Origin of the sequence: Vibrio sp. RW, assembly GCF_027587105.1 — a bacterium.
GTDB classification, from domain to species: Bacteria; Pseudomonadota; Gammaproteobacteria; order Enterobacterales; family Vibrionaceae; genus Vibrio; species Vibrio toranzoniae.
In genome coordinates, this window is the sequence record NZ_JAPPTM010000031.1 from 1 (window position 1) to 41,743 (window position 41,743).

General features: G+C 42.3%; 34 protein-coding genes and 2 pseudogenes. 17 read left to right on the forward strand and 19 right to left on the reverse strand.

Annotation, left to right across the window (positions count from 1 at the left end; genetic code table 11):
* Positions 1–651 (forward strand): PilZ domain-containing protein (locus OCT63_RS18580; protein ID WP_269984286.1); only part of this gene is annotated, 651 nt, incomplete at its 5' end.
* Between the two features lie 159 nt (positions 652–810).
* On the opposite strand, the gene luxQ is transcribed toward OCT63_RS18580, so the two are convergent.
* The 5 genes from luxQ to OCT63_RS18605 form a co-directional block, all read right to left on the reverse strand.
* Positions 811–3,381 carry a quorum-sensing autoinducer 2 sensor kinase/phosphatase LuxQ gene (gene luxQ / locus OCT63_RS18585; RefSeq protein WP_161748973.1) on the reverse strand — a complete coding sequence of 857 codons (2,571 nt, stop codon included), beginning with the start codon at positions 3,379–3,381 and terminating at the stop codon, positions 811–813.
* Positions 3,381–4,466 (reverse strand): autoinducer 2-binding periplasmic protein LuxP, encoded by a 1,086-nt coding sequence (locus tag OCT63_RS18590; RefSeq protein WP_161674168.1) that lies wholly within the window; start codon positions 4,464–4,466, stop codon positions 3,381–3,383. The genes luxQ and OCT63_RS18590 overlap by 1 nt, the downstream gene beginning before the upstream one ends.
* Positions 4,467–4,771: 305 nt before the next feature.
* Positions 4,772–5,086 carry a GIY-YIG nuclease family protein gene (locus tag OCT63_RS18595; RefSeq protein WP_060469480.1) on the reverse strand — a complete coding sequence of 105 codons (315 nt, stop codon included), beginning with the start codon at positions 5,084–5,086 and terminating at the stop codon, positions 4,772–4,774.
* A complete protein-coding gene (locus OCT63_RS18600; protein ID WP_269984287.1) occupies positions 5,087–5,743 on the reverse strand; it encodes a YceH family protein in 657 nt (218 codons plus the stop codon).
* Between the two features lie 64 nt (positions 5,744–5,807).
* Positions 5,808–6,008, reverse strand: coding sequence for a hypothetical protein (locus OCT63_RS18605; protein WP_017058678.1), 201 nt, complete (start codon positions 6,006–6,008; stop codon positions 5,808–5,810).
* Between the two features lie 194 nt (positions 6,009–6,202).
* Here OCT63_RS18605 and OCT63_RS18610 point away from each other — a divergent pair, with 194 nt between their 5' ends.
* Positions 6,203–6,517: a DUF496 family protein gene (locus tag OCT63_RS18610; RefSeq protein ID WP_004730049.1), complete on the forward strand. Its 315-nt coding sequence runs from the start codon at positions 6,203–6,205 to the stop codon at positions 6,515–6,517.
* Positions 6,518–6,613: 96 nt separating this feature from the next.
* On the opposite strand, the gene OCT63_RS18615 is transcribed toward OCT63_RS18610, so the two are convergent.
* Positions 6,614–9,187: a hybrid sensor histidine kinase/response regulator gene (locus OCT63_RS18615; protein ID WP_269984301.1), complete on the reverse strand. Its 2,574-nt coding sequence runs from the start codon at positions 9,185–9,187 to the stop codon at positions 6,614–6,616.
* Between the two features lie 919 nt (positions 9,188–10,106).
* Here OCT63_RS18615 and OCT63_RS18620 point away from each other — a divergent pair.
* Entirely contained in the window at positions 10,107–11,543 is a 1,437-nt protein-coding gene (locus tag OCT63_RS18620) for a glyceraldehyde-3-phosphate dehydrogenase (protein ID WP_060469478.1), read from the forward strand.
* Positions 11,544–11,787: 244 nt separating this feature from the next.
* On the opposite strand, the gene OCT63_RS18625 is transcribed toward OCT63_RS18620, so the two are convergent.
* Together OCT63_RS18625 and hcp are read right to left on the reverse strand one after the other, a co-directional pair.
* Positions 11,788–12,849, reverse strand: coding sequence for a hybrid-cluster NAD(P)-dependent oxidoreductase (locus OCT63_RS18625; RefSeq protein WP_269984288.1), 1,062 nt, complete (start codon positions 12,847–12,849; stop codon positions 11,788–11,790).
* 118 nt (positions 12,850–12,967) lie between these two features.
* Entirely contained in the window at positions 12,968–14,629 is a 1,662-nt protein-coding gene (gene hcp / locus OCT63_RS18630; RefSeq protein ID WP_269984289.1) for a hydroxylamine reductase, read from the reverse strand.
* Between the two features lie 273 nt (positions 14,630–14,902).
* On the opposite strand from hcp, the gene OCT63_RS18635 reads away from it, so the two are divergent.
* Entirely contained in the window at positions 14,903–15,133 is a 231-nt protein-coding gene (locus tag OCT63_RS18635; RefSeq protein WP_161750440.1) for a hypothetical protein, read from the forward strand.
* Positions 15,134–15,181: 48 nt separating this feature from the next.
* The gene (locus OCT63_RS18640) at positions 15,182–16,345 is read left to right on the forward strand and encodes an alpha/beta hydrolase (protein ID WP_269984290.1); all 1,164 of its coding nucleotides are present in this window, start codon (positions 15,182–15,184) and stop codon (positions 16,343–16,345) included.
* A 94-nt stretch (positions 16,346–16,439) separates the two neighbouring features.
* On the opposite strand, the gene OCT63_RS18645 is transcribed toward OCT63_RS18640, so the two are convergent.
* On the reverse strand, positions 16,440–17,054 hold the full coding sequence (locus OCT63_RS18645) for a LysE family translocator (RefSeq protein ID WP_161679841.1): 615 nt from the start codon (positions 17,052–17,054) through the stop codon (positions 16,440–16,442).
* Positions 17,055–17,167: 113 nt separating this feature from the next.
* Entirely contained in the window at positions 17,168–18,088 is a 921-nt protein-coding gene (locus OCT63_RS18650) for a LysR family transcriptional regulator (protein ID WP_269984291.1), read from the reverse strand.
* A gap of 410 nt (positions 18,089–18,498) precedes the next feature.
* Here OCT63_RS18650 and yjeH point away from each other — a divergent pair, with 410 nt between their 5' ends.
* The gene (gene yjeH / locus OCT63_RS18655) at positions 18,499–19,764 is read left to right on the forward strand and encodes an L-methionine/branched-chain amino acid transporter (protein WP_269984292.1); all 1,266 of its coding nucleotides are present in this window, start codon (positions 18,499–18,501) and stop codon (positions 19,762–19,764) included.
* Between the two features lie 33 nt (positions 19,765–19,797).
* Here yjeH and pdxR read toward each other — a convergent pair whose 3' ends face one another.
* Entirely contained in the window at positions 19,798–21,258 is a 1,461-nt protein-coding gene (pdxR, locus tag OCT63_RS18660; protein WP_269984293.1) for a MocR-like pyridoxine biosynthesis transcription factor PdxR, read from the reverse strand.
* 90 nt (positions 21,259–21,348) lie between these two features.
* Between pdxR and OCT63_RS18665 the strand changes: the two are divergent.
* From OCT63_RS18665 to OCT63_RS18680, 4 genes and pseudogenes are all read left to right on the forward strand, one after another.
* A pseudogene (locus OCT63_RS18665) lies at positions 21,349–22,025 on the forward strand (pyridoxamine 5'-phosphate oxidase family protein).
* A 658-nt stretch (positions 22,026–22,683) separates the two neighbouring features.
* Positions 22,684–22,886 (forward strand): annotated as a pseudogene (locus OCT63_RS18670) (cytosine deaminase); the annotation flags it as partial.
* A gap of 352 nt (positions 22,887–23,238) precedes the next feature.
* On the forward strand, positions 23,239–23,451 hold the full coding sequence (gene cspE, locus OCT63_RS18675) for a transcription antiterminator/RNA stability regulator CspE (RefSeq protein ID WP_004740083.1): 213 nt from the start codon (positions 23,239–23,241) through the stop codon (positions 23,449–23,451).
* A 454-nt stretch (positions 23,452–23,905) separates the two neighbouring features.
* Positions 23,906–24,922, forward strand: coding sequence for a GGDEF domain-containing protein (locus OCT63_RS18680; RefSeq protein WP_269984294.1), 1,017 nt, complete (start codon positions 23,906–23,908; stop codon positions 24,920–24,922).
* 145 nt (positions 24,923–25,067) lie between these two features.
* Here the strand turns inward: OCT63_RS18680 and OCT63_RS18685 are convergent, their stop codons facing one another.
* A complete protein-coding gene (locus OCT63_RS18685; protein ID WP_060469467.1) occupies positions 25,068–25,664 on the reverse strand; it encodes a malate synthase in 597 nt (198 codons plus the stop codon).
* 169 nt (positions 25,665–25,833) lie between these two features.
* On the opposite strand from OCT63_RS18685, the gene OCT63_RS18690 reads away from it, so the two are divergent.
* Complete coding sequence (locus OCT63_RS18690; protein WP_082710376.1) at positions 25,834–27,363, forward strand: DUF3612 domain-containing protein; 1,530 nt, start codon at positions 25,834–25,836, stop codon at positions 27,361–27,363.
* A 597-nt stretch (positions 27,364–27,960) separates the two neighbouring features.
* Here the strand turns inward: OCT63_RS18690 and OCT63_RS18695 are convergent.
* Together OCT63_RS18695 and OCT63_RS18700 are read right to left on the reverse strand one after the other, a co-directional pair.
* Complete coding sequence (locus tag OCT63_RS18695; RefSeq protein ID WP_161674196.1) at positions 27,961–29,550, reverse strand: DEAD/DEAH box helicase; 1,590 nt, start codon at positions 29,548–29,550, stop codon at positions 27,961–27,963.
* A gap of 164 nt (positions 29,551–29,714) precedes the next feature.
* On the reverse strand, positions 29,715–31,070 hold the full coding sequence (locus OCT63_RS18700; protein WP_269984295.1) for a diguanylate cyclase: 1,356 nt from the start codon (positions 31,068–31,070) through the stop codon (positions 29,715–29,717).
* 273 nt (positions 31,071–31,343) lie between these two features.
* Between OCT63_RS18700 and OCT63_RS18705 the strand changes: the two genes are divergently transcribed.
* Positions 31,344–32,486 carry a DUF3541 domain-containing protein gene (locus OCT63_RS18705; RefSeq protein ID WP_269984296.1) on the forward strand — a complete coding sequence of 381 codons (1,143 nt, stop codon included), beginning with the start codon at positions 31,344–31,346 and terminating at the stop codon, positions 32,484–32,486.
* 104 nt (positions 32,487–32,590) lie between these two features.
* Here OCT63_RS18705 and OCT63_RS18710 read toward each other — a convergent pair whose 3' ends face one another.
* The 4 genes from OCT63_RS18710 to OCT63_RS18725 form a co-directional block, all read right to left on the reverse strand.
* On the reverse strand, positions 32,591–33,208 hold the full coding sequence (locus OCT63_RS18710) for a class I SAM-dependent methyltransferase (protein WP_161679822.1): 618 nt from the start codon (positions 33,206–33,208) through the stop codon (positions 32,591–32,593).
* 45 nt (positions 33,209–33,253) lie between these two features.
* The gene (locus tag OCT63_RS18715) at positions 33,254–33,523 is read right to left on the reverse strand and encodes a hypothetical protein (protein ID WP_017058698.1); all 270 of its coding nucleotides are present in this window, start codon (positions 33,521–33,523) and stop codon (positions 33,254–33,256) included.
* Between the two features lie 315 nt (positions 33,524–33,838).
* Positions 33,839–35,047, reverse strand: a complete 1,209-nt coding sequence (locus OCT63_RS18720) for a NupC/NupG family nucleoside CNT transporter (RefSeq protein ID WP_060469460.1) — start codon at positions 35,045–35,047, stop codon at positions 33,839–33,841.
* A gap of 437 nt (positions 35,048–35,484) precedes the next feature.
* Entirely contained in the window at positions 35,485–36,105 is a 621-nt protein-coding gene (locus OCT63_RS18725) for a hypothetical protein (protein WP_269984297.1), read from the reverse strand.
* A gap of 418 nt (positions 36,106–36,523) precedes the next feature.
* Between OCT63_RS18725 and OCT63_RS18730 the strand changes: the two genes are divergently transcribed.
* The 4 genes from OCT63_RS18730 (at position 36,524) to OCT63_RS18745 (ending at position 39,267) form a co-directional block, all read left to right on the forward strand.
* The gene (locus OCT63_RS18730; protein ID WP_269984298.1) at positions 36,524–37,000 is read left to right on the forward strand and encodes a hypothetical protein; all 477 of its coding nucleotides are present in this window, start codon (positions 36,524–36,526) and stop codon (positions 36,998–37,000) included.
* A gap of 284 nt (positions 37,001–37,284) precedes the next feature.
* Complete coding sequence (locus OCT63_RS18735) at positions 37,285–37,554, forward strand: PTS sugar transporter subunit IIB (protein ID WP_081229957.1); 270 nt, start codon at positions 37,285–37,287, stop codon at positions 37,552–37,554.
* A 10-nt stretch (positions 37,555–37,564) separates the two neighbouring features.
* On the forward strand, positions 37,565–38,821 hold the full coding sequence (locus tag OCT63_RS18740; protein WP_136980917.1) for a PTS ascorbate transporter subunit IIC: 1,257 nt from the start codon (positions 37,565–37,567) through the stop codon (positions 38,819–38,821).
* Positions 38,818–39,267 carry a PTS sugar transporter subunit IIA gene (locus OCT63_RS18745; RefSeq protein ID WP_017058706.1) on the forward strand — a complete coding sequence of 150 codons (450 nt, stop codon included), beginning with the start codon at positions 38,818–38,820 and terminating at the stop codon, positions 39,265–39,267. Before OCT63_RS18740 ends, OCT63_RS18745 begins: the two co-directional genes overlap by 4 nt.
* Before the next feature lie 140 nt (positions 39,268–39,407).
* Here OCT63_RS18745 and OCT63_RS18750 read toward each other — a convergent pair whose 3' ends face one another.
* Positions 39,408–40,673: an HD-GYP domain-containing protein gene (locus OCT63_RS18750; protein WP_269984299.1), complete on the reverse strand. Its 1,266-nt coding sequence runs from the start codon at positions 40,671–40,673 to the stop codon at positions 39,408–39,410.
* A gap of 226 nt (positions 40,674–40,899) precedes the next feature.
* Here OCT63_RS18750 and OCT63_RS18755 point away from each other — a divergent pair, with 226 nt between their 5' ends.
* Positions 40,900–41,439 carry a GNAT family N-acetyltransferase gene (locus tag OCT63_RS18755; RefSeq protein WP_269984300.1) on the forward strand — a complete coding sequence of 180 codons (540 nt, stop codon included), beginning with the start codon at positions 40,900–40,902 and terminating at the stop codon, positions 41,437–41,439.
* Positions 41,440–41,743 lie beyond the last annotated feature (304 nt).

Here is a 41,743-nt window from a genome sequence, read left to right on the forward strand (position 1 = left end):
GATAAAAACGTAGAACTGTTTAGATACCTTAAGCCAGGTACAAAAACAGCGGGTGTGTTGGAATTTGGCCCTGATGACTCAATCCAAATTAGTACACTCTATGTCGGGCACAAAGAAGATCAGTATCTGATCTTAGACCTCTCACAAAAAGCCACTGAAGCACTAACACTTAGAAAGCTCATCAACGTTGATATTATTGTTCGTGCGATTACTGATACTGAGTTAGGACATATTATTGCGTTTAAAACCAATGTACTCGCTCATATAACCTCACCAGCACATCTTCTCTTTCTTCGCCCACCTTCCAATTTTGCTACCAAACCGATCCGCGAACACGAAAGATACAAAGTATGCCTCGATTGTGAAGTCAACTTTGATACTCTGTCGCTTGACGCAATACTAGTGGATTTTTCTGCCTCTGGTTGTGGTGTCTATATCGCGCAACCAACAGATATAGATATTGGCTGGAAAATCAAAGTAAACTCAATCCTAAGTGAATATTTGGATGACGAACTTATCCATAAAGTAGTGAGTAAGAAAAGACAAGGTCAAGGTTGGTTGCTAGGAATTCAATTCCCAGATCACCTAGATATTAGTGATGAATTGAAAACACGGCTTTTAGAGCAAGCTTTTGTGGCCGGCTCTTCATAATTTTCTAATATTTAAATTGTGAGATACAGTAATAAAAAGCGATTAAACCAAGAGCTTTATAGCAAAAAATGGCGAGCCAAACCGTTCTTTGACCGCCGAATACCGGTTCATCAATACTGGTTGAACAGTACTAAGCCGCTAAAACTCATGCTTATAAAACTAATGCTTAATCTCGTTCCAGTAAGAGTGTTTAAAATGGACAAACGCTTGGTGTAGCGTATCTTCCTTGATCGGTTTTACAATCACGTAATTTGCCCCCGCGCCAAAAAAACGGTCTCGGGTCGACTTTTGAGCATCAGCGGTACACGCGTAAATAGGAGTCCGTATACCAATCTCACTTCTCAATTGTTGAGTCGTTTCAACCCCACCTAAGTTCGGAAGTTGGTTGTCCATTAAAATGAGGTCAAACTTATTCGCCTTTGCCATCTCCAAAGCTTCTAAACCATCTTTTGCCCAAGTAACAACCATTCCATACTTTTTGCAAAAAGCTTGAGCGATAAACGCATTGGTATGATTGTCTTCCACGAGTAAAACTTCCAAAGACCGATCAAATAGTGTCTGAGGCTCCATCTTTGGTCGTTGTTTTGAATCCAGCGAGGGCTCTGAATGCAACTCAATAGGGATCTCGATTATGAATTCTGAACCTTGGCCTTTGATACTACGAACGTGAATATCTCCTTCAAGCATATCGACAAGGTTTTTTACAATTGTTAACCCCAAGCCTGTACCACCATATTCACGAGTCGTCGTTTCTTCAGCTTGAACAAACGGTTCAAAAACAGCCTCAATTTTACTGTCATCAATACCAATGCCGCTATCTTTCACTCGAACGATTAAGCTGGCTTTATCGGAGTTAAAAATACTATCGATCTCAAAACTGACAGAAATACCACCTTGATGAGTAAACTTAAGGGCATTGCTCAATAGATTAAACATAACCTGATTCAGTCGAACTTGGTCAGTGTAGATCTCAATGTCATCTACCAAGTGATTCACAATACTAAAAGCGACCGATTTATTTTCACAAAGCGGACGATAGATACTCTCCACAGTATTGACCAACTCACCCAAGCGGAAATTTTTCTTTTGTATATTGAACTGACCTTGTTCTATTTTAGAGAAATCCAAGATATCGTTAAGTACTGCCAGTAAATGTTCAGCACTGTTACAAAGTACATCTACCCGATCTCGGTTGTCTTCATTCTGGATAGATCGTTTGAGCAGCTGAGATACACCTAAAATACCGTTTAACGGCGTACGAATCTCATGGCTCATCTTAGCTAAAAAGTCTGCACGAAGGTTTGCAAGCTGCTCAGCTTCTTCTCTAGCTCGATCAGCCTGTCTCTCCGCCTCAATGAGCTTGGTGATGTCTTGCCCTTGTACGACAACCCCCGTAATACCGTGCTCAACGCGAATTGCAGACATGTTCCAGCGAAACACTTTAGCCCCAATTGGAACGTTAATGCCCGTCAGCTTTGACCCTTGAACCACCATTTGAATATTAGGCAACATTCGTTGCTCAAACTCATCAGCCATCGCGCCATAGTTGTCATCGTCATCAAATAACGCCATACGAGCTGCCGGGTTCATCTGAATCAGGTCACCTTTTTCAGACCAAACCAAAATAGGGGAATGAGCAAAATTGAAGAGATCTTGAAATTTTTGGTTCTGTTCAGATAAGCGATCGAAGGTGTCTTCTAATGTGCAGCCAATATGGTGGAACTCGAAAATATTAGAACCATCAAACTTACTGTATTCTTCGCCACCGCTTGCTGAACGAGTGAAGTCCATCAACTTGTCTAATTCTGCAGCTACTCTTTTTTGAATCCAAGCGCGGGCAAAAAAAGACATAAGTATGATCAACACCACCACAACAATGGTGGCTCGCTCATAGTTTTCTTCCAACGCAATAAAATTTGTGTTCTTTTGTACCGCACGAATAGTGAGGGGAGTTTCCACGGCATTTATCTTAATCGTCGCGATGGTAACGAAATGGCGAGGTAGTTGATCGTACATTTTATAATTAAGGATACTTGCTATCGTATAGCTTTCATCACCCTTGAATGTAGAGGCGACAGGCGTGCCATGCGCTTCAATAACGATATTCTCGCAATTACTGCCTTTCTGAATGGATTCCGCAAGAGAGAAGTTATTATCGAGTACGATCGCGATATACAACTGGCCAAGAACTTCTCCTGTCTTATCGTCGACAATAGGTGTTCGACGAGCCAACAAGTGACGATTACCTATATCCGTCATAAGCTTTAAAAAGTGCCAATTACTACTGAACGCAACTTTATCAGAAATATGTTCTAAGCTGGTTGCATCCAAACCATAAAATTGACCATTACCATCCTCCCAAGCCAAACCATCATGAGTAGAGACAAAACGTAAATCAGGGGCATGGTTCGGCTCACGTTGATCAATACCAAAAAAAAAGTAACTCAACGCTTTATCATTATGAGTATCAAAATACTCTCTTAGGTTTTCACTGTGTGAATTATTGTCTTGATGGATTTGCAGCACCGATAAACGATAATCAAACATGTTTTGGATCAGGCTTGAGGTCTGCTGAACAGTTCGGTTCGTCTCTTGTTTTACGATACTACTGCTACTTTCATAGTTGTGAATCAGCACACCAAGTGCCATCACCCCTATGACTAAAATAATAATACGGGTAATTAATTTGGCTAAGGTGTTCCTTGGTGTACAAGCGTAGCTTTTCTTCATTATTGACCTGAGTACCTAAATGCGCGCTTCTTAAGCTCAGAAATACGTTCTGGGGAATCTTCGCTGGTCACCACTTCAAACTCACCGGAGTAAACGGTAGGAACTTTCAAGCCACTGAGATCCCATTTGATCGCCTCTGCCATCGCGATCCCAGTATCATCATTCATACGCATAACTGTCACATCTAGGTCCCCACTTTCGATTGCTTCGAGCTCTGCTGATCCGCCTCCCCAGCCATTGACTAAGATATCCCTACCAGACTCACGAATCGCTTCAGCGGCTCCCAAAGCAACATCGGTTGAACATGCATAGATAAAGTCTAGATTTTTATCGTTCTCTATGCTGATTTTAGCCGCTTGGTAACTGCTCTCTTTATCAGACTTGGTGTAAAACGAAGACTTAAGTGCAAAATTTGTATCGGAGTTCACTTCACGAATAAAGGTATCTCCACGAGCGTCACTTATATAACCTTCTGAACGATAAAGAACAGAGTACTGACTGTCTGGTTGACTCACTTCTTTAAAATAGTCCGCCAATTTCAAACTCCCTGTCGCATGATCAAAACCTACATACATAAACGGCTGTCTATCAGCCCACGCTCGCACAGGAGTGGTAATATTTTGCAAGATCAGTTTGGTATCCGTATAACTCAGCACATGTTCAATAAATTTACGGTGTCGCGTCGTATCTAGCGTAAAAATTAAATAATCAGTTTTATTTTCAACCGCCTCTTGTAGAGAAATACTCTGTTGATTGATATCAGCATTAACACGTGTAAAAACCTGATTGATCTGATAGTTGATTCTCAATTTATCGAGGCGCTTTTCAAACGCTTGAATATTGCGCACCCAGTAGTCGGAAATCTGTCGACCAGGGTACACGACTGAAATAGTAATAGGCCTATCTTGAACTAGCCTCAATGGCACGGGATGGTTTTGAACAGCTTCGACCATTTTATCGGTCAATATTTTTTGCTTTGGAAACTTAGAAAGGTAATCTTGATATTCCCAATATCCATTGAGAGCGTGGGAAAGGGCGGACGTAGAAAATACGGTAATTCCAAACAACATAAGTAAACGTTTCATATATTTCTCGTTTTATATGAGCTACTTTGGCTCATTTTTAACCTAGCATGACACCATATCTTTGTATGGATAGAATATATTATGTAGTACAGCGATAAGAAATGATAGCGCCCAAACCTAATTAGAACGATATTCCAAATGAGCAATTCATTAATCCTGGAATAACATGGATATTGACGCATTTTTGCCAAGAAAAGGTTCACCGAACCTATAATAGTTAACCTTTATATTCAGTATGTTAAGTTGGTTTCATCAACAGATATCGATCATGAAAGCTGATTACGAGTGGACATTTTAGCTATTAATTATGAAACTTTGATATATTGAATTGTCTCCTCTTGCCACTCAATGGTTAGCTCGAGTGATACCAACTTTTCTTTGCGGTATTTGGGGAGTTGTTTGATCGCGTATTCGGTTTTTAATGCCTGGCTTTTTGAGTCGACATTAAAACTCCACACTAGTGACAGTGGCCCTTTGCCTTTCAGCGCTTTTGCCCCTTTACCTTGTTGATGCAGTTCAAAGCGACGTGCCAAATTATTAGTAACACCACAATAGAGCGCATTGTGTCTGTTACGGATCAGGTAGACGACCCAATCCGTATCTTTATTAAAAACTGACATCTATATCAGTGATTCAATTAACTCTTTTAACTCTGCGACTTCTGCGCGCAGGCTTGCAACCTCTAACTCGAGTTCTTCAAGTTTTTCGTTAGTCGCCGATGGAGTAGCCGTACCCACAGGTGCCGTCGCAAACGCATCAACATCCACCTTACCGCTTAACAAATGTTGATAGCGTGATTCACGCTTACCAGCTTCACGAGGTAGCTTAACGACTAACGCACCCGCTTCTCGTGCTGCTAGCTTCTCTAGAGTCGCTTCCACCTCTTTCACGTCACCGAAATTCGCTAGACGACCAGTTCGAGTACGAAGCTCACCCGGTGTCTGCGCGCCACGAAGCAGCATACAACAAATGATCGCGCGTTCTTGCTCTGTAAATTGTAAATCACCAAATTCGGTATTGCAGAAGCGATGTTGATATTTGTTTACACGACTATTGAAGCTGCTTTCATCACTCACCATACGACGCGAGATCAAACCATCAACCGCATCCAAAACGTCTGACTCTGACACCGAAAGAACCGGATCACGGTTACTCTTTTGATTACAAGCCGCAGTTAAGCTATTCAACGTGAGTGGATAGTGATCAGGAGTCGTGACTTCTTTCTCGATCAAACACCCAATGATTCTTGCTTCAATTGGGGAAAGTACTGTGTTCATCGTTTTTCCTTTTTCTTATTTTTGACAATTCCATCTCTACACCTAACCATTCAGTCACTGAAGACTAGTGCTCAGACAGAATAGGTACTCTTTTCTTTCTACCTTGCTCATCAATCAATATGATTTTAGAACGGTTTAACTCTATTTCCACAACTTCCAAGTAAGTTCGCTCTTGTACGTACGCATCACGAAGCTTGTTTTGCTCTGCTGAAAATTCAGTGACATTGTCATCCAAATCTTCGTTTTCCAATTGTTGTTGATTCATTTCACATGTCGTACCAATGCAGTATCTACAGGGATACTAACTTGAACGGTGAGATAAAAACAATCACACATCAGCGAGAGTGCCGAATAATTATACAACCTTACTTTTGCTTTGATCTAAAGACTGTTACAACATCAATTGATATGCTTTAATCAGAACCAGACAATGTATTTGACGATTAGGAAAAGGAATCTATGAGCAGCGTATTTGAAATTGTTAACCAAGCACGACGTAAGAACAAACTTAAGCGTGAACTTTTAGACAACGAAAAGAAAGTTCGTGACAACCGCAAGCGTGTCGACCTTCTTGATAACCTACTTGATTACATCAAGCCAGAGATGACTCATGACGAAATCCTAGGCATTATCAAAAACATGAAAGCTGACTACGAAGACCGCGTTGATGACCACATCATTAAGAGCGCAGAAATTTCTAAAGCTCGTCGTGACATCAGCCGCCGCATCCGTGAACTAACAGAAGAAGATAAGCAAACTCAAGGTAAAAAGTAATTTAACCTAGTTAATGAATTTGCAATAATGTTAGTAACCCACTTAATACTCCGTATAAGTGGGTTTTTTGTACGCAAAACACAAAATACGACATCGCTAGACGATATCTAAGCTACTGAAAAGGTCGTACAGTTGATGAGATTTATAAGGCTTGGCCAGATAAGCATTCATACCGGCTTCAAAGCAATCTTTAATGTCCTCTTCTAATACGCTAGCAGTTAAGGCAATAATTGGTAAAGGTATCGCTTCTTGGTCGAGTTCCCACTCTCTAATCGCCTTGGTCGCTGTTATCCCATCCATGACGGGCATCATACAGTCCATTAAGATTGCATCAAACTGGGCACCTTGAGTTATCACATCCAACGCTTCTTGCCCATTGCTGGCAATCAAGTATTCATAGCCCGCTTGCTCAAGGAAGAAGCTCGCTATTTTCTGATTCATCAGGTTGTCTTCCACAATCAAAATGCGTCTATTCAAAGAACGAACTTCTTTATCATTTGGTTCAACTTGCCGTACTTGTTCTCCACCGACATCTAGAGATTGTAAACTGTTTAAGAATCGTTGACCCAAGAATGGTAATGTATGAGTTGAGTGGACCGACTCTGTTATTAGGTTCGTTTTAAATAGATGATGCTGACATACAATGACGCGAGTAAGAGGGTATAACGCTTTCAACTCTGCAAGATCATTCTCCATAGAGTGATACAACGTATGACAATAAAGGACAAAGTCGCTTTCTTTGAGGCTGTCATCAAGGGCCGACATGGATGAAACTACATTTGGTCGAATATTTAATCGTTCACACTCTTTAACAAGTTGATCTAGGTAATTGAAAGAGTTCGAGATAATAGTCGCGCAGCTTAAATTATCGAAGGTCTGAACGTGAGTATCGACAATATCGACATACAGACAAAAAGTGAACGTCGCCCCTTCTCCTTTAACCGAACGCGCAGTAATGTACCCGTCCATCAAATCAACAAGCTGTCGACAAATAGCAAGGCCCAGACCTGTACCACCGAATTGTCGAGTAATACTGCCATCTTCTTGGGTAAACGGTTCAAAAATGGACTCCAGCTTCTCCGACTCAATCCCGACCCCTGTATCAGTCACACTGCATTCAACCTTTCCTCTATCCAAAGACACCTGTGTATAAACGATGTCCGTGGTGATCGTTCCCTTTGAAGTAAACTTGATGGCGTTAGACAACAAATTGGTCAGTACTTGCTTAACACGGTATTCATCAAAAAACAGTTTTGATGGAATGTGAGAGTCAATATTGATGTCGAGTTCAATATCTTTACTTATCGCTTTCGACAAAACCACACTCACGGAGTCATAAACCGATTCTCGTAGATCTGCATTATGTGGCGACAACATTAAGTTACCCGACTCTATTTTAGAAAGATCGAGAATCTCATTAAGTAGCACCAATAGTGAATGTGAAGACGACTCGATATCTCCTAACACTTCTTGCTGATTCGCATTCAACTGACTTTGAGATAAAATCTCAGTCATACCGATAATCCCGTTGAGCGGTGTACGTATTTCATGGGACATGTTCGCTAAGAATGCGCTTTTCGCTTTATTTGCTGAAATTGCATCTTCTTTTGCTTCTATCAATTCCTTGTTGTGTTGATAATTGCGTTCCATCACTCGATTTAAGGTTTCAGTGAACTGAGCTAATTCATCGTTCCCTTCAATTTGAATAACCTTGGGCTTACCATAGCTATCAGCACACTCAGATCCCCCTTTTAGGATAAGCGATAGGTTTTTATTTAAACGTATAGATGTCGCTATACCCAACCATAACAAAACACCTGAAACGACGAGAATCAAGGATGTCATGATCAGCGTTTGCCTTTGCTGCAGAGTAATATTTTTTGTTAGTTCAGATTGAAGTTGTTCAGTAAAAGCACCAACCGCTTTTGAAATGGTTTGCTCCTTTAACTCTAAGCTTTTGATATGATCATATATTTCCGGTGAGGAGAAGGTTCCTTCCAGGATCCGAGCGGTGAAATTGTCCTGAACGTTCTCTTTGTAGAAAGCGTTCAACAATTTCTCAGTTTCCGTTGCATGACTCCCTGATCGAAAAAATGTGTCTAATAACTGCTGCTGCCTTTCCAAAGTACCAACATAACTCAGAAAATATTGGCTTTTCTGATTTGGGGATCGATATAAGCGATAACTTAACCATGCTTCTTTCTGAATCCAAAACATGTAGTTAGTAAGATTGACAAACATCGCATCAGTATCACTGATCTTTGCATCCATTAAAGCGATACGATATTTAGAGAGATCCATTAACACGCCTTGCAGCAAGCTAAAGACACGCTCTGTCAGTAGTAACCTTTCTTCGTCACTTTGCTTTGATCCTACTCCTACAAGGTTACCTAACGCACTCTTAAGTTCAATCAACTGAGGTTCGGCACTCCAATTGGTATCAAACCGTTGAAGTTGCTTTTCGTTCTCAGCTAGCAGATCCAGTTCAGTGTTGAGCTTTTCGAGCAATTGGCCTTTTTCAGGAATATCATTAGACAAAACTATCCATTGATAAGCATCACCTGAAATAGCGTTAAAAGATTGGAGCGCCTCTACTCTCATACGTGTTGCTTCAAGATGAGCCACCGTCTTGTCGCTCTTTAACAGCTCATTGACTGCAAACCCAAACATGATGAATACAGAAACCGTAGAAAGAAAAATAAGACGCCATCTAATTGACATGTTTATCATTTATATAACTACTCCCTTCCCGAAAGTAATTTACCGAACCCAAGTTAAGAGTAGGACATTACTAGGAGTTATTGATCAAATTAGATACAAACAAACGATACTCTGACTCCACAATGGCAAATTATAGTCACCTAGCCCCCATAATAGGGCTTTAAAGTAGAAGGTTTTACGTTAAATAAAGAGGTCTAAAGCAAAACGGTTGAAATAAATGAGGTCTAGGCACGAAAGATCTACAAAAATGAGATTTAAACAAAGGAAGCTTATCAAGTTATTATCACCCGAATAACAAGTGAGCAAACTAGCTTCTCAGCTCAACTAGGCTGTAAGTTATGACTCTATACACCAACAAAGCCGATGGTTAGGTTAAATTTGTGACATCTAATCGTTCGTATCATGTACTTTTCATATTCAACCTCAGCTTATTCAAACGTAGAACAAGAAAACTCGTTAATGACCTTATTTATCGTTTACTATTTGCGTGTAACTTGAGTTAGCGATCACATGTTTAATGATCAAGGTAACCTGTATTACATAAATAATTTTGATTTGAGTATTTTTTGGCGAAAAATAAGTGCTACAGATTGTTAAAGTCAATAGTGCTTCCTCTCGAAAAAGCCATGTTTATTACTGCATTTATATAAATTTACAGCCAATCTATCTGCGTTTATTTTTCCTAGCAGAATAACCCGTCGTGACTTACAATCCTGCCACATAAAAATTACAAATACAGACAAGGTATATCAAGCATATTTAAGTGGCATTAAAAGACCACAGCCTGATGCCTCAATCCCCTATGCTGATTGGCTTCCCTACAACCGCCATGAATGCAGAAACTTAACGTGAAAGGTCCCGAGTAAAGATGAGTCCCGAAAAGCACCTCCTAGATTGGCAAACTAGTCAAACCATTGCTGAATCCATCGCTCCAACTTTAGGTCAGTTATACCGTCAGAAAGGCGTAGAAGTTATCCTTTTTGGTAAGACTCTAGTTAACGCGACAACTATCGACATCATCAAAGCTCACCGCATCGCAAAACGTTACACTGGTTCTCCTCTTACAGCAGAACAAACTCAACCAATCATTCAACACCTTCTCTCTATGGACCTGTCTCCATGTCGTATTGATGTTGGTCGCCTTGCACATTCATTCTGGCAAGATCGCGAAGACACACAGGGATTGAATGATTTCCTACAAACTGCCCTTTTGGAATCGCTTGAAGGCGATGCGATGACAGAACCTCGCGACGTTGTTCTTTATGGTTTCGGCCGTATCGGTCGCCTACTGACTCGTCTATTGATCGAGAAAAGCGGCCCAGGCTACCCACTACGTTTACGTGCTATTGTTGTTCGTGGTGGTAAAGATGGTGACCTAGAAAAACGCGCAAGCCTGTTACGTCGTGACTCTGTTCATGGCCAGTTCAACGGCAGTATCGTAGTTGACCAAGAACGCAAAGCGATCATCGTTAACGGTAACTTCATCCAAGTTATCTATGCAAACAAGCCTGAAGAAGTGGATTACACCGCTTACGGTATCGAGAATGCACTTGTGGTTGATAACACAGGTGTATGGCGTGACGCTGAAGGCCTAAGCCAACATGTAGCATGTAACGGTGCTAAGAAGGTTCTACTGACTGCGCCAGGTAAAGGCGACATCAAGAACGTCGTATTTGGTGTGAATGAAAATGTTATTCAACCAGAAGATACGATTATCTCTGCAGCAAGCTGTACTACCAACGCGATTACACCGGTATTGAAAGCCGTTCATGACAAATTTGGTGTCCTATCGGGTCACATCGAAACGGTTCACTCATTTACCAATGATCAAAACCTAATCGACAATTTCCACTCAGGTGATCGTCGTGGTCGTGCTGCTTCATTGAACATGGTACTGACATCAACAGGTGCGGCAAAAGCAGTATCAAAAGCGATGCCGGAAATGGAAGGTAAACTAACGGGTAATGCGATTCGCGTACCGACACCAAACGTGTCAATGGCAGTAGCAAACCTAAACCTTGAGAAAGGTACCAACAAAGACGAGCTAAACGCGTACCTTCGTGAAATGGCACTGTCTTCTACTTTGTCAGCTCAAATTGATTACACTGACTCGACTGAAATTGTATCAACAGACTTAGTTGGTTCTCGCCACCCGGGCGTAGTTGACGGTGTTGCAACTATCGCGCAAGACAACCGCGCAGTTCTGTACATTTGGTACGACAACGAATTTGGCTACAGCTGCCAAGTTGTTCACTGTATGGAACAAATGATGGGAGTTCGCTACAAGACTTACCCTGAAGTTTAAACAACTTCGAGCTTGTAACTAATTCTGCGCAACCAGCTCCACAACATAATAACTATATCTGCGAGGCTTATTATGGGCTTCGCAACCCCTTTTGTTTTACTCCCCCGTATAAACAAGAGGGTTGCCACTTAGATCTGGTCTCTCTAACGATCTAAGTGGCCTTTTTATATCTGTCACACATTATATCTGCCACATGGACAAAACTTCATTCCAATCGTGTTTCATTATTGCCAGCATGAGATAGCTACAACTCAACCTCAACATCGGATTGAATCTTGCTGGAACACGCCAGTACATACCCCTGCTCTATCTGCTCTGACGTCAATGTCTCTTGACTGCTCGATTCCACAGAACCTTTGGTTACTTTGCATTTACACGAGCCACAAATACCACTGCGACACGCAATGATGATTGGCACACCAGCTTGCTCTAATGAATCGGCTAATGGCGTTCCAAACTCAGCTTCCACTTCTTTGCCAAATGTAGGTACAAATACTGTCACCGAGCTACTGCCATCCACTTCAGTGCTATTCATATTTGCGCCAGCCACTTTTTGATTGTCTTTAAGAACAGGCGTGAAACTTTCTTGATAGAAGTTATCCATGTTGAACTCAAGTTCTTTCAGATAACCTTCTATATCTTCCATAAAGCCAACCGGGCCGCACAGGTAAACGGTTCTGTCTAAGATATCTGGGCTCAGTTTCACCAACCAGTTCTTATCTAATCGGCCTTGAGATGCGGTGGTTCCTTGATTATCTTTCAGCAGTAGTTTTAGGTTGAAATTAGCATAGGCTTTATCGAGCTGGTGAAGCTCTTCAAAATAGATAGTCTCAAGCTTGTTGCGCGCCATATGAACGAAATCTATTTCCATCTCACTATCTTGAGACAACCAATATTTCACCATTGCCATGACCGGTGTAATACCACAACCTGCGCTGACTAGCGTTACCTTCTTCGCCGCAGTAGGCATGCAATCAATACAGTTAAAGCCACCAGCAGGTTTTAAGACGGAAACCTCATCGCCTTCATCAAGTTCATCGACAATAAAGTTAGACATCAAGCCGCCTTCAACACGCTTAACTGTCAGCTTTAAACGATTATCTTCAGGGCAAGAAGCCACCGAGTAAGCGCGATAGTCGGTTTTTGTCGGCATATCCAAGCCCAAAGTGATGAACTGGCCTGGCTTAAAATTGAAATATAGGTCTTGTGGAATACTGCCAAGCTCGACGCTGACCGTATCTGGCGTCTCATGCCATTTCTTTAAACACACTAAATTGATTGAATCGCTATCCGACCATGCATACATAGTTCACACACCTTGCTGATGACTCATTGATTAAATGACTGAAGATTTAAATCTAAAAAGCCCCGCCACTGCACGTTCAAAGAGAACAGCAACAACAGGGCTTGGAAGTAGGCTTACATTAAGCCGCTAAGATTGTTTTAAGATCTTGCTCTGGCGTTGAGATAGAACGCATGTCGAACTCGTCTTGAATAATCTTTAGTAGGTTTTCAGTTAGGAACGCAGGCGCTGTTGGGCCTGTGTAAATGCCTTTCACACCCAGTGCGAACAGAGTCAGCAAGATAACGATCGCTTTTTGCTCAAACCAAGATAAAACCAGCGTTAACGGAAGTTCGTTAATGCCACAATCAAACTCTTGAGACAGCGCAAGTGCAAGCTGGAGCGCTGAATAAGCATCGTTGCATTGGCCAACATCGAGCAGACGTGGAATACCGTTAATGTCACCGAATTGGTTCTTATTGAAACGGAATTTACCACATGCCAGCGTTAGGATAACTGAATCTTCTGGTGCTTGAGCGGTGAAATCTGTGTAGTAGCTACGCTCAGATTTATCACCGTCACAACCACCCACAAGGAAGAAGTGTTTGATGTTGCCTTCTTTCACTTGCTCAACAACCGCAGGTGCTGCTTCCATCAGGGCATTGCGACCAAAGCCGACAGTGATCATTTGCTCAATCTCGTCGTGTTTGAAGCCTTCTTGGGCTAGTGCACAATCAATTACTGCGCTGAAATCGTCGCCTTCAAGGTGTACAACACCCGGCCAGCCAACAATGCTGCGTGTAAACAGACGATCAGCGTACGCACCAACATCTGGGTTAAGTAGGCAGTTAGATGTCATCACAATCGCGCCAGGAAAGTTCGCAAACTCTTTTTGCTGGTTCTGCCAAGCGCTGCCGTAGTTACCAGCAAGGTGTGGGTACTTGTTCAGTTCAGGGTAGCCGTGTGCAGGTAGCATCTCACCGTTAGTGTAAACATTGATGCCCTTGCCTTCAGTTTGTTGAAGGATCTTTTCTAGATCATGCAAGTCGTGGCCAGAAACAAGAATACAGTGGCCTTTCTTAGTCTTCACGTTCACAGTTGTAGGTTGTGGGTGACCAAATGTATCTGTCTCACCTTTATCCAGCATTTCCATGACTTTGTAGTTCATCAAGCCAATCTGCATTGATGTATCGAGCAACTGTTTTAGGTCTGAAGGGTCAGTACCTAGAAACGCCATGATCTCATGGTATTCAGCGAAAATAGCGTTGTCAGTTTGGCCAAGAACACGAGCGTGCTCCATGTAAGCTGCTGCTCCCTTTAGACCGTATAGGCAAAGAAGACGAAAACCAATCACATCTTCGTGTTGAGAGTCGTGACCACGGTTAACTGCTGCTTGTGGCGCAAGGGCCAATAACTCTGAAGAATCCGTTGGTAGATCGAATTGCGCAGCAGGAGAAAGCGCTGGAATTTCGAAACCAATTAAAGTCGCAGCTGCACGAACTTGTTGCTCTAAACGCTGTTTAAACTCGTGAGATTGCTGTGCAAATTCGATGATACGAGTAGGATCGAAGTTAACGTTGGTTAATGTTGCGAAAAACGCTTTTGGCGCCCACTCATCAATTTCAGTATCAATAACATCGCAAGTGCGACCTAAATTTGCCCAAAAAGAAACACCTTGGAGAGAATGAACCAACACATCTTGAAGGTCGGATACTTCCGAAGTTTTGCCACACATACCTTGTGCGAAAGAACAACCTTTTACAGTTGGGGTTTGAATGGTTTGTTCACATTGAATACAGAACATATAGGGCTCCAGTAATTTTCATTAGCTGTAAGTACTTTGCTTACAGTGACTTATTCCAAACCCTATAGAGCATCAAGCATGCCAAGTTTTAAATTATTGATTTTAAACAACTAAACTAAATTCCATATTTTTAATGCGTGATTATGACTACATATAAACCCTCAATCCACACACACCCGTGTCATAGTGACTCTCTGAGATTAATTAACGGTGTTCATGTTTCGTTCAGAATAGAAGCGATATAGTAACAACATAGAGAAAAGAGGAATGAATATGAAAAATATATTAGTTACGATTGTTGCACTGTTTACTGGCCTTTTGGCGCTATTCACAAGCTTGATTCTTGCTATTCCTTTGGCTATTGCAGCTTTAATTACTGGCAAGCGCATTCAAAATCAAATGAAGAAACAAGGTTTCGCAGCTCATATGAACACTCGTCAGTCATCAAACAATGCTGCTGGTATTATTGAAGGTGAATACGAAGACCTTTCGAATAGAAAATAGTCTAAGCTTTTGCTTCAAGACAATACACGACAGAGACAACACTAAAAAATGCATAGCAAGACCATTCTAACGCTACTCGCCCTAACAACTTTAAGTCTCGTTGGTTGTTCCAACGAGACCATCGCTCCAGCTTACGAAACCTCTCCTGACTTGCCTGAATATCAGCAAGACAGCTTTGACGCCTACGTAAATGACACTCAAGATTGGTTACTGAAAAACCGTGTGTTCATGACAGAAAACAAGCAACTTGAGATTCAACTCAATTCCCCGGCAGAATATAAACCGGCTTCTCCAAATGGAAAGGCGGTGTTGTTAGTTCATGGACTAGGCGACTCCCCTTACTCATTTAATGACATTGCTACGCATTTATCAGAACAAGGCTACCTAGTGAGAACGGTATTACTTCCGGGCCACGGTAGCCGCGTAGGCGACTTAATGCAGCCAAGCTTAGAAGATTGGCAAGGTGTCGTAGCTCACCATACTAAGTTACTTGAACAAGAATATGATTCCGTCTGGCTTGGTGGTTATTCAACAGGCGCGAACCTAGTGACTTCACAGGCGATGAATGATCCCAAAGTCTCAGGGTTACTGCTGTTCTCTCCTGCGTTTCAGCCGAGCTCATCAGCCGTGCAATACGCTAGTCTAGCAAGTTATTTTGTTACTTGGGCGGATCAAGATCCTGAAGACAACATACTGCGTTATAACTCATTGCCCATGAACGGTGCCGCCGTTTACTACGAGACCTCAGAAGTGGTTCGCGAAGCTCTACAAAAGAAGCACTTCGACAAACCTGTGTTTATCATGATGAGTGAAGGCGACAGTGTGATTGACACCAACTTTGTCCAACAAGCGTTTATTCAGTCGATGCCAAATCCAAACAATGTGCTAATTTGGCTAGGGGAAGCCACACTTGAAGATCCTCGCGCCATTCAATACAGCATGAAGATCCCAGAGCAACGTATTTCAAATGGTTCCCACATGGGGTTACTGTTCTCACCCAATAACCCGTACTACGGAATCAATGGTAGTGAGAAGATTTGCTCTAACGGGCAAGCTGAAGGCTTTGAACAGCAGTGTATCGACAATAGTGAAGTCTGGTACTCAGCGTGGGGATATACTGAGGATGGCAAAAACCATGCTCGCCTAACCTACAATCCTTACTTTGCGGATTCAATGGCTAAGCTTGATACAGTGCTGGATTCTGAAAGCTAAAAAGCCCCTCGATAAGGAATATGAAAGGCTCACTAGATAACGTCTAGTGAGCCTTTTTAATGGGTATCGTTTCTTTCCAACATATATCTTAGCGCTATATAGTCCACACCACACGAACAGCAAGCAAGATCAACACCACGCCAGATAATCGATCAATCAACTGAGCTTTCGAGCGAATACGTTCAACAATCAACGGACTAGACAGTACCAAGGTAATAAAGGTATACCAAAGGCCATCAACAATCAGTGGCGTTGAGACAATAATCACTTGATTGCTAAGTTCATTACCTAACGCAACAAATTGGCTAAATAGAGCGATAAAGAACAGCGCGATCTTAGGGCTCAAGATTGAGATCAAGAAAGCTTCGCGAGCAGACTGCATGTAGCTCATCTGTTCGCCTGCTTCCAATTTCGCTGCAACGCCACCTTTTGAGCGTAACGCATTCACACCTAAATAAAGCAGGTACGCTGCCCCCGCCAAACTGATCCCTTTAAACAGTATTGGCGATTGTTCAAGTAACACCGCCAAGCCGACAATGGTTGCGAACGCGTAAATACCTATGCCAGCAGCGTGTGACCAAGCTGCGATAAGTCCATTGATACGGCCACCAGCCAAACTGTGCTTAGCGATCATCGCCAAGCTTGGGCCCGGAGACATTGCACCCAACAAGCAGATAGCTAATAAAGAAAACCAAATTGTTACTGTCATCATTCCATTCCTAGTAAAACAAGGCGCTCCAACTGAACGCTCTATACTTGATACTTACCATAATTCGCAGAAGGTATTATTTGAAATCAAAGATTATCATCATACTTATGATCTTAAATCATACTGATATTGTAGCTCGACTTCTGCATGGCTTGGAATGCCTTTTCTCGCGCCCATTTATGAGCAGAATCGTTGTCATATTTAGGGTGCCACATTAACCAATAAGTGTGCATTTCCGTATCAAATGGCAAAGAAAAGTAAGTCGTGTCGAGGTGTCTACCTAGGTTGTAGGCTATATGTTCCGGAACAATCATCAGATAGTCATCTTGCATCAATACCGTTCCAGCTGATGAAAAGAACGGAACCTGAAGTGCTATTTTTCGCTTCAGTCCTTTCTTCTTCAATGCTATGTCCGCGTAGCTGTCTTTGTCTCCGCCGCCGGTAACCTTAATGTGCGAATACTTCACGATATCTGCTGAGCTTATGGCCAATTGCTTAGCCAACGGATGGGAAGATCTCATCAAGCACACCGACTTATCTTCACCAAGCTTGATACTAGATACATGATCCGGTTTTTGAGGAAACATACTTGATGCCAAGTGAATACCTGATTCGCTCAGTGTTTCTAGGTAGGTTGGTTGCCACAAACGGTAAGCCAAATTAATATTCGGCGCTTCAGCCGATACTTCAGAGACAATAACAGGAAGAATATACTGAGCAACATAATCGCTTGAAGACAACACCAATTCACCCTGCCAGTCTTGCGGCTCGAAGGGTTTATCATCTAATAGGTGATCAAACTCACTCAGAAGATCATCGAGCTTGCCTTTAAGCAACAGAGCTCGGTTGGTAGGAACTAGCTTATTACCATCACGAACCAGCAAAGGGTCACCACACAAATCTCTCAGCTGCGCAAGTTGGCGACTCACTGCTGACTGTGTAATATGCAGGCGCTGGGCGGCTCGGCTTACATGGCACTCTTCAAGAAGCACATGCAGCGAGCGCAACAAATTTAGATTGATATTACCTAACATGGACAACCTTAACGCACGACTTAACGTTGACTTTCGATAGATTAAAAGACAAATTTTGCTTATTAAAAAACTCAGTTAAAACCGTATGAGTCATCAAATGACGAAGGTCTGAGTAGCCTTGCAGCTGATCGTGAATTTGATTCAAACGTTCCATGCTTGTGATGACTTCCATTGTCGTTCTATTTATCCCTACTAATTTGACACAATTTCTCTCGATAGAACAGCAGACACTTTAACGCTTAACTGGATAAATACCGTTAAAATGGCAGTATCTTAAGACGTTTTGCTAGCTGCATTATTAGTAGCGACACTGTATGCTTTCAATCACAATTAGGAATAAGCACTGAACGCACTTTTTTTTGCATAACCCTCTCTTAGCAAAAGAAATGTAGTATCAGCAAGGAAAGCGAATGGCGCAACTCAAACAAGAAATCACGCTCACTTCAGGAATCGGGCAACTCTCGACGACATTATTAGGCACAGGGCTATTCATGATCCCCGCTATTGCTGCAGGTATCGCGGGTCAGTTATCACTACTAGCATGGTTAGTGCTGTTTATCGCCATTTGCCCGGTCGCCCTAACCTTCGCAGCACTAGGAAAACGCTACCCTAATGCAGGAGGTACCGCCTACTTTGTACGCCAAGCGTTCAGCGAGCGATTAGAAACAAGCGTGGCATGGTTGTTTGTGAGTGTTATTCCTGTTGGCATTCCAGCTGCAATTGCATTAGCGGGCGGCTTTGCTCAACAACTGTTACCAGCACCACTCGACACACCGCTTGGTGCTCAGTCCTTTACGGTAGCTTTACTTGTTGCCGTCAATTTAATGGGCAGTAAGTCTTCTGGCCGTCTGCAAACCGTGATTGCCTTGTCGATTTTTGCCTTGGTCAGTGCCTTCGTTTGGAAAGCTGATATCACCGTTGCAGATGTTGCAATTCCAGTTATCTCATACGATTCTATGTGGTCTATTGGGGCTGCATTAGCGGTGATGTTTTGGTGTTTTGTGGGGATAGAAGCCTTTGCTCACATGGGAGAGGAGTTTAAGAATCCACAGCGCGACTTTCCAATCGCCATCATTGCAGGGTGTTTCGTCGCAGGCTTGGTGTATTGGGCTTGTTCAGTGGTTATTCTCAAGCTTGGGGCGTATGGTTCTTCTGAATTTGATGCCGCTTCTATCCCTTGGGTGACTGAACAACTGTTTGGTAATGGCTTCAAAACGGTCATCAGCGTGCTTGGTTTCTTTGCTTGTTTTGCGAGCCTAAATCTTTATACCCAAAGCTTGTCTCGCATGATCTGGGCCCAAGCTCGCCAACATAGTCCAACCAGTAAAATGGCCCAGCTCAACAACCGTGGTGTACCACTCTACCCAACTTTAGCGATTGGCTTCATCGCGCTTGTTTCGTGTGTAATTGGTGAGCTGTCTAGCTTGGACCTCGAATTCTTTCTTAAACTCGCCAATAGTATTTTTGTTCTGGTTTATATGCTCGCGATGTTAGCAGCTTGTCGCTTATTAACCGGAACATCGAGATACACAGCCATGGTTGCTCTCGTTATTTGCACCCTGGTTTTTATCTGTTTAGGTTGGTCAATGCTCTATGCGGTCATTATCTTTGTGACACTGTCACTCCCATGGCGCAAGTGGTCAGGCAAGCCAACGGTTTCTATCGACAAGTTGTAGCTTGTCGATAAATTATAAATAGCCTCACCGCAGTTATTGATAAAAAAGCCGAGCGATCTGTTTGATCTTCGGCTTTATGTCACTCAAGCGGATATTACCAAAGCCCAATACCGCACCATGCCAATCGCGAAAATCACTTGAGCCATATTCATAAAAATCGAGAGGTCGAACGATGATGTTCTCAAGTTCAGCCCTTCGACTCCATTCCTGCTCTGATATTCCGTTCGACCATTTCACCGTGACATGCAATCCAGCGGCTTGACTGATCACCTCAAGATCACCGTGAAACTCACTTTGAATCGCTTCAATCATCGCTTCGTGCTTAAGCTTGTATGAACGACGCATTTTTCTAATATGTCGCAGTAAGTCCCCCTCTTGGACAAAGCCAGCCAGTGCTTCTTGTGTATGTGCGGCGGTATCTCCCGTGAGTGCGTCTTTAATCTCTAGGCATCTCGCCACCAAGTTTTCAGGTACAACCAAGTAACCTAAACGGAGACCGTTGAACATGACTTTACTCAGTGAACCAACATAGATGATTCGGTCATCAAACCCGAGTTTACCTGCCAAGCCTTGCATACTGGTGTAAGGACGATGTGCAAACTGAAACTCACTGTCGTAGTCATCTTCAATGATCCAAGACTGGTTTTTGTTTGCCCAATCAATCAGTTTGAGGCGCTGTTCGGTATTGAGTGTTGTACCCATTGGGTATTGATTACTCGGAGTGACATACAATGCCTTGGCGTTACTGGAAAGCACTTTTTCAATATCCAGTCCGACTTTTTCACGAACACTCACTCCATCAAGTTCGAGCTTTAACAGATCAATAATTTTATGCACCTGTCGATAGCCCGGCTCTTCAACCAGGATTTGGTCGCCCATCGCTAACGTCGCCATTAAACCTATCGAAATAGCTTGCTGAGCACCGGCGGTGATAATAATTCGTTCAGCATGACAACGAACCGAACGGCTGCTTGCAAGGTAACCGCTGAGCGCTTCCCTCAAAGCCAAACTCCCCTGAACATCTTGGTTGCCTGCGATGTTCTGTCGCGTAGCATGGCGTTGCAGTAATCTCTGCCATTTAGCAAACGGGAATGCATCCAGATCAGGAACACCCGGCGCAAAACCGCGGTTGATGTCACTGAGTGTCACTCTCGCGCCACTTGGTGTATCAACCTCTGTACTCAAGTCCTGTGAACTCTGAACATTGCTCGATTGAGACAAACTGAGAAAATGCTCTGGCTGCTCGACCGACACATAAAAACCAGAGCCTTGTTTACTCTCGATATAGCCTTCAGTAACCAATTGGTCATACGCGTAGATCACCGTATTTCGACTTACTGACAGTTCTACGGCCAACTTTCGTGTTGAAGGCAGCCTACCGCCTTTGCTCCACAGGTCTTGGACAATCTTCTCTCGGATTGCATGAAACAAAGCGGTCTGACGTGTGTCGTGTTGGTCATCTAACTGTAAGTCACCGACATCAATAGGCTGCATAACTGGATCCAAATAGTGTTTAAAAGTGGCTCTATTTAATAGACCAGTTAATCGCTACATTAATCAAAAGGCAATGATTAAGGAGCGATTATGTTATCTAACACGAAAAGAACCACGATTAAGAAAGGGGCTCACAAAGCCGTATTTGAACAAGAGAAACTACATCAGATCATTGATGAAAGCTTAATTGCACACATTGCATTGCATTGCAAGGCGAACACGGCCCTATGGTTATCCCTATGCTCGCTTGGCGAGTGGATGACATGGTCTATATACATGGCGCCAAAAACAGTCGTTTGCTGAAAGGATTAAAGAAAGGAGAACCAACCTGCTTAACGTTCACTTTATTCGATGGTTGGGTGTTGGCTCGTTCGGCATTTCATCATAGTGCACATTATCGTTCAACAGTGGTATTGGGGTCGTTTTCAGTCATCGATGATAACCAAGAAAAAGATCGTTTGTTGAACATCTTCATTGAGCAGATTGCACCGGGTAGAACCGATGAGGTTAGGCTGAGTAACGAAAGAGAACTCACCGCCACTGAGTTATTGGCGATTCCGTTAACCGAAGCATCGGTAAAAATTGGTAAGCATGGTGTTAATGATGACAAAGCAGACATGGACATTCCCGTTTGGGCAGGCGTATTGCCTTACCGAACCGTTGTCGGGCCGCTGGAAACAGTGCCAGAACAGGAAGGGCTCATTGAAAAGCCAGATTACCAACAGGCCTATGGTGAACGTTGGTATCAGGATGTTCCCTTACGATAGCAAACCTAACAACATGCCACACTGTTAATTTCATAAAATGGGTTGTGCAGACATATAACATGATTGAAAATTAGTTGCTTTATAGGCCGATTTTTAAGCGCTCGACATATTGCTTAGGTGTTAAGCCACGATGCTTTTTGAACATTCGATTCGCACCATTGATCAAACACAACTCGTGTGTGATATCAAATCACCTGGGCTTTGTTGTTTGTAGCTATTGAACTTCTTAGCTTCACGACTTCCCAAGCCTGACTCTATTATTTTAGCTTCAGGAAAAGTCAACACAAGCCAGATCACTCAGCACCTTATACAACTTCCCTTTTCCACTCTTCCTAATCATCAAACCATTATAAATTCGCAAATCGCAATTGCAAAATACAACAGTAAGATTTTAAAACGCGAATAAAACGCCTAAATACGCACCAGATTGCTATAAAACTGCCGTTTTACGTGATTTTAAAAGTTGGCACGCTACCTGCAATGTATATATTGACCCTTCTTAAGCCGAGGGTCACCTAGCCAACTGACGTTGTTAGTGAACCTATTCTTGTTCACAAAATATATAAGCCAATCGCGGTTATTGCGATTGGCTATTTTTTTGCCAGTCGTTTGTCTAGCCGCACCTCTCTCGATACAGACACCCATTCATTGCATAATAATCAACATTCATGACAACTTCGGTATCGAAGAAGGTAAGCCAGGTAGCCTACTGACTCTTCCTGCTGATAATGGTTTGATGCTGTGCATCGCCAAACGACAGTCCAATACTCAGTGCGCCATAGCAAAGCGATCGCAGAGACTCAACTAGCTAAAACAAAAATTAACTTATCTCAAACGGAAGATATAAACTTTAAGCGCTAACATCGTCTATAATAAATGATGAAAGGAAGCTGAGATCCTTCCTTCTGTTATGTTAAGCGAATTGACAAAGCCATCACTAAATTAGTGTATACTTTCGACCCCGCATGATATGACAAAAAAACACGGATTTTTCAATCAATGAGTGTACATCTCGAAAGACTGTGTTAACATGCACTCGCCCTGTTATACGGAGTTATTTAAGTTAGATGAAAGTAAAATTAACAAGTAAAATCGTCACCCGTTTTTGTAAGTAGTTTTTCCTTATTTCTTAGCAACATTAAATAATTCAATTATCAGCGCATTGCAGTAATGCAATCAACAATTTAGAAAATTTATGAATAAGGGACAAATTATGTCTAACACAAATACTGGCACTGTAAAATGGTTTAACGAAGAGAAAGGTTTCGGCTTCATTTCTCAAGACAACGGCGGCGCTGACGTATTCGTACACTTCCGTGCAATCGTTTCTGAAGGCTTCAAAACTCTGAAAGAAGGCCAAAAGGTTTCTTTCGAAGTTGAAAACGGTCAAAAAGGCCTACAAGCAGCAAACGTTGTTGCTCAATAATAAGCTTTTAGCTTAAAAGAATTCTAAAGCGCTGATTTTTATCGGCGCTTTTTACTATCTACACAAAAACATTTTCCTACCCCACTTTCTCTAGATTCCTACCCTACTCTAGATCTTACACTTAAGTCAGAGTAAACCAATCACAGATCTGCTTTCAATTTACCCTTACTAGTATGTAAATCTATTCTGTTACTCCAGTTTCAACACCATTCATTTTTACTGAAAAACTTCATACCAAAACCAATCTTTGTTACAAAATAAGTAACCAAAAATCGGGTTAAAGAACAATCCATTAGATGACCTTTATCAATACTCAACCGATATTCATAATAAAAAGTAGTGATTTATCCAACCCTCATCTATTAATAATATAATTTTTGCAGCAAAAATCTTCGAAATCCGCTAACCTTGTCCACAAGTGGCTTTAGTTGGTTTGGTATCTGCAGTAAAAATAATGAAAAAAGATGAATTTCAGAAATCCACCGCTAATCTAAAAAAAGCGGTGCCTCTTATGATGAAGAATAGGGTGTCTACAACACCTGCAAATTACGCACTTTGGTACACCTATGTCGACAACGCGATCCCGCAGTTGACTCAAGATATGGATGGTATTTTAGAACACTACGGTATTTGTCCTCCAGCTGTTGGTGAGCAGCTTTACAACAGCTATGTTGCGAGCAAATCCGAAACTAATATCAGTGACCTACGAGCTAACTTAGAGCTGTTAGTTTCTGAAGTTTCGAACTCGATGAACGATACTTTAACTGATACCTCTGCGTTCTCTGACATGATTGATAAAAGCTTCGAAGATTTGGCTCGCGTTGATAATGAAAGCTTATCTATTGATGAAGTCATGTCTTTGGTTCGCCAGCTTGTTTCTGAGTCTCGTCATATTCGTCACTCGACCCAGTTTCTAAACTCTCAGCTGAATTCTGCAACGTCAGAGATTACCAAGCTAAAAACCCAACTGGTAGAAGTACAAAAAGACGCACTCTTTGATAGCACAACGACTCTGTATAACCGCCGCTCTTTCGACCGTGATATGGAAACCTTGTGTGAAGCCAACCAATCTCTGTGTTTGATTCTTCTCGACATCGACCACTTTAAAAATTTCAACGATACCTATGGCCACTTATTTGGTGATATGGTTCTAAAAGGGATTGCTCGTAAACTGAAGTTAAGCTGTCGAGAGGGCATTTCTGCCTATCGTTTTGGTGGTGAAGAGTTCGCACTCATTGTGCCAAACAAATCTTTACGTATTACTCGTCAACTTGCTGATACTATCCGTCGCTCTCTAGAAAAGATGTCGATTAAAGATCGTCGCAGTGGTGAGCAAGTCGGTAATATCACCGCATCGTTTGGTGTTGCTGAACTTGAACTTGGTGAATCTTCTCAGTCACTGATCGAACGTACTGATAAGCTACTTTACGAAGCGAAGTCACTTGGCCGTAACCGAGTAATGCCTGTGTAAGGTTTCACTTGCTCTACACAAACTAGAGCAAGTGAAGGATTAAGCGAAATGCGTTCGAAAAAGCCTCAAAGACTATCTAACACGTTAATTCTTTGAGGTTTTTTCTTCGGCTATATGTATTGTTCTCTATGCTTAGAGTGTGCCATTAGATTTGAAAGCAGTAATTCAGGCAGTAGTCTTCACCACTCTTTGCTCTGAACTCTTTATCTTCGCTGCATGCCTTTGGCTTACCTTTTGCGTCACCTTGAATCAAACTGATCCAATGGCGCATTGCTGCAATGGTCTCTTCGCACATTGTGGTTGTTGCTTCCATTGACGATTGACCGAACGTGGTACATGATTCCAACTGAATATCATCAATTTCTACTAGCTCAATGCAACCCGTCCCTTTATGACATCCAAACATCACCTCGAGGTGACTTCCACTGCCATCTCGGAACAAGATAGAGTCCGGGTCATTCTTCTCACCCATATACGCTACAAACTGTTTAGGGTGCTTTAGGCCGCTGTGCTGACCGTCTTTAAAGTAAGCCATAATATGACGGTAGTCGACTACATAGCTGGTTACGTCTTGATGTGAGCCCTTCTCTAGTGGGAACAGTCGATCAAGCAGCTGCTTTGCTCTCACTTGCTTCTCAGTTTGCTGGTTTGCACTGATTGTCTCCACGGCAAAGACAGCTTCAGCGATAAATGGCTTTGATTGTTTTTGGATTTCTGTTTTATCGAATGTAAGCATATTCATAGTCTTTCCCTCTTGACCAGTCCGGTGATAACCACCGATTTCTAACGCAAAAATGTGTCCTAGAGCAATTATTCAAAACTAACGTTTAATTTATTTGTCATTTTGTGAATTGCTTAGTTTGTAGATTAGCGCTTTTTTACATACAATTTCACAACAAAAATTTTACAATGTGAATTTTACAAATATGGCCTTGTCAAAAAGTTTAGTTCGTCAGTCACATTTCCTAGGTACAAAAATACGTAACCTAAGAAAACGTAACCATTTAACGATGGAAGACCTGTCTGCGCGTTGTATTAGAATCAACCCAGAATACGCGCCTTCCGTTTCTTATCTGTCAATGATTGAACGTGGAAAGCGGGTGCCAAGCATCGATATGCTAGAAGTGATCGCGCAGGTCTTTCAAAAGAATCCGACGTGGTTTCTCGACGACGAATCAGAACAACAAGCCATTGCTCCTGATAAAGGAAATCGTGGTGGGATAAGTGGCATGGCACTCGAGCCTAGCTTTCTTTTCTCCAACGACATCCTGCAGATTGCGATTCCTGAAATGCTGTCACAAACGGGGATCTCTGGCCGTCAGTTTGCGCACCTCTTGATTCGAGCACACCAAGAAAGCAACCAGAACCACTTCCCTGACCTTGAACGTGCGGCAGAGGAAGTTGGCTTAAAGCGCCTTAACCTGAGCGTAGAAGACCTTATAGACATCGCAAGAAGCCTTGGAATCAACATCCGCTGGGTTACGCGCACACCGCAAGACGTAGTCGATGAACTCGGCATAAATGCCAAACAGCTGGTCACCTCTTTTTTTGAACCTCCAGGCACTATCTTCTTAAACGAAATTCTTAAAGAGTACCCGACCCGTCTGAAATACGATCTCTCGGTATATATCGGCCATTGCATTCTGCATAGCAAGGAAGGTCTTAAGAGTGTGTTGTCGGTCGGTAACAACAACACTTGGGACGATAACCAAATATCGGGCTCTTCTCAGCTTAATTCCCAAGACATCTTGCAAGCATGGCGTGATTTTGAGTCCAGTTTTTTTGCTGGTGCACTGTTATGCCCAAAAGTCCCGTTTAGACAGTTGCTAGACCGTACGGGTTACGAAATCGACGTTCATAAAAGAGCAGGGGTTTCCCCCTCTGTAGCGATGCGCCGAATGACGGTAGTATCGCCCTACCCTCACTGGCATTACTTTGATGCTTATGGACCGGGGAAACTCAAGGCTGTATATCGCGGAAACGGGATTCCACTGCCTTGGGGCAATATGAGAACGGTCGCTGATCCATGTCAGCATTGGGCCGTGTTCCGTCGATTATCAGAGCCTCGAGCGGGCAGTTCGGCTCAAATTTCCATTTTAAACGTGGGCGATGAGCCAAGAATCTACTGCTGTGAATCCATCAATATGACGGATCCTGCGGGTAACAATCGCGTGTTGTGTGCAGGCATTGACCTCAACCCTGCGATTGATGCTCAAGGCGGTAACTCAAGAGAAATAGCAGAGCAACTTAAAGCTTCATGCGTCAACAATGGCGGTTCTGTGACTATCCCACGTAACATCAAAAAAGATCTCACGACAATAGCCAAGATTCTAAATATAAATTGGATTGAACGCGGGATCGAAACAGAGGCTCGGCTTATTTGTTCTCGAGGTGGAGAGTGCCCTCGTCAACCAAGTTGTTATTCAAAATGTGGTGAGTGATAACAGTATGAGAATTATAGGTAATTTGTCTTGCTCTGCTCTGCTTAGCTTAGCTTAGCTTAGCTTAGTAGCGACGATGAATAAAACTAAGGCCTCAAGCCGAGCCTAAAATTCAAGCAAAAAAAAACCAATCACAAAAGGGTGATTGGTCATATATTTTGTGTGAACAATAAAGGTTCACTAACAACGTCAGTTGGCTAGGTGACCCTCGGCTTAAGAAGGGTCACGTTTATTAATGCAGTATGTGTGCCAACTTTAAATCATGCATTTTCTACGCATCTGAACACGTATTGACCGTAAACTCCTGTTTATTTTGCAAACTAAAATTGCAAATTGCAAACAACAACAAAACGCTAGTGATTCCATTATTAATAGACAGAAATTAACATATAATTAACACGATCTATTTCAAATTCAATATGTTTTGCCCTTGTCATCCCTGAATATAGCCATATAGCGTCTACAAAAACGCGAATATTGAAAATCAATATTCGCGCTTCATTAGGTTCGGTTACAAGTTTGCTATATCAAAAAGTGGCGTTCTTAAAACACCCTTCCTGTATTCAGCTCAACTCGAATTTATTTTTGAGCCGGAATCTATTTTTGAGCCGATGGCTTAGAGCGATTTATAGATGGCTTGCTACCAGACGGTTTATTCACTGACGATTTAGAAGTTGGTTTATTTAATGAACGTCCAGAACCATAGCCCGCACCATCACCTGATTTCTTAGGTTTAACAGCACCGTTTTGAGTACTTGAGTTAGTATTTTTCTCAGAGCTTCTGCCAGCATTACCACGCTTAAAGTTATTGCCATTGTTTCTTACTGATTTATCATCAGCTGCAGTCGCTGAGTTACTATCTAGCGCTTTCTTAGCTGTGTTTGGCTTACGCTTTGGCGCAGATCCAGAACCCGGCACGTGGCGCTTGTTTTTACTCGCTGGCTTATGTCCACGAGCATTCTCACCAGAACGTTGACCATCAGAGTGTTCACGAGGCTTCTTCGGTTTCTTAGGCTTGATAGGACGCGTATCCAATCGTGATTCAGGTAACTTGTTTACAGGCGAGAAGCCTTCAAGTTCACGACGCTCTAGCACTTGCTGAATAAGACGCTCAATACCGAACAGTTCGCCCACTTCATCTGCACAAACGAGTGAAATAGCTTTACCTACTTCACCAGCACGGCCAGTACGACCGATACGGTGTACATAGTCTTCAGATACATGTGGAAGATCGAAGTTAACGACTTGAGGCAGTTGCGGGATATCAATACCACGCGCCGCGATATCAGTCGCTACTAGTACCCGTACCTTGCCTGATTTAAAGTTTTCTAAGGCTTTAGTACGAGCCCCCTGGCTCTTGTTACCATGGATAGGAGCTGCAGTAATGTCCTGTTCTTCTAAAAAGCGAGCCAGTTTATTGGCGCCGTGCTTAGTTTTGCTAAATACCAACACTTGGCGCCAATCATTATCTTTGATTAACTTCGCTAGCATTGGGCCTTTCTTCTTTTTATCTACTGGGTAAATACTTTGCTCAACGGTTTTCGCGGTTGAGTTCGCAGGGCTTACCGATATTTCAACTGGGTTGTTTACTAAGCCTTTAGCCAAGCCACGAATATCATCAGAGAACGTTGCTGAGAACAGTAGGTTTTGACGTTTCTTAGGCAAAAAAGCTAAGATCTTGCGGATATCGCGAATGAACCCCATGTCTAGCATACGGTCAGCTTCATCTAACACAAGGATCTCTAACTGATCAAAGCGCACCGCATTTTGGTTATATAAATCAAGTAGACGCCCCGGTGTTGCCACCAGCACATCACTGCCTTTACGCAGTTTTTGCATCTGAGGGTTAATTTTTACGCCACCAAATACAACGGTAGAAGTAAGAGGTAAATTAATACCATACTTAACTACGCTACCATTCACTTGTGCAGCAAGTTCACGAGTTGGCGTTAGCACTAGCGCACGAACTTGGTTCTGACGAACGCGTTGACCTTTTGATAGAATTTCAAGAATAGGTAGCGTGAAGCCAGCAGTTTTACCTGTACCTGTTTGAGCAGCGGCCATTACATCTTTGCCCTTTAGGACAGCAGGTATCGCTTTCTCTTGGATTGGTGATGGCTTATCGTAACCTTGTGCTTCAATTGCTTTAAGGATCGGTTCAGAAAGGCCAAGGGAGGTAAAACTCATAGATTATTTTCTCAGTTGAATAACATTTAATATGAGCAACGTAATAGAAAGAAATCGTTGCTACAGCTTTTGCTTATCAATTAGATTGATAGAAGCAAAACGCGGTATTCTGAGGCTTTTCCCCACATTCAGCAACTAAATTCTAATCACAGCTCAGATTCAACCTAGATAGCTTGTCGCTTCTGCTCATACATTTTTTCATCAGCCGCTTTCAAAAGAGCATCGACATCATTGTAGTTACTATTGTGAGTAACCCAACCTACGCTGATCCGAAGATAAATAGAGTGCGTCTCATAGACGACTGGAGGCGTGCAAATCGCCCTTCGAAGCTTTGTAACAATCGACGAAACATGTTCATCATCGATAATACGCGGTAGCAAAACTAAGAACTCATCCCCGCCGATCCTTGCGACAATGTCTGAGACACGCAATTCACTTTTAATACGCTTAGCACATTCGACTAATACTTGATCACCGGCTAGGTGACCATAAGTGTCGTTGATCGCTTTAAATCCATCTAGATCAATATTGACAACGGCAAAGGTCCTTGTCCCTTGTTTTTGAGTGCCCTTAAAGACCTGTTTCAAGCTGTACATGAAGTATCTACGATTCGGCAGCATCGTCAACTCGTCATGCATTGAGCGGCTATCTGCAATACGATACAAGCGATAGATGGTAAAAAAGGCTATCACTAACACAAGCGTTATAGTGTAGCTCACCAACCTTACGGCTTGAGTTCGGTACCAAGGGACGTCCATCAATACATTTTCATTTCCAGAGAGAGCAAGATACCAACCACCATAAGGGAAGTTCACTTGCTCTGTAGCAAACGCATTATCAAATACGTCTTGTTCGCCATAGAAGACATCGCCATTCTTCCCTGAACTGTTATCGCCACGAATTGCGAGCTCATATTTATTTTCGATCTCACCAATACCGACGTCTTCAAATAATTCATCTAAGTCAATAATGGCACTGGAAACACCCCAGTAATTTTGATAGAAGGGAGGATCTCGAAAGATAGGTGTTCGTGTAATGAGTGCTTGCCCACCTTGAAACAGCTCAAACGGGCCTGCGATAAATGTATGACCGATATTACGAGCGATCTCAATCGACTCCCATTGAACTGGGTGGTCGCGATAATCAATACCCAGGACCTGCGCATTACCTTCCATGGGATAAACGAAATTAAGCACATCATCTTTAGCTAAGGCAATCAATCGAATGTGGGAAGCATCTCGAATAATATTTTGCGCAATCCGCTCCCAATCTTTTTGGCCGCCATCGGGGTTGATAGTCACAATAGTCGAGAAACTGTTGAGAATATACATATCCGAGACGATCCTAGCTTCTATGCTCGATCGAATAATAGCCAGTTGTCTCTTTGCCTCAGAATAAGATTCATTTTTCAAAAAGGTTAACTGCTTGGCGTGAAACGCTTCGATAGCACTCACTATCACTACAAAAAATAACAAAGATAATAATTTGGCAGGCCATTGCTTGCTAGAACGATTGGGCATTCACGAACCTCTAACACTTTTGTTCTATTTACTGCCTTAAATCGGCTCATTTCTGACTAATCCATCATTATGCCGCCAAGTCATTAAAAATCCACACTTAATGGAGAGTCTCCATTAATTATTGAGTCATTCATCACTGACACTCTCGTCAACAACACTGATTATCCAATCAAACAATCTTAATAAAGCTTACATTGTACTGACCAAAATTTCACATGAAAGAATTCATCACTGTTATTTTATATACACCATTAATCACTTGGTACCTTACGTATGAAGCTAAAAATTACACTACTATGCATATTGCTATCAGTTGCTTTTACCATTTATGCAGAGGACAATTCTCAAAAAGAAAACGTACCGAGTGTTCAATCACAAGCCGATGCTCTTCTTTCTCATGAACCACTTTTCAAGCAGTCTGCTGACCTCATTCGTACCACCTACGAAAGCCAACTTTATACTCTGCCCGCCTTCAAGGAAGGTCACTATGGGTTACGGATGTATCGACAAACATTAGACGATAAATATGCTGCCGCTGTTTGGAGTGATATGGCGCGTGTTGCGAGTAAACTAAACCGCTTGTCTAATGACGTTCACACCATGGAACAGATTGTACTTTACTCAAAGCAGCGTGTTGCCTCTTATATTGATGACAACGATGAGCGCAGTACCCGGCGCTACAACGTAACCCAACACATGCCCGAATACCTATATCTTGGTGTGGACCTTCTCGGCTCTATGGCACGTGCAAATGAGTACGGTTTAGAACACAAGAACGATGCCAAGCTACGCGAAATCATTCGTCGCTATGACTTTTTACGCTACGTGACCAATGAAGACATGATAAAAGCCTGGGCGGCACAATTAGCTAATCAGGTTTATTGGCTGCGCCAACTGGGTGAGCAAGATGTCGTTGATGAGTTCGTCGACACGTTCAAAAAAACCTATCCAGACGACAAAGACAAGAAGCTATCAAGCCAGCAATACGGTAATAAGATCTATGGTATGACACATGTGATCTTCGGTGATTCGGAATACTACCAACACCAAGTAAGCGAGCAAGAGCACCAATGGATCTACGATTACTTTAGAGAGAACATCGATACGATTCTGCTGCGTGCAAAAGAAGATGTAATTGCAGAGGTTGGATTAACCTTCCTACTTGCAGGTCTAGAAGATGACCCAGTTGTCGAGAAAACTCGACTCGCTATCCAAGCCTCTATCGACAAGAAGCATGGGATGATCCCGTCTATCACGGGTGATTTTGATCTTGAGTACGGTGAACACCGCAACGTATTGGCAATCATGCTGCTCGATTGGCAGCAAGTGAACGAAGCACCGACGTTCAAGGGCAACCCTAAAGTGTTTAAAACGATTCCTTACGGGCTCATTGAAAACCAACCATTGAGTAAATAGAAACTCCAAGGTTTACCTACAGAATTTAAAAGCCGCATACCTTTCGAGGCCTGCGGCTTTTTACTGTTTACTACATCAGTATTCGTATTAAGATAAAAACGACATCATGCTCCTGACACAGCTTTGTTCATCACTATCGTGAAATCCCCTTCTGCATAGCCTTCTATCAAGGAAACATCATCACACAGCGTTTTACAGAAACGATAAACGCCTTGAGGGTGATAACTCATCAAGGTATTGCGCGAAGGATATTGGCTTGAATTGAGCAGATTAAAAATCACAGTCTGATTCGCTAGCCCGAACATACGAGTAATCATGTTCGTCAGATAGTCGGAGTCACGAGAGATATAATTCAGTGAGCCACTGGCGATAACCACATCGTGCGCTTCTAGGTTCATCTTACTCATATCACCCGCAATGAATTGGCAGCGAGCCTCGGTGTAATTTTGCTTGGCCTTTTTGAGAAAATCGGCGTGTTGGTCAACGCCTGTGTACGATTGAATACGATAGATACTGTCGAGCAGTTCGAACAACTCTCCATAGCCACAGCCCAAATCCAAAACACTCTTCTTCTCAAAGTCGGCCGAGCGTGCGATGACTTCGAAGCGACATAATTGGCTCTCTTCGTTGATCCAGCCTAAAGACTTTGCCTTATCCCCTTGCCAACGATTGGTTTGCTTTCGGTGATACCAGTACACCTTAAAACGGTCGCGCCAGTGCATTCAAATCTGTCCCACTTCAGTGAACATCCGCATACCTTAATGATATTAAGCTTTAGAACTTGAAAAGAAGAGCCCACCGATCTTATAACCAATCGCATAACAAACCACAGCAATAGTCACAAACACCAATGCCGAGAAAAAGTACGCCACCGATGCCGCTACGCCAGTGCCCCACACGACGCTAAACACCAAACCGAGATAAGCCTCTTGTGGCCACTGAGAGATAGGAAACTGAGTACCACCCGCAATAAGATAAACCATCGCAAACAAGCCGATAAAGGCGGTGATAAGACCGATAAGAACGCGCATGTTCATGGGGAGACCTTTGATTTATTGGACTTGGTTGCTTTTGTTCTGGTCAAACCGAATGTTCTAAATCGAAACCGGATGTTCTTGACCGAAACTGAATGTAATTAATCGCAACCTAATGATATTCAAGTATATCGAATAAAATGGGCTTGCTCTATTACTCTTCCGAGTGAGGCTAGCATACGACAGAGCAATGAAAGTAGTGGTTTGAATCTGAATCAACTTAACAAGCAGGCACAAAAAAGCGGACACCCTTCTTACGTAAACTCCGTAAGCAAGGTCTCCGCTTTTACGAATCTAATCGCTTTTACTGAGCCGAGCTTAAAGCAGGATAAAAATACCCGCTAAACATGCACTCATTAGGTTTGCTAACGTACCAGCAACTACCGCTTTCAAACCTAAATTAGCTACTTCAGCACGACGCTCTGGCGCCATCACACCGATAGAACCCAGTTGAATCGCGATAGAGCCAATGTTAGCGAAGCCACATAGAGCAAATGTCACAATCACTTGGCTGTGTTCAGATAACAGCGCTTTGTTCTCAATGAAGTCGATGAAAGCAACAAACTCGTTCATTACAATCTTCTGACCGATGTAAGAACCCGCCATCAACACTTCATCACTCGGGATACCAATCAGCCACGCTAGCGGCGAGAACAGGTAACCGAAGATAGCTTGCAGCGTAATACCCGCAAAACCGAACGTCTCACCTAGACTTTCTAGGCCCGTGTTCACCATCGCAATCACACTCACGAATGCAATCAACATAGTACCGACAGCCACTGCGACTTTCATACCGTTCATCGCGCCGCTTGCCAATGCATCAATCACATTGCTTTGGTCAGCTTTATCTAGCTCAATGTGTTCGTAATCGCTTGGTGTGCTGCGCTCAGGAACAATGATCTTCGCCATCAATAGGCTACCTGGAGCCGCCATGAAACTTGCTGCAATAAGGTATTTAAGTTCAACACCTAATCCTGCATAGCCACCAAGTACACTACCCGCAACAGACGCCATACCACCCGCCATTACAGCAAACAGCTCAGAACGAGTCATAGATTTTAAAAATGGACGAATAAGAAGAGGAGACTCACCCTGAGAAAGGAAGATATTACCGGTTGCAACCAAAGATTCAGCTTTACTTGTACCCAGCAGTTTTTGCACCGCTCCGCCTAAGATTTGAATCACTTTCTGCATGATGCCTAAGTAATAAAGCGCAGAGATCAAAGCACTGAAGAAGATGATAATTGGAAGTACGCGAACTGCGAAAATGAAGCCTTCAGTAGCAAGGTCACCGAAAAGGAAAGCAATACCAGCGTCTGCAAAACCAAGCAGGCTAGAAACGCCATTACTTAGGCTTGTTAACGCCAACTGTCCCCATGGGAAATACAATACTAGAGCAGCAAAGCCAATCTGAAGTAATAGAGCACGAGAGACCGTTTTCCAGTTAATCGAAGAACGACTTTCAGATAACAGGTACGCGCAAGCAATCAGTGCAATAACACCGACAAAACCAAATAGAATATTCATAATGTGTCCTAGTAATCCTTATAGAGTGAACATGAGCCAAGCAAATGACATCAAAGGAACAGGACAAAGAACCGCAAGCAACACGCTACGCGATGAAGGAGCTAACAGAGTTAGCGAATGTAACAACGAGTTGTTCATGTAAGAATCACCTTATACAAGCAGTGGAACGTAGCTGGTCCGGTCCGTGGGGTCATTCACATATCCATGTGACGGCTTGTATTGGCTAAGCACCGGCTTAAAACCGGAAGAGAAGTATAAACAGTTAAGTGAGACTTGCATCACATTTTTTAACGCAAACGTTCGCGCGGTTAAGAATTGTGCAAAACGGGATGCTTATCGGAGAGATCTACTGGGACAGTTAAAAATAAGTTAACTAGATCTATGATTTAGCTAAAAAGCCACAGCACGTGGCTTTTCTAGAATAGGAGCACCAGTAACTAGTTTAGCAAAGCACTTTTTACTTCAACATCTTGGAAGATTTCTTCAAAACGCTGTTTGTAGATAAGCTGCATCTCATTGATAATCGCGCCGCCATCCGGAACATCATTCTCACCTTGGAAGTTTTTACTCAGTAACTTCTTACCGGCTTCATCATAAATAATCACATTGACGTTATACCAAGAGTTGTCTGTGAACGCGTGGAAATCATACTTCCATTCATTCAAAACGAACATCATAGATTTATTGTCGAACGCTTTCATCTGCTCAACGACTTTAGTTATGTCTTCGTTTGGTGTCGTCTCGACTGAGTCCACCGTCACTTGCTGATTCTTTAAGCCTGCAACGAGCCTATCCGTCAAAAACTGCGACATTGGTTGCTGAGTCGCCGTATTGTATGAATAAGGTATCCCCAATGAACTGCGAATGATTCCCTCAAACTTTGGTTCTTTATCTTGTTCTAAAACGTATGGACGCTTATCAATAACAGCAATAGTCAGCGCTTTTTCTTGTGGAACCACACTCAATTGCGGCGCACTTTGTTCCGCAGTTAATACGGTTGCACAGCCGGAAAGCCCAAGCGATACTGCAACGAGCAGCAAACTGACGAGTTTTTTCATGATATTTACCTATCTTATTTTTTGAAGGTGGTGTTCTAACAAAAACCAACGTAACCAGTAAACATTCATTAAATCAATAATTTATAAAACTCCTATCAATGTCGATTTCATCACATATTTACCTACACTTATTGATAAAGCACCCAATAAAAACCACCTAAGAGTCACTTGTAAATAAGGTTTATGAAATGAGCGCGATATGTTTAACCCTTGTAGCAAGCAGATTAATTGTGCAGTTAATTTTGTGTAATTATTCCCCCCTTTTCTGTGTTGTGCCTCATTTACCGCCACTTCAAGATTCATCTTAAGTTTAGATGCGTATATACTTTGTATTATCTTACCCATTCATTATCTATAAAAATTAGAGCTGATTAGATATAACGGCCATCAAAACAAAGAGAGGAAACACGTGAAGAAAATGGAAGCTCCGCACGACATGAACAATGGAGCTAGGTTCAAAACAAATAGACACGGCTATGTGACAGTCGTTGAATATTATAATACCTACACTGTTATTGTCGCGTTTGAAAACACCGGAAATATCCGCGCTATTAGTGCGGCGAAGTTACGTACAGGCCAACTTACCGATCGCTCTGTTGCACCTGAGTCAATTATGATTGGTGAACAAGTTGAATCTGTAAAACACGGTATTCTTACTATCACCCAAGTCGAATCTGAAAATATTGTTGTACTGACGAATGCTAATAATGAAGAAATTAGAATGCTATTGCCCGCAGTACAAAAAATGAAAGATAAGACTGAAGACGTCGACAGTGAAAATGTTGCATCGCCAAAACCGACTTCGCTTAGCCAGCTGACAAAAAGAAATAAAAAGACCAAAGACGTTAATAGCATGCTTAAGAAAATGCTTACCGATTACGGTCGATACGATTAATTACTCATTTTCTGAAATTAAACCTCTAAATATTTATATCCTAGCGTCAAAATTAATTAAGCCTTCCTTTCTCAATAAAATACGTTGCATATTCGAGTGAAAAGTTAAATTTGATCAAAGTCTCACTCTGGATCTTTACCGCAAATTAACGAGATCTCCATCACAATATCATTTTAGCTTTGTGATGGAGATCTTATTGAAATCTGAATATTTCCATTACTATGCTCTCACACAATAAGAGAACGAAGTTTCTCAACCCCTAAAATCCAATTGAGACAAATATTATGAAAAAGATTCTTGTAGTTTGCGGTAACGGCCTAGGTACTTCTCTAATGATGGAAATGGCAGTAAAAGAAGTGGCTAAGAAAATTGGTTTTGAAGCAGAAGTTGATCACGAAGATCTATCATCTTCTGCATCAAGCAATGCCGACATTTGGGTAGCAGCAACAGACGTTGCAAACCAACTAAAAGACGCTGGTAAAGAGAACATCATCAGCCTTAAAAATATTTTTGACAAAGCATCAATCGAAGAACAACTAAAAACTTTCATGTAAGGTCAAAATTATGCAAAACTTTTTCGAGTTCATGCTCGGCTTATTAAAAGAGCCAGCGATCATGGTAGGTTTAATTGCTTTCATTGGCCTAGTTGCTCAGAAAGCCGATATTTCTACCATTCTTAAAGGTACCATTAAAACCGTAATGGGTTTCCTAATTTTAGGTTTTGGTGCAGGCGCTCTTGTTGGCGCACTAAATAACTTTTCGGTTGTATTTACTGAAGCTTTCGGCGTAAGTGGTGTTATTCCAAATAACGAAGCAATTGTTGCACTAGCACAAGAAGCATTCGGTTACGAAATGGCTCTAATTATGTTCTTCGCATTCGTTGTGAATATTTTATTGGCTCGTATTACTCCTTTAAAATATATTTTCTTAACGGGTCACCACACAATGTTCATGTCTATGCTAGTAGCCGTAATTTTGTCTACAGCAAATATTGAAGGCACTGCTCTAGTAGCAATCGGCTCGCTCATTGTGGGCACACTGATGGTTGTGATGCCAGCACTAGGCCAAAAGTACACAGAGAAAGTGATGGGTACGGATCAACTGGCTATTGGTCACTTCTCTACCCTTTCTTACATCGTATCGGGTTTCATTGGCAGTAAGTTCGGCGACACATCGAAAACAACGGAAGACATCCAAGTTCCAAAAAGCCTGATGTTCTTACGTGATACGCCAGTTGCAGTAGCAACAACAATGGCTATCTTCTTCATGCTTGCATCAATTATTGCTGGCGGTGAGTTTGTAGAAACAATATCAAACGGTCAAAACTGGGTAGTATTCACCTTCATGCAGTCTCTTGTGTTTGCCGGTGGTGTTTACATCGTACTGCAAGGTGTGAAGATGCTGATTGCTGAAATCGTTCCTGCATTCAAAGGGATTTCTGACAAACTCGTACCGGGCGCAAAACCTGCTCTTGATTGCCCTATGGTATTCCCTGTAGCGCCAAACGCGGTACTTATCGGTTTCCTTTGTTCTTTCGCTGCTGGTCTACTAGCAATGGCAGTTCAAGGCGCGCTTGGTTGGACAATCATTGTAGCGGGCGTTGTTCCTCACTTCTTCGTCGGTGGCGCTGCTGGTGTTTACGGTAACGCAACAGGTGGTCTACGTGGTGCAATTCTAGGTTCATTCACGCAAGGTCTGTGTATCTCTTTCCTACCTATGCTACTGCTTCCTGTACTGGGTGGCCTTGGTCTTGAAGCAACAACGTTTGCTGACTTCGACTTCGGTGTTGTTGGTCTTATCCTAGGGTGGATTGTTTCATGAGCCTATTCGATTTAATTGGTAACCAAGGCGTTATCATCAACTCTGAAGAGAACCTAACGGTTGATGCAGCAATTGATGTAACATGTTCAACATTGCTAGCAAGCAACAAAATCGAAGCTAGCTATGTTGAAGCTATCAAGCAAAAGCACAAAGATATTGGCGCGTATTATGTTCTAGCGCCAAAGATTGCAATGCCTCATGCTCGTCCTGAAGATGGTGTGAACGAAGCATCACTGCAAGTGACGGTATTTAAACACGGTGTTGATTTAGAGTCAGAAGACAACGGAGACGTTTACCTTTCAATTACTCTGGCGGCAATGGATTCAGACAGCCATATCCAGACTATAATGGCACTATCAGAGTTGTTCCAAAATGATGATGACATAGATGCCATTATCGCCGCGGAAACAGCGCAAGCGATCATCGAGATCTTAAAACGATACTAACCTTGCTCTAACGATCCTGATATTGATCTGATAGACCCCCATTAAAAAAGCGATAGTCTCGGCTATCGCTTTCTGTTTCTGATGAGTCATTTTCATCTAAATTGGTTTAAGGCATCACACCCCAAAAGTACTCGCTAACGCTAAAACGCGTACATTCTTTTATCTGTTGATAATTCAAAGCAGTATTCCGAGTGTTTTTTTAGGCACTCAAACACTTCTCGATCCAACTTATGATTTTCAACAAGGTCAGCCAACATGTTTAAAGACTCTTCTAATGTCATGCCCTGTCGGTAAGGACGAGACTGAGTTAGCGCTTGGAACACATCCACTACCGCAATAATCCGACTGGGTTGATCCAATTGTTCAGCTGTTTTTCCCATCGGATAACCAGAACCATCCAATCTTTCATGATGGTTTGATGCCCACTGACAGATCTGGGGCGAGCTAAATAATTCCTGTAACGCAAATCGAGTGTCCGTTGCATGTCGCTTAATACAGCAATACTCTTCGTCTGTCAGCAAATCATATTTATGAAGAATCTCATTTGGTGTTTGCAGCTTACCTATATCGTGAACCAAACCTGCCAGATAAAGTTTTCGCTGAGTTGTGTGTGAGTAACCCAGTTGTTTTGCTAAATACTCAGAAAGCTGTCCGACTTTCAAAGAGTGCCTAAAGGTAAATGAACTCTTTGTATCAACGACATTGGCAATAAACTCAGCAAAGGCAACCGTCTCATTCAATGACATTTTTTGGGAGAAAAATGGCACAGGCTCAAAGTTATCTCTCATGTTTTCAATGTAAGGGAGCTCCATCGAAAACCAGAAATCATCCAGATCGACCAACTCACACATGTGTTGTACAAGGTTGGTCTCGAACATCTCATTAGCTTGCTCGGTCAAACGCTCAATGATGATTGCCTTACCATCTGGGGTTAGGTTCCCATAACGATCAGAAGAGGTGATGCCGTAAAGGTAGTCCACCCTATCGGCCAGCATCACGATAGCGGCCAATTCCTTTTCTAACTCACTGATCGGCATCGCCTTAAGCTCAACCCAAGGAGTATGATGATAAAGCACCGGCTTAGCGAATATAGAAAGAACTGGGCACTCTTTTAGAATTTGATAACCCTTTTGGCAATGGTGGTAACTTGAGTCTGGCACGAAACCAGAGGTCAAACTGAGGTGTTCATCAATTTGCGATACGCCGCAGTCGTGAATTAACCCCAACGAGAATGCTAGTTGCGCCTGCTCCTCTTCCCACCCGACACTCAGAGCGCATCGATACGCTATGTAACCAACTCTTTGTCCATGATTTTTGCTTTCAAAACCGACGTTATCAAGCGCCTTAGCAATACCAAATAGAGCCTTCCTTAAGTCTACGGTTACGTCCTGGCAATGTTGATTCATTAATTAAGCCTAGAATTTTTATAGTTTTTATATATTTAATCTGCCAATACTAATGCATAGTTAATGATTATATACACAACTATTGTAAGGTTTAATGAGTTTCGTGATAGATTTAACGTATAACGAAAAATTCGTGCCACAATATGTTGCATATTAAAAATCATGCAGCACTATATCCTACCGACCAAGGTTGACAGAAATCAGCAATCATAAGAAAAGGAAAGACATGTTTAAAGCAGTTATCGATAACGAACTATCCATTGCATTGGTTGAAGAGAGCTTCGCTTCTCATTACGCGGACATCTCACAAAACCAGAATGAGTACCTGAGCCAATGGCTTGCGTGGCCGCCACATTGTAAAACCGAGCAAGATTTTAGGATCTTCATCCAACGTTCGCTGCACGATTACGCAGAAGGCCAAAGCATGACCTGTGCGATTGTGTATAAAGATAATATCGTCGGTAACTGTAGCTTCAACACCATTGATCACAACAAGCAGAAAGTCACGATAGGCTATTGGCTGTCTGAACCGTACCAAGGAAAAGGGATTGTTACCCGTGTGGTCGAGAAGTTGATTGATATTGCTTTTAATAAGTTAGATATGGAAAAGGTCGAGATATCAGCGGCAACAGGTAACCAAAGCAGCCGTAAGGTTTGTGAGCGCTTACATTTCACATTAGAAGGCATCATCACTCGTGACGAAAACTTGAATGGTCGCATCGTTGACCACGCTATTTATGGCCTTCATCGTTCCAGGCGGTCATAACACTTAAGTTTAATTTATCCCTAATAACCCAAACGTCAACGAATAACGGGATACACATACTAGCGTTTTTAAATTCACCAATAATTAATATCCACAGCATTAATTTATTAGATAAGCTGACAATATTAATATACCTAAAACGATACCGCTCGTTTAGCAATCAACTCAATTATTAACTTTCCTATTTAATTAATAATTAGGAAACAAAGTCTAAAGTAACTAAAAATCACTTTAGGCGACAACTAGTATACAACGTCAACAATCATCCAATAGATTTAATTACCAAAAAACCATGACCTAAATC

Coding starts and splice junctions, on each gene's coding strand:
- OCT63_RS18605 (WP_017058678.1), bottom strand. CDS start 6,008: ATGAATCAACAACAATTGGAAAACGAAGATTTGGATGACAATGTCACT.
- OCT63_RS18695 (WP_161674196.1), bottom strand. CDS start 29,550: ATGAGTTTTACCTCCCTTGGCCTTTCTGAACCGATCCTTAAAGCAATT.
- OCT63_RS18725 (WP_269984297.1), bottom strand. CDS start 36,105: ATGAAAAAACTCGTCAGTTTGCTGCTCGTTGCAGTATCGCTTGGGCTT.
- OCT63_RS18620 (WP_060469478.1), top strand. CDS start 10,107: ATGAGTCCCGAAAAGCACCTCCTAGATTGGCAAACTAGTCAAACCATT.
- OCT63_RS18680 (WP_269984294.1), top strand. CDS start 23,906: ATGAAAAAAGATGAATTTCAGAAATCCACCGCTAATCTAAAAAAAGCG.
- luxQ (WP_161748973.1), bottom strand. CDS start 3,381: ATGAAGAAAAGCTACGCTTGTACACCAAGGAACACCTTAGCCAAATTA.
- OCT63_RS18740 (WP_136980917.1), top strand. CDS start 37,565: ATGCAAAACTTTTTCGAGTTCATGCTCGGCTTATTAAAAGAGCCAGCG.
- OCT63_RS18730 (WP_269984298.1), top strand. CDS start 36,524: ATGGAAGCTCCGCACGACATGAACAATGGAGCTAGGTTCAAAACAAAT.
- OCT63_RS18635 (WP_161750440.1), top strand. CDS start 14,903: ATGAAAAATATATTAGTTACGATTGTTGCACTGTTTACTGGCCTTTTG.
- OCT63_RS18650 (WP_269984291.1), bottom strand. CDS start 18,088: ATGTTAGGTAATATCAATCTAAATTTGTTGCGCTCGCTGCATGTGCTT.
- OCT63_RS18720 (WP_060469460.1), bottom strand. CDS start 35,047: ATGAATATTCTATTTGGTTTTGTCGGTGTTATTGCACTGATTGCTTGC.
- OCT63_RS18610 (WP_004730049.1), top strand. CDS start 6,203: ATGAGCAGCGTATTTGAAATTGTTAACCAAGCACGACGTAAGAACAAA.
- OCT63_RS18710 (WP_161679822.1), bottom strand. CDS start 33,208: ATGCACTGGCGCGACCGTTTTAAGGTGTACTGGTATCACCGAAAGCAA.
- OCT63_RS18685 (WP_060469467.1), bottom strand. CDS start 25,664: ATGAATATGCTTACATTCGATAAAACAGAAATCCAAAAACAATCAAAG.
- OCT63_RS18755 (WP_269984300.1), top strand. CDS start 40,900: ATGTTTAAAGCAGTTATCGATAACGAACTATCCATTGCATTGGTTGAA.
- yjeH (WP_269984292.1), top strand. CDS start 18,499: ATGGCGCAACTCAAACAAGAAATCACGCTCACTTCAGGAATCGGGCAA.
- OCT63_RS18590 (WP_161674168.1), bottom strand. CDS start 4,466: ATGAAACGTTTACTTATGTTGTTTGGAATTACCGTATTTTCTACGTCC.
- OCT63_RS18735 (WP_081229957.1), top strand. CDS start 37,285: ATGAAAAAGATTCTTGTAGTTTGCGGTAACGGCCTAGGTACTTCTCTA.
- pdxR (WP_269984293.1), bottom strand. CDS start 21,258: ATGCAGCCTATTGATGTCGGTGACTTACAGTTAGATGACCAACACGAC.
- OCT63_RS18595 (WP_060469480.1), bottom strand. CDS start 5,086: ATGTCAGTTTTTAATAAAGATACGGATTGGGTCGTCTACCTGATCCGT.
- OCT63_RS18705 (WP_269984296.1), top strand. CDS start 31,344: ATGAAGCTAAAAATTACACTACTATGCATATTGCTATCAGTTGCTTTT.
- OCT63_RS18625 (WP_269984288.1), bottom strand. CDS start 12,849: ATGTATGCATGGTCGGATAGCGATTCAATCAATTTAGTGTGTTTAAAG.
- OCT63_RS18750 (WP_269984299.1), bottom strand. CDS start 40,673: ATGAATCAACATTGCCAGGACGTAACCGTAGACTTAAGGAAGGCTCTA.
- OCT63_RS18600 (WP_269984287.1), bottom strand. CDS start 5,743: ATGAACACAGTACTTTCCCCAATTGAAGCAAGAATCATTGGGTGTTTG.
- OCT63_RS18645 (WP_161679841.1), bottom strand. CDS start 17,054: ATGACAGTAACAATTTGGTTTTCTTTATTAGCTATCTGCTTGTTGGGT.
- OCT63_RS18745 (WP_017058706.1), top strand. CDS start 38,818: ATGAGCCTATTCGATTTAATTGGTAACCAAGGCGTTATCATCAACTCT.
- hcp (WP_269984289.1), bottom strand. CDS start 14,629: ATGTTCTGTATTCAATGTGAACAAACCATTCAAACCCCAACTGTAAAA.
- OCT63_RS18615 (WP_269984301.1), bottom strand. CDS start 9,187: ATGTTTGGGTTTGCAGTCAATGAGCTGTTAAAGAGCGACAAGACGGTG.
- OCT63_RS18715 (WP_017058698.1), bottom strand. CDS start 33,523: ATGAACATGCGCGTTCTTATCGGTCTTATCACCGCCTTTATCGGCTTG.
- OCT63_RS18700 (WP_269984295.1), bottom strand. CDS start 31,070: ATGCCCAATCGTTCTAGCAAGCAATGGCCTGCCAAATTATTATCTTTG.
- OCT63_RS18640 (WP_269984290.1), top strand. CDS start 15,182: ATGCATAGCAAGACCATTCTAACGCTACTCGCCCTAACAACTTTAAGT.
- cspE (WP_004740083.1), top strand. CDS start 23,239: ATGTCTAACACAAATACTGGCACTGTAAAATGGTTTAACGAAGAGAAA.